This window comes from Pseudoalteromonas sp. MM17-2 (assembly GCF_022347945.1).
Taxonomy (GTDB): Bacteria; Pseudomonadota; Gammaproteobacteria; order Enterobacterales; family Alteromonadaceae; genus Pseudoalteromonas; species Pseudoalteromonas ruthenica.
In genome coordinates this window covers 1-57,671 of sequence record NZ_JAKRFV010000025.1, presented here as the reverse complement: position 1 = coordinate 57,671, position 57,671 = coordinate 1, and the positions used below count along the sequence as shown (strand labels likewise).

The 57,671-nt window shown below is 47.2% G+C and carries 55 protein-coding genes and 1 tRNA gene (1 of these 56 running past the window's edge); 16 read left to right on the top strand and 40 right to left on the bottom strand.

Translation table 11 applies throughout. The features are described from left to right. From rpoC to deoC, 11 genes are all read right to left on the bottom strand, one after another. Window positions 1-2,637, bottom strand: the 5' portion of a protein-coding gene (gene rpoC, locus MHM93_RS17155) for a DNA-directed RNA polymerase subunit beta' (protein ID WP_239449956.1). It extends 1,542 nt beyond the left edge of the window; the window shows 2,637 of its 4,179 coding nt (coding positions 1-2,637); it begins with the start codon at window positions 2,635-2,637; the stop codon falls past the left edge of the window. 88 nt (window positions 2,638-2,725) lie between these two features. Beyond that, a complete protein-coding gene (gene rpoB, locus MHM93_RS17150) occupies window positions 2,726-6,751 on the bottom strand; it encodes a DNA-directed RNA polymerase subunit beta (protein ID WP_053911724.1) in 4,026 nt (1,341 codons plus the stop codon). 274 nt (window positions 6,752-7,025) lie between these two features. Then, entirely contained in the window at window positions 7,026-7,388 is a 363-nt protein-coding gene (gene rplL, locus MHM93_RS17145; protein WP_022944288.1) for a 50S ribosomal protein L7/L12, read from the bottom strand. Between the two features lie 81 nt (window positions 7,389-7,469). Next, on the bottom strand, window positions 7,470-7,964 hold the full coding sequence (gene rplJ / locus MHM93_RS17140; protein ID WP_022944289.1) for a 50S ribosomal protein L10: 495 nt from the start codon (window positions 7,962-7,964) through the stop codon (window positions 7,470-7,472). A gap of 284 nt (window positions 7,965-8,248) precedes the next feature. Further along, window positions 8,249-8,953 carry a 50S ribosomal protein L1 gene (gene rplA / locus MHM93_RS17135; RefSeq protein WP_022944290.1) on the bottom strand — a complete coding sequence of 235 codons (705 nt, stop codon included), beginning with the start codon at window positions 8,951-8,953 and terminating at the stop codon, window positions 8,249-8,251. A 4-nt stretch (window positions 8,954-8,957) separates the two neighbouring features. Continuing rightward, window positions 8,958-9,386 carry a 50S ribosomal protein L11 gene (gene rplK / locus MHM93_RS17130; RefSeq protein ID WP_022944291.1) on the bottom strand — a complete coding sequence of 143 codons (429 nt, stop codon included), beginning with the start codon at window positions 9,384-9,386 and terminating at the stop codon, window positions 8,958-8,960. 179 nt (window positions 9,387-9,565) lie between these two features. Beyond that, the gene (gene nusG, locus MHM93_RS17125) at window positions 9,566-10,123 is read right to left on the bottom strand and encodes a transcription termination/antitermination protein NusG (protein WP_022944292.1); all 558 of its coding nucleotides are present in this window, start codon (window positions 10,121-10,123) and stop codon (window positions 9,566-9,568) included. Between the two features lie 4 nt (window positions 10,124-10,127). After that, window positions 10,128-10,505 carry a preprotein translocase subunit SecE gene (gene secE / locus MHM93_RS17120; RefSeq protein WP_022944293.1) on the bottom strand — a complete coding sequence of 126 codons (378 nt, stop codon included), beginning with the start codon at window positions 10,503-10,505 and terminating at the stop codon, window positions 10,128-10,130. A gap of 122 nt (window positions 10,506-10,627) precedes the next feature. Next, window positions 10,628-10,704, bottom strand: a tRNA-Trp gene (locus tag MHM93_RS17115). A gap of 92 nt (window positions 10,705-10,796) precedes the next feature. Beyond that, on the bottom strand, window positions 10,797-11,306 hold the full coding sequence (locus MHM93_RS17110; RefSeq protein WP_022944294.1) for a hypothetical protein: 510 nt from the start codon (window positions 11,304-11,306) through the stop codon (window positions 10,797-10,799). Then, on the bottom strand, window positions 11,303-12,034 hold the full coding sequence (gene deoC / locus MHM93_RS17105) for a deoxyribose-phosphate aldolase (RefSeq protein WP_239449955.1): 732 nt from the start codon (window positions 12,032-12,034) through the stop codon (window positions 11,303-11,305). Before deoC ends, MHM93_RS17110 begins: the two co-directional genes overlap by 4 nt. A 255-nt stretch (window positions 12,035-12,289) precedes the next feature. On the opposite strand from deoC, the gene cysG reads away from it, so the two are divergent. The 6 genes from cysG to cysQ are packed head-to-tail and all read left to right on the top strand — an operon-like array spanning window position 12,290 to window position 19,186. Then, window positions 12,290-13,711: a siroheme synthase CysG gene (gene cysG, locus MHM93_RS17100; RefSeq protein WP_239449954.1), complete on the top strand. Its 1,422-nt coding sequence runs from the start codon at window positions 12,290-12,292 to the stop codon at window positions 13,709-13,711. A gap of 46 nt (window positions 13,712-13,757) precedes the next feature. After that, window positions 13,758-14,657: a sulfate adenylyltransferase subunit CysD gene (gene cysD / locus MHM93_RS17095; RefSeq protein WP_045979801.1), complete on the top strand. Its 900-nt coding sequence runs from the start codon at window positions 13,758-13,760 to the stop codon at window positions 14,655-14,657. Beyond that, the gene (gene cysN, locus MHM93_RS17090) at window positions 14,657-16,078 is read left to right on the top strand and encodes a sulfate adenylyltransferase subunit CysN (protein ID WP_151173562.1); all 1,422 of its coding nucleotides are present in this window, start codon (window positions 14,657-14,659) and stop codon (window positions 16,076-16,078) included. Before cysD ends, cysN begins: the two co-directional genes overlap by 1 nt. Window positions 16,079-16,081: 3 nt before the next feature. Then, window positions 16,082-17,800, top strand: a complete 1,719-nt coding sequence (locus MHM93_RS17085) for an SLC13 family permease (protein WP_152441333.1) — start codon at window positions 16,082-16,084, stop codon at window positions 17,798-17,800. Window positions 17,801-17,815: 15 nt separating this feature from the next. Continuing rightward, window positions 17,816-18,412 carry an adenylyl-sulfate kinase gene (cysC, locus tag MHM93_RS17080; protein ID WP_022944300.1) on the top strand — a complete coding sequence of 199 codons (597 nt, stop codon included), beginning with the start codon at window positions 17,816-17,818 and terminating at the stop codon, window positions 18,410-18,412. Window positions 18,413-18,415: 3 nt separating this feature from the next. Then, window positions 18,416-19,186, top strand: coding sequence for a 3'(2'),5'-bisphosphate nucleotidase CysQ (gene cysQ / locus MHM93_RS17075; protein WP_239449953.1), 771 nt, complete (start codon window positions 18,416-18,418; stop codon window positions 19,184-19,186). Window positions 19,187-19,194: 8 nt separating this feature from the next. Here the strand turns inward: cysQ and MHM93_RS17070 are convergent, their stop codons facing one another. Together MHM93_RS17070 and MHM93_RS17065 are read right to left on the bottom strand one after the other, a co-directional pair. Next, window positions 19,195-19,842, bottom strand: coding sequence for a hypothetical protein (locus MHM93_RS17070; RefSeq protein WP_239449952.1), 648 nt, complete (start codon window positions 19,840-19,842; stop codon window positions 19,195-19,197). 96 nt (window positions 19,843-19,938) lie between these two features. Continuing rightward, a complete protein-coding gene (locus MHM93_RS17065; RefSeq protein WP_022944303.1) occupies window positions 19,939-20,241 on the bottom strand; it encodes a hypothetical protein in 303 nt (100 codons plus the stop codon). 243 nt (window positions 20,242-20,484) lie between these two features. Here MHM93_RS17065 and MHM93_RS17060 point away from each other — a divergent pair, with 243 nt between their 5' ends. Both MHM93_RS17060 and acnA read left to right on the top strand, forming a co-directional pair. After that, window positions 20,485-20,835 (top strand): RNA-binding S4 domain-containing protein, encoded by a 351-nt coding sequence (locus MHM93_RS17060; protein WP_045979796.1) that lies wholly within the window; start codon window positions 20,485-20,487, stop codon window positions 20,833-20,835. A gap of 142 nt (window positions 20,836-20,977) precedes the next feature. Then, window positions 20,978-23,716 (top strand): aconitate hydratase AcnA, encoded by a 2,739-nt coding sequence (gene acnA / locus MHM93_RS17055; protein WP_022944305.1) that lies wholly within the window; start codon window positions 20,978-20,980, stop codon window positions 23,714-23,716. A 17-nt stretch (window positions 23,717-23,733) separates the two neighbouring features. Here the strand turns inward: acnA and MHM93_RS17050 are convergent, their stop codons facing one another. From MHM93_RS17050 to rpsJ, 14 genes are all read right to left on the bottom strand, one after another. Further along, on the bottom strand, window positions 23,734-24,561 hold the full coding sequence (locus MHM93_RS17050; RefSeq protein ID WP_239449951.1) for an arylamine N-acetyltransferase: 828 nt from the start codon (window positions 24,559-24,561) through the stop codon (window positions 23,734-23,736). A 69-nt stretch (window positions 24,562-24,630) separates the two neighbouring features. Further along, the gene (locus tag MHM93_RS17045; RefSeq protein WP_239449950.1) at window positions 24,631-25,512 is read right to left on the bottom strand and encodes a hypothetical protein; all 882 of its coding nucleotides are present in this window, start codon (window positions 25,510-25,512) and stop codon (window positions 24,631-24,633) included. Window positions 25,513-25,613: 101 nt separating this feature from the next. After that, entirely contained in the window at window positions 25,614-26,207 is a 594-nt protein-coding gene (locus MHM93_RS17040; protein WP_239449949.1) for a hypothetical protein, read from the bottom strand. A gap of 137 nt (window positions 26,208-26,344) precedes the next feature. After that, on the bottom strand, window positions 26,345-26,602 hold the full coding sequence (gene rpsQ, locus MHM93_RS17035; RefSeq protein WP_022944309.1) for a 30S ribosomal protein S17: 258 nt from the start codon (window positions 26,600-26,602) through the stop codon (window positions 26,345-26,347). After that, the gene (gene rpmC / locus MHM93_RS17030) at window positions 26,602-26,793 is read right to left on the bottom strand and encodes a 50S ribosomal protein L29 (protein ID WP_022944310.1); all 192 of its coding nucleotides are present in this window, start codon (window positions 26,791-26,793) and stop codon (window positions 26,602-26,604) included. Before rpmC ends, rpsQ begins: the two co-directional genes overlap by 1 nt. After that, on the bottom strand, window positions 26,793-27,206 hold the full coding sequence (rplP, locus tag MHM93_RS17025) for a 50S ribosomal protein L16 (protein ID WP_022944311.1): 414 nt from the start codon (window positions 27,204-27,206) through the stop codon (window positions 26,793-26,795). Before rplP ends, rpmC begins: the two co-directional genes overlap by 1 nt. Window positions 27,207-27,218: 12 nt before the next feature. After that, complete coding sequence (gene rpsC / locus MHM93_RS17020; RefSeq protein WP_022944312.1) at window positions 27,219-27,920, bottom strand: 30S ribosomal protein S3; 702 nt, start codon at window positions 27,918-27,920, stop codon at window positions 27,219-27,221. Between the two features lie 12 nt (window positions 27,921-27,932). After that, on the bottom strand, window positions 27,933-28,265 hold the full coding sequence (rplV, locus tag MHM93_RS17015) for a 50S ribosomal protein L22 (RefSeq protein WP_022944313.1): 333 nt from the start codon (window positions 28,263-28,265) through the stop codon (window positions 27,933-27,935). A gap of 10 nt (window positions 28,266-28,275) precedes the next feature. Then, entirely contained in the window at window positions 28,276-28,554 is a 279-nt protein-coding gene (gene rpsS, locus MHM93_RS17010; RefSeq protein ID WP_010367084.1) for a 30S ribosomal protein S19, read from the bottom strand. A gap of 16 nt (window positions 28,555-28,570) precedes the next feature. Beyond that, window positions 28,571-29,395 (bottom strand): 50S ribosomal protein L2, encoded by an 825-nt coding sequence (gene rplB / locus MHM93_RS17005; RefSeq protein ID WP_022944314.1) that lies wholly within the window; start codon window positions 29,393-29,395, stop codon window positions 28,571-28,573. Between the two features lie 17 nt (window positions 29,396-29,412). Then, window positions 29,413-29,715: a 50S ribosomal protein L23 gene (gene rplW, locus MHM93_RS17000; protein ID WP_022944315.1), complete on the bottom strand. Its 303-nt coding sequence runs from the start codon at window positions 29,713-29,715 to the stop codon at window positions 29,413-29,415. Then, window positions 29,712-30,317 carry a 50S ribosomal protein L4 gene (rplD, locus tag MHM93_RS16995; protein ID WP_022944316.1) on the bottom strand — a complete coding sequence of 202 codons (606 nt, stop codon included), beginning with the start codon at window positions 30,315-30,317 and terminating at the stop codon, window positions 29,712-29,714. The genes rplW and rplD overlap by 4 nt, the downstream gene beginning before the upstream one ends. Before the next feature lie 17 nt (window positions 30,318-30,334). Continuing rightward, window positions 30,335-30,970: a 50S ribosomal protein L3 gene (gene rplC, locus MHM93_RS16990; RefSeq protein WP_022944317.1), complete on the bottom strand. Its 636-nt coding sequence runs from the start codon at window positions 30,968-30,970 to the stop codon at window positions 30,335-30,337. Between the two features lie 27 nt (window positions 30,971-30,997). Beyond that, window positions 30,998-31,309 carry a 30S ribosomal protein S10 gene (gene rpsJ / locus MHM93_RS16985; protein ID WP_010376390.1) on the bottom strand — a complete coding sequence of 104 codons (312 nt, stop codon included), beginning with the start codon at window positions 31,307-31,309 and terminating at the stop codon, window positions 30,998-31,000. Window positions 31,310-31,942: 633 nt separating this feature from the next. Here rpsJ and plsB point away from each other — a divergent pair. From plsB to MHM93_RS16970, 3 genes are all read left to right on the top strand, one after another. Beyond that, entirely contained in the window at window positions 31,943-34,381 is a 2,439-nt protein-coding gene (gene plsB / locus MHM93_RS16980; protein ID WP_239449948.1) for a glycerol-3-phosphate 1-O-acyltransferase PlsB, read from the top strand. A 1,064-nt stretch (window positions 34,382-35,445) separates the two neighbouring features. Beyond that, window positions 35,446-36,621, top strand: a complete 1,176-nt coding sequence (locus MHM93_RS16975) for a S41 family peptidase (RefSeq protein ID WP_239449947.1) — start codon at window positions 35,446-35,448, stop codon at window positions 36,619-36,621. Next, window positions 36,578-36,850 carry a S41 family peptidase gene (locus tag MHM93_RS16970; RefSeq protein WP_239449946.1) on the top strand — a complete coding sequence of 91 codons (273 nt, stop codon included), beginning with the start codon at window positions 36,578-36,580 and terminating at the stop codon, window positions 36,848-36,850. The genes MHM93_RS16975 and MHM93_RS16970 overlap by 44 nt, the downstream gene beginning before the upstream one ends. A 252-nt stretch (window positions 36,851-37,102) precedes the next feature. Here MHM93_RS16970 and tesB read toward each other — a convergent pair whose 3' ends face one another. Next, entirely contained in the window at window positions 37,103-37,960 is an 858-nt protein-coding gene (gene tesB / locus MHM93_RS16965; protein WP_022944321.1) for an acyl-CoA thioesterase II, read from the bottom strand. Window positions 37,961-38,044: 84 nt separating this feature from the next. On the opposite strand from tesB, the gene MHM93_RS16960 reads away from it, so the two are divergent. Beyond that, window positions 38,045-38,506, top strand: a complete 462-nt coding sequence (locus MHM93_RS16960) for an EVE domain-containing protein (protein WP_239449945.1) — start codon at window positions 38,045-38,047, stop codon at window positions 38,504-38,506. A 13-nt stretch (window positions 38,507-38,519) separates the two neighbouring features. Here the strand turns inward: MHM93_RS16960 and MHM93_RS16955 are convergent, their stop codons facing one another. The 6 genes from MHM93_RS16955 to MHM93_RS16930 form a co-directional block, all read right to left on the bottom strand. Beyond that, window positions 38,520-39,308 (bottom strand): TIGR00266 family protein, encoded by a 789-nt coding sequence (locus MHM93_RS16955; protein ID WP_045979791.1) that lies wholly within the window; start codon window positions 39,306-39,308, stop codon window positions 38,520-38,522. A gap of 79 nt (window positions 39,309-39,387) precedes the next feature. Further along, window positions 39,388-40,047, bottom strand: a complete 660-nt coding sequence (locus MHM93_RS16950; RefSeq protein ID WP_045979790.1) for a CoA transferase subunit B — start codon at window positions 40,045-40,047, stop codon at window positions 39,388-39,390. A gap of 4 nt (window positions 40,048-40,051) precedes the next feature. Next, entirely contained in the window at window positions 40,052-40,750 is a 699-nt protein-coding gene (locus MHM93_RS16945) for a CoA transferase subunit A (RefSeq protein ID WP_022944325.1), read from the bottom strand. A gap of 8 nt (window positions 40,751-40,758) precedes the next feature. Then, complete coding sequence (locus tag MHM93_RS16940) at window positions 40,759-41,517, bottom strand: 3-hydroxybutyrate dehydrogenase (protein WP_239449944.1); 759 nt, start codon at window positions 41,515-41,517, stop codon at window positions 40,759-40,761. 2 nt (window positions 41,518-41,519) lie between these two features. Continuing rightward, window positions 41,520-42,698: a homoserine O-acetyltransferase gene (locus tag MHM93_RS16935; protein WP_239449943.1), complete on the bottom strand. Its 1,179-nt coding sequence runs from the start codon at window positions 42,696-42,698 to the stop codon at window positions 41,520-41,522. A 12-nt stretch (window positions 42,699-42,710) separates the two neighbouring features. Next, window positions 42,711-44,015, bottom strand: a complete 1,305-nt coding sequence (locus tag MHM93_RS16930) for an SLC13 family permease (protein WP_045979788.1) — start codon at window positions 44,013-44,015, stop codon at window positions 42,711-42,713. A 285-nt stretch (window positions 44,016-44,300) separates the two neighbouring features. Here MHM93_RS16930 and MHM93_RS16925 point away from each other — a divergent pair, with 285 nt between their 5' ends. Then, the gene (locus MHM93_RS16925; RefSeq protein ID WP_151173576.1) at window positions 44,301-46,580 is read left to right on the top strand and encodes a TonB-dependent receptor; all 2,280 of its coding nucleotides are present in this window, start codon (window positions 44,301-44,303) and stop codon (window positions 46,578-46,580) included. Window positions 46,581-46,710: 130 nt separating this feature from the next. After that, window positions 46,711-47,367: a response regulator transcription factor gene (locus MHM93_RS16920; RefSeq protein WP_239449942.1), complete on the top strand. Its 657-nt coding sequence runs from the start codon at window positions 46,711-46,713 to the stop codon at window positions 47,365-47,367. A gap of 304 nt (window positions 47,368-47,671) precedes the next feature. Here the strand turns inward: MHM93_RS16920 and MHM93_RS16915 are convergent, their stop codons facing one another. Both MHM93_RS16915 and MHM93_RS16910 read right to left on the bottom strand, forming a co-directional pair. Then, window positions 47,672-47,890, bottom strand: coding sequence for a hypothetical protein (locus MHM93_RS16915; protein WP_239449941.1), 219 nt, complete (start codon window positions 47,888-47,890; stop codon window positions 47,672-47,674). 87 nt (window positions 47,891-47,977) lie between these two features. Continuing rightward, a complete protein-coding gene (locus tag MHM93_RS16910) occupies window positions 47,978-51,424 on the bottom strand; it encodes a PAS domain-containing hybrid sensor histidine kinase/response regulator (protein ID WP_239449940.1) in 3,447 nt (1,148 codons plus the stop codon). Window positions 51,425-51,551: 127 nt separating this feature from the next. Here MHM93_RS16910 and MHM93_RS16905 point away from each other — a divergent pair, with 127 nt between their 5' ends. Further along, window positions 51,552-53,093: a DUF3857 domain-containing transglutaminase family protein gene (locus tag MHM93_RS16905; RefSeq protein WP_239449939.1), complete on the top strand. Its 1,542-nt coding sequence runs from the start codon at window positions 51,552-51,554 to the stop codon at window positions 53,091-53,093. 251 nt (window positions 53,094-53,344) lie between these two features. Beyond that, the gene (locus MHM93_RS16900; protein WP_239449938.1) at window positions 53,345-54,505 is read left to right on the top strand and encodes a hypothetical protein; all 1,161 of its coding nucleotides are present in this window, start codon (window positions 53,345-53,347) and stop codon (window positions 54,503-54,505) included. Here MHM93_RS16900 and MHM93_RS16895 read toward each other — a convergent pair. From MHM93_RS16895 to MHM93_RS16880, 4 genes are all read right to left on the bottom strand, one after another. Beyond that, window positions 54,499-55,110, bottom strand: a complete 612-nt coding sequence (locus MHM93_RS16895) for a 1-acyl-sn-glycerol-3-phosphate acyltransferase (protein ID WP_239449937.1) — start codon at window positions 55,108-55,110, stop codon at window positions 54,499-54,501. The two genes, MHM93_RS16900 and MHM93_RS16895, sit on opposite strands and share 7 nt — an antisense overlap. Before the next feature lie 729 nt (window positions 55,111-55,839). Further along, on the bottom strand, window positions 55,840-56,415 hold the full coding sequence (locus MHM93_RS16890; RefSeq protein WP_239449936.1) for a hypothetical protein: 576 nt from the start codon (window positions 56,413-56,415) through the stop codon (window positions 55,840-55,842). Beyond that, window positions 56,405-56,719 carry a hypothetical protein gene (locus MHM93_RS16885; RefSeq protein ID WP_239449934.1) on the bottom strand — a complete coding sequence of 105 codons (315 nt, stop codon included), beginning with the start codon at window positions 56,717-56,719 and terminating at the stop codon, window positions 56,405-56,407. The genes MHM93_RS16890 and MHM93_RS16885 overlap by 11 nt, the downstream gene beginning before the upstream one ends. A gap of 837 nt (window positions 56,720-57,556) precedes the next feature. Continuing rightward, window positions 57,557-57,671 (bottom strand): hypothetical protein (locus MHM93_RS16880; RefSeq protein ID WP_239449957.1); only part of this gene is annotated, 115 nt, incomplete at its 5' end.

Sequence of the window (57,671 nt, the reverse complement as noted above, 5' to 3'; positions counted from 1 at the left end):
TTCATCCACTGAGTGCTCTTCAAGTAAGTCACACAGCTTCTCGTCAAGCATGATATTACGCTCAACCAACACTTCATCAGTGCCAGGCTTAAGTACGTCTTCGGCAACTACACGGCCTAGTACACGCTCGCGTAGCGGCTCTACTACGTCACCACCTTCAATGAGTGGCTTCATAGTTAGACCATCTTCCGTGCCACAGTCGCTCTCATTGATTACCAAGTCTTGCGCTACGTCTACAAGACGACGCGTTAGGTAACCCGAGTTCGCTGTCTTCAATGCGGTATCGGCAAGACCTTTACGCGCACCGTGCGTTGAGATGAAGTACTGAAGTACGTTTAGACCTTCACGGAAGTTCGCGGTAATTGGCGTTTCGATGATTGAACCATCTGGACGAGCCATTAGACCACGCATACCCGCTAGCTGACGAATCTGAGCGGCACTACCCCGTGCGCCCGAGTCGGCCATCATAAACACTGAGTTGAATGAGTCTTGCTCTTCTTCGTTACCCTCAGCATTGATAACAGTGTCTTTTGATAAGTTCGCCATCATTTCGCGTGATAAGTTTTCATTCACACGTGACCAAATATCGATAACTTTGTTGTACTTCTCACCCGCTGTTACAAGACCAGACTGGAACTGTTGGTTGATTTCAGCAACCTCAGCTTCCGCTGCATCGATGATCTCGGTTTTAACCGGCGGGATTTCCATGTCGTTGATGCCGATTGATACACCCGATTTCATCGCATAGTGGAAACCGGTGTACATCACTTGGTCAGCAAACACTACGGTGTCTTTCAAGCCTAGACGACGGTAACACTCATTAAGCATACCTGAGATTTGCTTCTTACCTAACGCACGGTTAACCAGTGAGAAAGGTAAGCCTTTAGGCATGATCAACGAGAAAATAGCACGACCAACAGTGGTATCGATAACGCCGGTCACTTCTTCAGTGCTGCCGTCTTCTTCGATTACCGTTTCTGTCATCCGTACTTTTACTCGAGCATGTAGCTCGGCAGTACCAGTACGATAGGCTTTTTCAGCTTCTTTCGCGTCTTTAAATACCAGGCCTTCACCTTTGGCATTAATGCGGTCACGGGTCATGTAGTAAAGACCCAAAACAACGTCCTGTGAAGGTACGATGATTGGCTCACCGTTCGCAGGCGAAAGAATGTTGTTGGTTGACATCATCAACGCGCGTGCTTCTAGCTGCGCTTCTAGCGTTAATGGTACGTGAACCGCCATTTGGTCACCGTCGAAGTCAGCGTTATACGCCGCACACACCAATGGGTGCAGGTGAATCGCTTTACCTTCGATAAGTACCGGCTCAAACGCCTGGATACCCAAACGGTGAAGGGTTGGTGCACGGTTAAGTAGCACTGGGTGTTCACGAATAACTTCGTCTAGTACGTCCCAAACCTCTGGTACTTCGCGCTCAACCATCTTCTTCGCAGCTTTGATGGTTGTCGCCATACCACGGCGCTCAAGTTTGCCGTAGATGAAAGGCTTGAATAGCTCAAGAGCCATTTTCTTAGGCAGACCACACTGGTGTAGTTTCAGTGTAGGACCTACGGTAATTACAGAACGGCCTGAGTAGTCAACACGCTTACCAAGAAGGTTTTGACGGAAACGACCTTGCTTACCTTTGATCATGTCTGCAAGCGACTTAAGTGGGCGCTTGTTAGAACCGGTAATAGCACGACCACGACGACCGTTATCAAGGAGCGCATCGACCGCTTCTTGCAACATACGCTTTTCGTTGCGTACGATGATGTCTGGCGCGGCTAAATCGAGAAGACGCTTCAAACGGTTGTTACGGTTGATCACACGACGATAAAGGTCGTTTAGATCTGACGTCGCAAAACGACCGCCGTCTAGTGGTACAAGTGGACGTAGATCAGGCGGTAGCACTGGAAGAACGCTCATTACCATCCACTCAGGGTTGTTACCTGATTGGTGGAATGATTCCATCAATTTCAAACGCTTGGTAATTTTCTTACGCTTGGTTTCAGAGTTGATAGTTGGTAGCTCTTCGCGCATTTCTGCAATCAGCTGACCTAGGTCGAGTTCTTTAAGAAGATCAAGTACCGCTTCTGCACCCATCTTCGCTTCAAATTCATCACCGTGCTCTTCAAGAGCATCAAGGTACTCTTCTTCACCTAAAAGCTGACCACGCTCAAGCGTCGTCATACCAGGTTCGGTTACCACGAATGATTCGAAGTACAGCACTCGCTCGATGTCACGAAGCGTCATATCGAGCATTAGGCCGATACGCGATGGCAGTGATTTTAGGAACCAAATGTGTGCCACTGGGCTTGCCAGCTCAATGTGACCCATACGGTCACGACGCACTTTGGTTAGCGTTACTTCAACGCCACATTTTTCACAAATAACACCACGGTGCTTCAAGCGCTTGTATTTACCACACAAACACTCGTAATCTTTCACTGGGCCGAAAATACGGGCACAGAATAAGCCGTCACGCTCAGGCTTGAAAGTACGGTAGTTAATGGTCTCAGGTTTCTTTACTTCACCATATGACCATGAACGCACCATGTCCGGCGAAGCAAGACCAATGCGAATTGCATCGAATTCTTCGGTCTTATTTTGTTGCTTCAGAAACTTAAGTAAGTCTTTCACCTTAGCTCTCCTGTCGGAGGTTAATCTCGAGGGCGGCAAGCCGCCCATTTATTTGTTCGCAGGTTTGGGCGCCTTGCGCCCGACCGGCTTATTCTTCTTCCAGCTCGATGTTGATACCGAGTGAACGGATTTCTTTCAACAATACGTTGAATGATTCTGGCATACCCGGTTCCATCTTGTGGTTACCGTCAACGATGTTCTTATACATCTTAGTACGACCATTCACGTCATCCGACTTCACAGTCAACATCTCTTGCAGGGTATAAGCCGCGCCGTACGCTTCTAGTGCCCAGACTTCCATCTCACCGAAGCGCTGACCACCGAACTGTGCTTTACCACCTAGCGGCTGCTGCGTAACTAGGCTGTATGAGCCAGTAGAACGCGCGTGCATCTTGTCATCAACAAGGTGGTTCAGTTTCAGCATGTACATGTAACCAACCGTTACTTGACGCTCAAACTGATCGCCAGTACGACCATCATAAAGCGTTACCTGACCGCTTGATGGGTAACCACCGAGCTCCAACATTTCCTTGATTTCGCTTTCGCGAGCACCGTCAAATGCAGGAGTAGCAATCGGTAGACCGCCTTTTAGATTCTCTGCTAGGCGACGAACTTCGTCATCAGAGAAGCTAGCGATATCTACTTGCTGGCGACATTCACCCAGTTCGTAAGCTTTCTTGATGAATTCACGCAGTTCGTGAAGCTCACGCTGCTCTTTCATCATTTCTTCAATACGCTCACCGATACCGCGTGCCGCAAGACCCATGTGAGTCTCTAGGATCTGACCGATGTTCATACGCGATGGTACGCCCAGCGGGTTCAATACGATATCAACGGTACGGCCTTTCTCATCGTAAGGCATGTCTTCTACAGGTACGATAGTCGAGATAACACCTTTGTTACCGTGACGACCCGCCATCTTATCACCTGGCTGGATGCGACGTTTAACCGCTAGGTAAACCTTCACAATCTTCAATACGCCTGGCGCTAAGTCATCACCTTGAGTGATCTTGCGACGTTTCGTTTCAAACTTCTTATCGTACTCAGCTTTAAGCTCATCGTACTGCGCTGCTAGTTGCTCAAGTTCTGCTTGCTTGCCTTCATCAGCAAGGCTTTGTGTTAATAGCTTATCAGCAGCGAGACCTTCTAGGCTGGCTGCATCCATGCCTGCGCCGGTCAATAGACCACGAGCACGGCTTAACACACCTTCTTCAAGGATCTTGAACTCTTCGTTGAAGTCTTTCTTCGCTTCACGAAGCTGCATTTCTTCGATTTCAAGTGCACGTTTGTCTTTTTCTACACCGTCACGGGTGAAGACTTGTACGTCGATTACGGTACCTGATACTGAGTTTGGTACACGTAGCGAGCTGTCTTTAACGTCAGACGCTTTCTCACCAAAGATGGCACGCAGTAGCTTCTCTTCAGGCGTAAGCTGAGTTTCACCTTTAGGTGTTACTTTACCTACTAGAATGTCGCCGCCTTTCACTTCTGCACCGATGTAAACAACGCCAGACTCATCTAGCTTGCCTAGTGCAGACTCACCCACGTTCGGGATGTCAGCAGTGATTTCTTCCGGCCCAAGCTTAGTATCACGAGCAATACACTGAAGCTCTTGGATGTGGATAGTCGTTAGACGATCTTCTTTTACAACATTCTCAGAAAGGAGGATTGAATCCTCGAAGTTGTAACCATTCCAAGGCATGAATGCCACGCGTAAGTTTTGACCTAACGCCAAGTCGCCAAGGTCTGTTGACGGACCATCAGCAAGTACGTCACCACGTACAATTGGCTCACCAACCATACAAGTTGGCTTTTGGTTAATACAGGTGTTCTGGTTAGAACGGGTGTACTTAGTTAGGTTGTAGATGTCGATACCCGCTTCGCCAGGTACACGCTCATCTTCATTTACGTTAATAACGATACGGCTCGCATCAGCGTAATCAACCACACCACCACGCTTAGCAACGATAGTTACACCTGAGTCTTTCGCAAGTGTAAGCTCGATACCTGTACCTACTAGTGGCTTATCAGCACGTAGTGTCGGTACAGCCTGACGTTGCATGTTCGATCCCATCAATGCACGGTTCGCATCATCGTGCTCTAGGAATGGGATAAGCGCAGCAGCGACTGAAATAACCTGTTGTGGCGAAACGTCCATATACTGGATATCATCGCGCGGCATCAAGGTCGACTCGCCTTTGTGACGGCAAGTAATCAGTTCTTCTACAAATCCGTTGTCATCGTTTAAGTCAGCATTTGCCTGAGCAATAACGAACTGACCTTCTTCGATAGCAGAAAGGTAATCAACCTCGTCGGTAACCGCACCATCAACCACTTTACGGTAAGGTGTTTCTAGGAAACCAAAGTCATTGGTACGCGCATACGTAGACAATGAGTTAATTAGACCGATGTTTGGACCTTCAGGCGTTTCGATTGGACATACGCGACCGTAGTGCGTTACGTGTACGTCACGTACTTCGAAGCCTGCACGCTCACGCGTAAGACCACCCGGACCTAATGCAGAAATACGACGCTTGTGCGTAACTTCTGATAGCGGGTTGTTTTGGTCCATAAATTGAGAAAGCTGTGATGAACCGAAGAACTCTTTCACCGCTGCCGAAATTGGCTTGGCGTTGATAAGGTCTTGCGGCATGATGGCATCAAGGTCACCAAGGCTTAGACGCTCACGTACAGCACGCTCAACACGAACTAGACCGACACGGAACTGGTTTTCTGCCATTTCGCCTACAGAGCGGATACGACGGTTACCAAGGTGGTCGATGTCATCAACATCGCCTTTACCGTTACGGATATCGATAAGCACTTTCATCACGGCAACGATGTCTTCTTTAGACAAAGTACCTGGGCCTTCGTCGGTGTCATAACCAACGCGGCTGTTGAACTTCATACGACCTACGGTTGATAGATCATAGCGCTCATCGGTAAAGAATAAGTTTTCAAATAGCGCTTCTGCAGCTTCTTTTGTCGGCGGCTCACCTGGGCGCATCATGCGGTAGATTTCTACCAAGGCCTCAAGGCGATTTGTAGTTGAGTCGATACGAACGGTATCTGACATGTAAGAGCCGCTGTCTACTTCATTGATATATAAAGTAGCAATTTCGGTGTGACCTGCTTTAACAAGCTCAGCCATTAGCTCAAGCGATAGTTCATCGTTGGCATTGGCGATTACTTCACCTGTTGACTCATCAACATAGTTTTTCGCTAATACTCGACCGATGACGTACTCATGCGGTACTTCTAGCTGCTTGATGCCTTTTTTCTCGATGCTCTTGATGTGACGCGCAGTAATACGACGGCCTTGTTCTACCAAGACTTCGCCATCTTCGCCTTTAATGTCAAAGGCTGCGGTTTCACCACGTAGACGCGCAGGCACAAGCTCCATAAGAACTTTACCGTCACTCACCTCAAAGGTAGTGGTTTCAAAGAAGATATTAAGAATTTCTTCTGTTGAGTAATCAAGCGCGCGCAAAATGATCGACGACGGCAACTTACGGCGACGGTCGATACGTACGTAGAGATTATCTTTAGCGTCGAATTCAAAGTCGAGCCATGAACCACGGTAAGGAATAACGCGAGCGTTATAAAGCACCTTACCAGAGGAGTGCGTTTTACCGCGGTCGTTATCAAAGAATACACCAGGTGAACGGTGTAGCTGAGAAACGATAACACGCTCAGTACCATTGATAACAAAGGTACCTGTGTCAGTCATGAGCGGAATTTCGCCCATGTAAACTTCTTGCTCTTTGATGTCTTTAACTGTGCCGGGTGCTTCTTTGTCCATAAGCACAAGACGAAGTTTTACGCGAAGTGGAGCAGAATAAGTCACACCGCGGATTTGACATTCTTTAACATCGAACACTGGCTCACCAATACGATAACTTACGTATTGAAGCTCAGAGTTGCCCGAATAGCTTTTAATCGGGAAAACGGAGCGGAAGGCAGCTTCCAAACCGAAATCGCCGTCAGCGTCCGGAGTTAAGAATTTTTTAAACGATTCTAACTGCATTTGCAGTAAGAAAGGTACGTCCAAAACCTGTGGACGTTTACCAAAATCCTTACGGATACGTTTCTTTTCAGAATAAGAGTAAGCCATGGGGTTCCTCAGCTTGCTGATCTTTGACCCTACCTGTTCTTGTAAGAACAGACATAACTGGCATCTATGCCAATATTTACAACATTTAGAATTGTTGTTCCTAAATGTCACTGCTATTGCCAATGAAGTTGCGTAACCAATTGAAAATAAAAGTGAAATTTAGGTTTAGAGCACCCTGGAGCAAATTTTCGCTCTATAGCGCAAAAGGGCCGGTGATTAAATAATCACCAGCCCTTGCCTGATTACTCAGGCAGCGAACCTAGCATACGCTAGATTACTTGATCTCAACTTCAGCACCAGCTTCTTCAAGATCTTTCTTAAGTGCTTCAGCTTCTTCCTTAGAAACACCTTCTTTGATAGGTGCAGGAGCTGATTCAACAAGTGCTTTAGCTTCTTTAAGGCCAAGACCTGTTGCGCCACGTACCGCTTTGATAGCAGCAACTTTGTTACCGCCAGCGCCAGCTAGGATTACGTCGAACTCAGTCTTCTCTTCAGCAGCTTCAGCAGGACCCGCAGCAACAACAGCAGCAGCTGCAGTTACGCCGAATTTTTCTTCCATTGCTTCTACTAGTTCAACAACTTCCATTACTGACATTTCAGCAATAGCGTCAAGGATTTGGTCTTTAGTTACAGACATTATAAATTTCCTAATATTCTCGAACCCGAGGGTTCATTAAATTCATTACACCGATAAAGAACAATAGCTTATAAATAAAAATTAAGCAGCTTGTTCTTGTTTCTGGTCGCGAACTGCAGCAAGAGTTTTTGCCAACTTGCCTGCAGAAGCTTCTTTCATAGCGCTCATTAGACGTGCAACTGCTTCGTCGTATGTAGGTAGCTTAGCTAGCATATCTACATCTACGATTTCACCGTCAAATACAGCCGTTTTAAGCTCAAATGCTTCGTTACTCTTTGCGAAATCTGTGAAGATACGCGCTGCAGCACCTGGGTGCTCAGAAGAGAAAGCGATTAGGCTAGGGCCTACTAGTGAATCGTTAAGACACTCGTAATCAGTCCCTTCGATAGCGCGTTTAGCTAGAGTGTTACGAACGACTTTCATCCATACACCTGCTTCACGAGCTTCTTTACGAAGTGAAGTGATAGCGTCAACAGTTACACCACGAGAATCTGCAACTACTGCAGATAGAGCACCTTTGGCAGCTTCGTTGACTTCAGCAACAATTGCTTTTTTGTCTTGAAGATTTAAAGCCATGGGTGTTACTCCTGGTTCAGTGAGATACCGAAATACCTCAGTTTTACTCTACTCCATCATCATGACGGAGCTGCTTGTTACGGCGAGAGCCAGAAGATTAGGAAAAATCTAGCTGGGATTCACACCGTCTACGTAGGAAATTAAGCAATACGTGACTGCACCTACGGTCTTGGACGGAAGCCAACAACGTTGGCTTCAACCCGAATTCGTTGATTGTTGAGTTCAATACTCAACAAAATGGCGCGAAATTATAGTATAAAAATCGCGCCACGTAAACTCCTAAATTACGCTACTTGCGTGCTTAGTGAGTTTTGGTCAACAGCAACACCTGCGCCCATAGTAGTCGAGATGCTTACTTTCTTGATGTAAGTACCTTTTGCTTGTGAAGGCTTAGCCTTCTTAAGCGCTACGATAAGAGACTCAAGGTTTTGTTGTAGCTGTTCAGCAGTGAAGTCAACTTTACCAATGGTAGAGTGAACGATACCGTTCTTGTCGTTGCGGTAACGAACCTGACCCGCTTTCGCGTTTTTAACTGCTTCGGCAACATTAGGTGTTACAGTACCAGTTTTAGGGTTAGGCATAAGACCACGTGGACCTAGGATTTGACCTAGTTGACCAACAACGCGCATTGCATCTGGAGAAGCAACAACAACGTCAAAGTCCATCTCGCCAGCTTTTACTTTGTCAGCAAGATCTTCCATACCTACGATATCCGCGCCAGCTTCTTTAGCTGCGTCTGCATTAGCACCTGAAGTGAATACAGCAACGCGAACGTCACGACCAGTACCATTTGGAAGTACAGTCGCACCACGTACGTTTTGGTCAGATTTACGTGCATCAATACCAAGGTTAACAGCAACGTCAACACTTTCAACGAACTTAGCAGTTGCTAGCTCTTTTAGAAGTGCAACAGCTTCGTTGATTTCGTAATCTTTAGTGACATCCACTTTTTCGCGGATAGTACGCATACGTTTAGTTAATTTTGCCATTATCTTAGTCCTCTACGTTCAAGCCCATTGCACGCGCAGAACCTGCGATAGTGCGTACCGCAGCGTCCATATCAGCCGCTGTAAGGTCAGGTTTCTTCATCTCAACGATCTCTTCAAGTTGAGCACGAGTAACTGTACCCACTTTTTCAGTGTTAGGACGGCCTGAACCAGACTTAATGCCTGCAGCTTTCTTAAGTAGGTAAGCAGCAGGTGGCGTTTTCATGTCAAACGTGAAAGAACGGTCATTGTAAACAGAGATGATTACAGGAACCGGAGCGCCTTTCTCTAAAGACTCTGTACGAGCGTTGAACGCTTTACAGAATTCCATGATGTTTACACCGTGTTGACCTAGAGCAGGACCTACTGGTGGACTAGGGTTAGCCATACCAGCAGCAACTTGTAGCTTGATTAAAGCTTCAACTTTTTTAGCCATGATTATACCTCGTTAGGTGGGTCTTAGCCTCGTGCGCGCGAGGACGCGTACTCAAACGGCTTCCCAATTAATAAAAAACCTATTTTGCAGCCAGCATTTTCAGCTGCTACAAAAAGGCCGCTGATTATAAGTTAGTCAGCGGCCTTTTTCAACATTAGTTTGCGTGTTTTACGAGCAACTTACTTGTCTTGTTCAACCTGACCAAATTCAAGTTCAACAGGGGTAGAACGACCAAAGATAAGTACTGATACTTTCAAGCGGCTTTTCTCGTAATCCACTTCTTCAACCACACCGTTGAAATCTGCAAATGGGCCATCAATAACACGAACCACTTCACCTGCTTCAAACAAGGTGGCTGGCTTCGGTGCTTCAGCATTTTCTTCGAGACGATTAAGAATGCGGTCGGCTTCGCGCTTGCTGATTGGTGCTGGACGATCAGAAGTTCCACCAATGAAACCCATCACGCGAGGGGTGCTGTTCACTAGGTGCCAGCTCTCATCATTCATGTCCATTTCTACCAGTACGTAGCCTGGGAAAAATTTACGTTCTGATTTGCGCTTTTGACCGGCGCGCATTTCCACTACTTCTTCAGTTGGCACCAGCACCTCACCAAAGCTATCTTCAAGGCCTTGGATCTTTATGTGCTCTTTGATGGTTTGCGCAACACGCTTCTCAAAACCTGAGAAAGCCTGGATTACATACCAACGTAATTTCTTTTCTTTGTTCTCATCCGTCATGGGATTAGATCTCCAATCCAGTTAAAAAGCCCACTAGGCGGAATAAAATTCCGTCCAATCCCCACAAGATAAGCGCCATAATCACTGTCGCGATCATCACGATAAATGTTGTGTGTGTGGTTTCTTGGCGTGTTGGCCAAACAACTTTGCGTACTTCGATGCGAGCTTCTTTCGCAAACGAGATGAAGGAGCGACCTTTGCCTGTCGTTGCCGCAATACCCAGGGCAACGGCGATTGCAGCAACCACGCCAATAGCTCGAATTAACGCAGACTCTTCACCATACATGGTGTTGCCTACTACTGCTGCTGCCAGCAACGCAATGGCGATAAGCCATTTTACCAAGTCCATCGGGCTTGACGAGTTTTCTACATTTGCACTCATAATCCTAATACCTTAAATACAGACACAACAACCCCGTCACACGACAGGGTAAATCTATCCAAATCTAACCTTAAAAACATGCTTTAAAACAGATTTTTAGACTTAGACTTGTCTGTGAAAAGTGGCAGGGGCGGAGAGATTCGAACTCCCAACCGTCGGTTTTGGAGACCGCTGTTCTACCAATTGGAACTACGCCCCTGCAAAGTGGATGCCCATTATACTGACCAATGACGCTAAAACAAGAGCAAAACAAAGGCCACCGAAAATTAATTTAGTGGTAGTGGCTGTGATTTATTTAGCGCTATAAAGCTGTAGTGGCTCATGCGTGCCTTGCCAGTCGGTTAATAGCCAAATTTGTTCGAATGGATGACCTGGGGCAAGGACCAACTGCGGCTTTACTTCAAGAAAGTCTTGATGATGCCAAAGCGTGCTAGCATTACGAATTAGCAGCCATACGCGCTTGCTGTCATAACGTTTGGCGGCCTTGGCACTGAGTAGTTTAGAGAGTGCATAGCGCAGCTGCTCTGTATCTGGGTTTAGTGCCAACTGCGCCAGTTGGCGTTGTATATCAAGGCTCAAAGGTCGACCAAGCACGGCCATCGCTTCATGCTCGTTGGCATACAAATGCGCAATCTCTATATCTAAGCGCTCACTTTCCATGTAGCAACTGACATCGGGCTTCGCTGGTTGATTGTGCCAAATATGGCGCATCGGAATATGATAATAGCGCTCATAGGCGCGCAGAAAGCGTCGCGCAGCATCATGCTCTAGCGCTATTTTTTCCGCTTCACTGTCACTCATAACACTTTGTACAACTCACCCAGTAATGATGATGCCCCGAAACGAAAGTTAAAAGGCGTCAACCATGCTCCACCCATAGTGTTTACCGCCATATCCAGATATAACTGCGCTTGGCTTAGGTTTTTTACGCCACCAGAGACCTTAACACCCACTGCTCGTTCACTGTGCGCAACTTCGTCAAAAATCACCGCGACGGTCTCTGGCGTCGCATTAATAGCCACTTTCCCGGTGCTGGTTTTAATAAAGTCGGCGCCGCCTGCTATGGCAATGCGACTGGCAATGCGTACTTGCGACAAGCTCAATTCGCCACTTTCAATAATCACTTTTAGCTTCGCTTTATTGGCACAGAGTTCACGGCTTTGACGTACATATTCCAAAGCTTTTTGTTCGTCGCCCTGCTGCAACGCTCGATAAGGTAGCACCAAGTCAATTTCATTGGCGCCCAATTGCAGCGCTTCGCGCGTCTGCGCCAAAACAGTGGCCAAATCCTCGTCACCAGTTGGAAAGTTGGTCACTGTGGCCAATGGAATTTGTTGTAAGTTGCGATTATCGAGCTCGCGACGTGTTAGCTGCAACCATTGTGGGTAGACGCACAGCGCTGCAGGCAGTGCATGAGCGGTATTAATTTGCGCCACGAATTGACACATTGCATCCTCACTGTCGTGCTCTTGCAATCGGGTGTAATCTAAACAAGCGAGCGCTAACTGCGCATCGTGAACATCACTCATGGTCATCTCCTGGTCCTGCGCTTAGTGATTATATCGCCGTTATCGCTTTCAATTTTATCACTTTAATCTACTTAAAATAGCGCCTTAATATTGATTTTCATTGCCTTAAGCCATTTCACAAGTCGGCATATAACTTTTAGATATATAAGCTTGGAACAAATTATTTTTTAACCGTTAATGCTGCCTATATCCTTGCATTCTCCAAGCTCAATAAAACATTGTCGCTTTCGGTGTTAACAAACTAGGTGGTGCGCGGTGCAATATTTACCCATTTTTACAAAACTTGATGACAAGCCGGTACTCGTGATCGGCGGCGGCGAGGTCGCACTGCGTAAGTCACAAGCTTTCCTCAAAGCACGCGCTAAAGTTACGGTTATTGCACCTGAGTTTTGCGCTGAACTTGAAGCCCTTGCGAAGCAGCAAAAATTAACGTTACAACGAGCTTATTTTCAGCCAGAGCAAGTGCTTGGCTATATGTTGATTATTGCTGCTACTGATAACGATACCGTAAATACCCAAGTATTCGAAGCCGCTGAACAGCATAATATTTTCGTCAATGTTGTCGACGATCAACCTAAATGCCGGTTTATTTTTCCCTCTATCGTGGATAGAGATCCAATCACCATTGCTATTTCCAGTGCAGGAACTGCGCCGGTATTGGCTCGCCGACTACGGGAAAAGTTGGAAACGTTAATTCCTCAGCATATAGGCGCATTGGCCAAATTAGTAGGTAGTTTCCGAAAACAAGTAAAGCAACGTTTTACAAGCTTTGATGATCGTCGTCAATTTTGGGAACGGGTGTTTGATTCCAATGTCGTAAGCACCGTGCAAAAAGGCAACATCGAACAAGCCAGTGACGAACTCACGACTATGCTTGATGACAACCTACCACCTCAAGGCGAAGTGTATGTGGTTGGCGCAGGCCCTGGCGACCCTGAGTTATTGACCCTCAAAGCTCTGCAATTGATGCAGCAAGCCGATGTGGTGGTATATGACTACTTGGTATCAGATGAAATTATGGAGCTTGTGCGGCGCGACGCTGAGCTCATATGCGTGGGCAAACGCGCAGGCGACCACAGTGTGCCACAAGAGCGCACTAATGAGCTGCTCGTTGAGTTGGCACAACAAGGTAAGAAAGTGTGCCGCATTAAGGGCGGTGACCCCTTTATTTATGGTCGTGGTGGTGAGGAAGTACAGGTGCTAGCCAGTCACGGTGTAAGCTACCAAATTGTACCAGGCATCACTGCAGCAGCAGGGTGCAGCGCCTATGCGGGTATCCCGCTGACACATCGCGACCATGCTCAGGCCATCCAATTTGTCACCGGGCACTGCAAAAAAGAGGGTCAAGAACTGGATTGGCCCTCTTTGGCTAAACCCAATCAAACTTTGGCTATCTATATGGGTGTGATTAAGTCACCGCATATCCAAAGCCAGCTGCTGGCTCATGGGCGCAGTGCTACTACTCCTGTGGCGATAGTAGAAAATGGCACGCGCAAAGATCAGCGTGTAATCACCGGGCAGCTGGCGCAGCTCAGCGAACTGATTGAAACACATGCGATTCAATCCCCGGCGTTATTAATTATTGGCGAGGTCGCTTCGCTACATCAGCAACTTGCTTGGTTCGGTAAAACAACGCAGACTAGCAGTTTTGCTCAGCCTCTCACTGATGTGGCCTAACCCTTGGTATTAACAGGTTTATCTAGAAATTAGTAGGACGGAAGCTATGGCTTTAACCCATCTTCAGCAACTTGAGGCTGAAAGTATCAAAATCATCCGCGAGGTTGCGGCTGAGTTTGACAACCCGGTGATGCTTTACTCCATTGGTAAAGACTCATCGGTGTTACTCCATTTAGCACGCAAGGCGTTTTACCCAGCCAAGATCCCCTTCCCTTTGCTGCATGTAGACACCAACTGGAAGTTTCGGGAAATGATTGCCTTTCGCGATCGCATGGCCAAAGAATATGGCTTTGACTTGCTAGTGCATAAAAACCCTGAGGGCTTGGCAATGAATATCAGCCCCTTTGAGCACGGTTCAGCCAAGCACACTGACATAATGAAGACTCAAGGTTTGAAACAAGCTTTGAATCAATATGGATTCGACGCCGCCTTCGGTGGCGCTCGCCGTGATGAAGAGAAATCGCGTGCCAAAGAGCGAGTTTATTCATTCCGTGACAAGCATCACAGATGGGACCCAAAAAACCAGCGCCCAGAACTATGGAGCACTTTCAATGGTGAAGTAAACCAAGGTGAAAGTATTCGTGTATTCCCACTTTCAAATTGGACTGAGCTGGATATTTGGCAATATATCTACCAAGAAAACATCGAGATTGTGCCGCTGTACCTAGCAAAAGAGCGTCCGGTGGTCGAACGTGACGGCACCCTAATCATGGTGGACGATGAACGTATGCCTCTTAATGAAGGCGAACAACCACAAATGAAGTCGGTGCGTTTTCGTACCTTAGGCTGCTACCCTCTGACTGGAGCAGTCGAGTCGACGGCTGACTCACTAACGGGGATCATCGAGGAGATGCTGCTATCAACCTCATCAGAGCGTGAGGGTCGGGTCATTGACCATGATTCAGCAGGGTCTATGGAGAAGAAGAAACGTGAGGGGTATTTCTAATGTCAGCAACTGCTAATGAAGTCAAAGAGCTAGGCATCGAAGCCTATCTAGCACGTCAACAAGACAAAAGTTTATTGCGTTTATTAACTTGTGGCAGTGTCGATGACGGTAAATCAACCTTAATTGGTCGTTTGCTACATGATAGTCACCAAATCTATGAAGATCAGTTAGCCGCACTGCATAAAGACAATGAGAAAGTTGGGAATGCGGGTGAAGAGCTCGATTTAGCGCTGTTAGTCGATGGCTTGCAAGCTGAGCGCGAGCAAGGTATTACCATTGACGTGGCCTATCGTTACTTCTCTACCGCCAAGCGTAAGTTCATCATTGCCGACACTCCAGGACATGAACAGTACACCCGCAACATGGTAACAGGTGCATCAACCAGCGATCTTGCTGTCATTCTGGTTGATGCTCGCTATGGCGTGCAAGTGCAAACCAAACGCCACAGCTTTATCTGTGACTCACTAGGCATTGAACAGTTCGTAGTCGCGATTAACAAAATGGATATTGTCGACTTTGATGAAACCGTTTATGAAAAAATTAAGGCGGACTACTTAAAATTTGCTGAGCAACTTAATGTTAAAGACATTAAGTTCGTACCGATGTCGGCGCTTAAAGGCGATAACGTAGTTACCCGCTCAGAGCATACTCCTTACTACACCGACAAACCGCTACTAGAGCTGTTAGAAGACTCGCCTGCAGCAGCGACCGATAACGGCTTTGAGCCACGGTTACCGGTGCAATATGTAGTACGTCCGAACCTTGACTTTAGGGGCTTCCAAGGAACCATTACGTCAGGACAATTTAAAGTCGGTGATGCCGTAAAAGTGCTGCCTTCAGGTAAAATATCCAGCGTCAAGGAGCTGGTCACTTTCAATGGTCACCTTGATCATGCTGAGGCAGGTCAAGCTATCACTATGACTTTGAACGATGAAATTGACGTAAGCCGTGGGGATGTCATTGTGCCTGCGCACTCGAGTGCGCAAGCAACCAACCAACTGCAAGCAAAATTGGTATGGATGCACGAGCAACCCTTAGAGCTGGGTAAAACCTATAATTTCAAGCTAGGTACTAAAAAAACCGCAGCGGTGGTGTCACGCATTGACCACACCATTGACGTCAACACTCTAGAAAAGGGTCAAGCTGAGAGCTTACAGCTCAACGAAATTGCCATCGTCACGTTGGAGTTGACCGAGCCGATGATGGCCGATATTTATCGTGATAACCGCGAAACCGGCGCCTTTATTCTTATTGATCGTCTCAGTAACCTGACCGTGGGAGCGGGAATGGTCGAGCAAGTGCTAGCGGCTCAAACGTCTCAGCATAACGCTCAGTACAGCGATTTTGAAATCGAGTTCAATGCCTTAGTACGTAAGCACTTCCCGCATTGGCAAGCCATCGATATTAGCAAGTTGAAATAAACGATGGATGTGGTCTTTTATGCAGCGATTATAGTCGCGTTGTTTGCCGGGTTGGTACTGACTCATGTACGCCCAGCAACACTCTTTTTCGCTGCATTATTAGGCTGCTATGTGTTGGGGTATATTGATACCCCAACATTACTTGGCAACTTTACTAATACTGGTTTAGTCACTCTGGTGTTGTTGATGTTGGTGTCTATCGCCTTGGAACGCACGTCGCTGTTACAGCACGTTGCTAAAGGTATCGTCAGCCCATCATTGCGAGCCAGTATTGTTAAAGTAAGCACCGTGACCGCTGCCGCCTCGGCTTTTTTGAATAACACCGCCGTAGTCGCTTCATTGGTGGGGCCCCTTACTCGCAATAAGTATCACGCACCTTCTAAGCTACTTATCCCGCTATCCTATGCTGCCATTTTAGGAGGGACGACCACGCTTATTGGTACCTCAACAAACCTCATTGTAAATAGTTTTACGCAGCAGTATGACGGCTTCAACCTCGCCATGTTTAGCTTTTTACCCATAGGTATCGCAGTCACCTTAAGTGGAATAGCCGTGCTGATTTTGTGTCGGCGACTACTGCCAAACTACCCAAGGGTAGAAGGTGAGCACAAAGAGTACCTCCTTGAAGCAAAGGTCAATGCAGACTCACCACTCATTGGTAAAACCATAGAAAAAAATGGCTTACGTGATCTTGATGGCCTGTTTCTGGTTGAGATTGTCCGCGAGCGACGGTTGATAAGCCCCGTACGGCCAGAGAATAAAGTGCGGGCTGGCGATAAGCTTATTTTTACCGGTCATGTGCACAGCGTCGCCGCCTTACAGCGCATCCCAGGCTTAACTTTATTTGCCGACAGCAATGGACTATTGAGCTCGAACCTACAAGAAGTAATTGTCACACACACCTCAACACTTGTGGGACGAACCTTAAAAGCAACGGGCTTTCGTGCGAAGTTCGACGCCGCTGTCGTGGCCATTCACCGCAATGGTGAGCGCCTCTCCGGTAAGCTTGGCGAAGTGACAATCCGCCCGGGCGATCGCTTTATGCTCGCAGTCGGTCATGATTTTCATAATCGCTCCAACCTAGATAAAAACTTTTACTTCGTCAGTGAACATGAGGTTGATAAAACCTATGGCCGTAAAAGTGAAGCCACTTTATTGGCAGGGTTTGCCGCTGTTATCGCCCTGGCGGCGACGGGGACGATTGCCTTGGTGCAAGGGCTATTGCTTTTTATTGCCTTGCTTTTAGCCACTAAGGTGCTTGATGGTCAAGAGCTCAAAAGGCGCTTTCCTTTTGAGTTAGTCATTATTATTGCCTCAGCATTGGGCTTAGCTCACGCTTTCAGTGGCTCCGGAGCAGAGCAAGCCTTACAACAATGGTTGGCTGGCTACAGCGCACTCACACCGTTTGTCGCGCTTATAGTGGTGTATGTGATCACCGTGGTGATGACTGAGCTCATCACCAATAATGCCGCTGCGGCGCTGATGTTTCCATTGGCTTATGGCTTAGCCAGCTCCTTGGAGGTGAATTTGATGCCCTTTGCCATGGCTGTTGCTTATGGCGCTAGTGCCGCATTTATAAGCCCCTATAGTTATCAAACCAATATGATTGTAATGAATGCGGGGCAGTATCGCTTTGCCGATTTTGCCCGCATAGGCGTGATCATGTCTATCGCCTATGCGGTGGTAGTGCTCAGCCTCATTACTTATGTCTTTCCGTTTTAATATCGAGACCGAGAAATGGACGAAAACATTGTGTGGCACCACCATGGTGTCGATAAAGCCAAGCGCCAACAGCTTAACAAGCATAAAAGTTGCATTATTTGGTTTACTGGCTTTTCAGGCTCAGGAAAAAGCACCATCGCCGGAGCCTTAGAGTCAGCGCTTTATCATTTAGGTCATCATACTTACTTACTGGATGGTGATAATGTTCGCCATGGTTTGTGTGGTGATTTAGGATTTAGCGATGCTGATCGTAAGGAAAATATTCGTCGTGTCGGCGAAAGTGCCAAACTCATGGTAGATGCGGGTTTGTTGGTACTGACCGCCTTTATTTCTCCCTTTCAAGCTGAGCGTGATATGGTTCGTAACCTAGTGCAAGAGCATGAGTTTATTGAGGTATACCTTGATACGCCATTGGCAACCTGCGAACAGCGCGATCCAAAAGGCTTATATAAAAAGGCCCGTGCTGGAGAAATTGCCCACTTTACGGGCATTGACTCCGATTATGAAATTCCGCAGCATCCAGAGCTCACACTAAATACCGCTGAGTTGGATGTACAAGCATGTGTCGCCCAGCTCATTGCCCATTTACGTACCCGAAATATCATAGGCTAGAGTATGAACCCTCCAGAGTTGCTAGAAAATATCCTCGACCTTGCTCGTGACGCAGGCCAAGCTGCGATGACAATCTATAACAAAGATTTCGCCGTGGAGTATAAGGATGATAAAAGCCCGGTCACTGATGCCGATTTAGCGGCTCACAAGGTGATCGTCGCAGGGCTTCAAGCACTGACTCCGGAGCTTCCCATTCTCAGTGAAGAAAACGCGGATATTTCATGGCAGCAGCGCCAGCAGTGGCAACGTTACTGGCTCGTTGATCCTATCGACGGGACCAAAGAATTTATAAAGAAAAATGGTGAGTTTACAGTCAATATTGCGCTGATTGACAAGGGTGAGCCGGTAATGGGTGTCGTTGATGCACCCGCTCTGGGAGTCAGCTATCTCGCCGCAAAAGAGATTGGCGCCTTTAAACAACAGGGCGAAGAGCGCATTGAGCTTAAAGTGACGGCAAAGCAAAACCAAGGGTTAATAAGAGTGGTCGGCAGTCGCTCGCACCCATCTGAGGAGTTAGCGCAATACCTTACTCAGTTCGATGAGGTGGATATGGTCGCTAAAGGCAGTTCGCTCAAGCTATGCCTAGTCGCCGAAGGAGAAGCTGATATATATCCACGTTTAGGGCCGACATCCCAGTGGGATACCGGCGCCGGGCACGCGGTTGCCGCAATTGCCGGAGCCCGGGTCACAACGATTGAAGGTGGGCCACTGCGCTACAACCAAAAAGACAGCTACCTCAATCCGTACTTCATCGTTAGCGCATTAAACGACTAATATCGTCTTTAATTCATATTAATAGCAACAAAGGTGCACTTGAATGCACCTTGTGTGCCTGGCAACGCTTTAAGTACATGCGCCGGGCGCTCACCCCGGTAGGTTATCCGCGTGGTACGCTCATAATGAAGGTGGGTATCAACGCCGCTATCGCTAGTTAAAACCACACGCTCACCTTGGCGACGCCAAGTACCAGCGAGAGGTTTTGAGACAAAATCATCAAGCTGCCATCGACCCTCTGGCGTTAGCATTAACGTGCGATAAGGGGTGCAATCCTCGCTCTCCACATATAAAGGCAACCTTTGCTCTTTAGGTAACAATAAATAGACACCGATGTGCCCTTCATAATAAAACTGTTGCTGCTGAGCGAAACGCAGTTCGTCCACCTTGTAATAACCTGCGCTGCGCAGCGCATCCTTTACTAAGCCCAATAACTTGAAGTCAGCAAATGTTGGGCTCATGGTGATGCTTGCCTCATTGAACTCGCTCGGGGCAAGCACTCCTTGAGCAAAGTTAACCTTCAAGTTTTGATCAGAAAAATGCTGTGCTAGCTGCTGCTTTTGCTGCTTATCAAAACTCGGCGCGACTATATGAATGCGAGCACTTTGGCAGCCTGCCAAAACGAAAATACCGATAAATAGTAATAATTCCTTCATTACTCACCAATTGATTACACTTGTAATCAATTAATTTACAGCAATTAAAAAAGCAGCACAAGGTGCTGCTCGTATATAAACTCATTGTTGTAGTGGCTAAAGGTTTACTGTGTTTACACCGTGATTCGCCAACCACTTATTGATGCTATCTTTATGATAAGTGACTTCTTTGAACAACTTATGGTGGCAATAAGTAAGCTCAGCTTCGCCACTGTGCCCTTGGTACAGAATGCGGTTATGATTGTCATTAAAACGAGATAACAAAGTGAAGAGCAACTCACGTTGTGGCGAATTAGCCTTAATAGCACGTGTTAACGATGTACGGACTTGCTCTGCACTGCAATGGTCTGCAAATTTACTACTTAAAAGCTCTTCGAATACAGCTTGTCTTGCGCCCATTTTCTTAGCTCCATTTGTTAAAGTTGGTGGGCCATTACACCTACCTGAAATATTTGGCTGGCACTTACCAGCAAATACTGCGCCAAAATCTCAAAGCGCTATTTTAATAGGCCTCAATGGCACTTTCATGAAGGTCACAGCAATTAGAGTGGTAAATTTTGCATGAGTTCAGTGCAAATTTTCTCATTGTGGTGCAGCCTATCGGGTATACTGTACGTAATAACGATCCGCTTTGGTTCAACTATGAATGACGACATGATTGAAGTGCAATTAGAGGAAGAGCCTATTGAGCTATGTAAGCTCTTAAAAGTGCTCGACTTAGCTGAAGGTGGTGGCCATGCTAAACTACTTATCGCCGACGGCTACGTAGGTGTTAACGGAGAGGTCTGCACACAAAAGCGCAAGAAAATGCGTGCAGGAGACACCTTGTATTTCAATGGCGAGCTATTTGCGTTAAGCGCGGCAGAGAATATGGTGCAACGACAACCTAAGCCCCATCCAGAGGCTAAAACTCACACTCCTGCAAAAAAACAAAAAGCCAAAAAGCCACAACGAGATGAGCGCACCGGACGCAAGCCTATTTCTTTTGGATAACCCAAAGACCCCTTGAAAACATCCTTTTCTACCCCACTTCTAATTTATGACTAAAATTTAGTCATAACCAAGGGCATTATTCATGTTGGATCGCATCTTGCGTTACCCATGAAGGAATAATGGAAAAATAAAAGGGGTCACAATGAACAACAGCTTCAAAACGCTTGAACAGCTTACTGTTAATGCTGAGCAATATCATATCCACTCTCTTCGTCCGCTCGGTAATGCTGCGAAACGTTTACCATTTTCGTTGAAAATTTTACTCGAAAACCTACTGCGCCATGAAGATGGCGAAAACATTACCAAAGACGACATTCAAGCTCTGCTTGATTGGGACCCTAGTGCCAAGCCAAGTAAAGAAGTCGCGTTCACACCCGCTCGGGTAGTGATGCAAGACTTCACTGGTGTACCGGCTATCGTCGACTTAGCGGCCATGCGCGATGCCATGGAGCAATTAGGTGGCGACCCCAGCAAGATTAACCCGTTATCGCCGGCTGAATTAGTCATTGACCACTCGGTCCAAGTTGACAGCTATGGTAAAGACGGTGCTTTTGACCTGAATGCCAAACTTGAATACGAGCGCAATAAAGAGCGCTATGAATTTTTACGTTGGGGGCAAACTGCTTTTGATAACTTGAAAGTTGTGCCACCGGCAACCGGTATTGTTCACCAAGTTAACCTCGAATATTTAGCACGCGTAGTGTTTACCAAAGAGGATAATGGCCAGCGCGTAGCGTACCCCGATAGCCTCGTGGGCACCGATTCTCACACCACCATGATTAATGGCCTAGGTGTATTAGGTTGGGGTGTAGGCGGCATCGAAGCCGAAGCAGCGATGTTAGGCCAACCAATAAGTCTACTGATCCCACAAGTGATTGGTTTCAAACTCAAAGGCGCTCTGCCCGAGGGCACCACCGCTACCGATTTAGTACTCACAGTGACGCAGATGCTCAGAGAGAAAGGCGTTGTAGGTAAATTTGTTGAGTTCTACGGTGACGGCCTGGCAGACTTGCCGCTCGCTGACCGCGCGACTATCGCTAATATGGCACCAGAATATGGCGCCACCTGCGGTATTTTCCCGATTGACCAAGAAACACTCGAGTACCTTAAGCTCACAAATCGCAGCGATGAGCAAATCGAACTCATTGAGTCTTACGCCAAACATCAAGGCATGTGGCGAGAGCCTGGCGACGAACCTATGTACACCGACACCTTGGAGCTCGACTTAGGTGACGTTGTACCCAGCTTAGCAGGGCCAAAACGCCCACAAGACCGCATTCCGCTCAATGAGGCGGGTGACACCATCACCAAACACCTGCGCGGCTTTCAAGATGAACGCGCAGAGAAGAAAGCATTGGAAGTTGAAGACGAAGCTCGCATCGTTTCCGAAGGCGGCCAACCGAAGCAGTCTAAAACTGAACCTGAGGTCACCGGTGTTGCCAAAGTAAACTACAAGGGTGAAGAATTCGAGTTAAACGATGGTGCCTGCGTCATCGCCGCGATCACTAGCTGTACCAATACTTCCAACCCCAGTGTCATTCTTGCTGCGGGCTTGGTCGCGAAAAAAGCCAAAGAGATGGGGCTAAACGTTAAGCCTTGGGTGAAGACGTCATTAGCGCCAGGCTCTCAGGTGGTCACTGATTACCTCAAAAAAGCTGAATTAATGGACGACTTGGAGGCCCTTGGCTTTAACCTCGTAGGCTACGGGTGTACAACCTGTATCGGTAACTCTGGCCCACTACCTGATGAGATTCAGGAAGCCGTTTCTCAGCATAAACTCGTGGTAAGCTCGATTCTTTCCGGTAACCGTAATTTCGAGGGTCGTATTCACCAAGATGTGAAGATGAACTTTTTGGCCTCGCCGCCCTTAGTCGTCGCTTATGCTATTGCCGGGCGCACGGATATAGATGTATACAACGAGCCCCTGACGCAAGATAGCAATGGCGAAGATGTCTATCTAAAAGATATTTGGCCATCGGTTAGCGAGGTGGCTGATTTGGTGAAATCGACTGTCACCAAAGAAATGTTTGCTAAGAGCTACGCCGACGTTTACAAGGGCGACGAACGCTGGCGCAATATTAAGGTGCCAGAGGCAAAGCGTTATGAGTGGAGCGACGACTCAACCTATATCCGTAAAGCGCCTTTCTTTGACAACATGAGTAAGGAAGCCCCGGGTATTCCAACGATCGAGGGCGCGCGCTGTCTTGCCAAGTTAGGCGATTCGGTAACCACCGACCATATCTCACCAGCAGGTGCCATCAAAGCCGATGCTCCCGCAGGTCAGTATTTACTTGAAAATGGCGTAGCTAAAGGCGACTTTAACTCTTACGGCTCACGTCGCGGTAACCACGAAGTAATGATGCGTGGAACCTTCGCTAACGTCCGTCTGCGCAATCAGCTTGCCCCCGGCACCGAGGGCGGTATTACTCGCACTCAGCCCGAGGATGACATTGCCAGTATTTATGATGCTGCGATGCAGTACCAAGAGCAAGGCACGCCATTGGTCGTGCTTGCTGGCGCAGAGTACGGCACAGGCTCGTCGCGTGACTGGGCTGCAAAGGGCTCTTTATTGCTAGGCATAAAAGCCGTGATTGCAAAAAGCTACGAGCGTATACACCGTTCGAACTTAATCGGCATGGGCGTGCTACCCCTGCAATTTAAAGAAGGCGAAGGGCACGAAGAGCTGGGGCTTACCGGCAAAGAAACCTTCGATATTAATGGCCTATTCGATAAAGCCGATGAACTTGAGATTATAGCCACCGACGAGGATGGCAATAAAACCGAGTTTAAAGCCGATGTAAGAATAGATACGCCCAAAGAGTGGGACTACTACAAGCACGGTGGAATCTTGCAGTACGTGCTGCGACAAATGGTCGCTTAAATGCATCAAGCCGCGCATTATGCGCGGCTTTTTATTGCCTCGACTTTATTCACAAAGCGCTGAAAAAGCAGCTGCGAATCTGCCAAGCTAATATTAACCTGCAGTTGATTGCTCAGCAAACAGTGCAAATGATCAACACTGCGTATAGCCTGCTGGTGTTGTTGCCATCGTCCTTGTTGTAGCTCAAAGTGAGTAAAGCTGTCATTGCGCAACAACCATCGTTGCTCAGCGGTAATTCGAGACACCACCAGGTTATTAACGAACGCCGCCTTATCATGCCGGTGGCTATAAAAGTGAGCGACTTCACAATCCTGTTCGTAAAATCTCGCCAAAGAAACCTGATATAAGCACACTTGCTCGGGAGCAACCTGCCATACTAAATATTCACCATCTCGCACCTCTACACGATACTGCCGCCCAAAGGCGGACTGTATAGCAGTGTTATCGAGCTCTATTGCTACAGCCGGCGTCAATACGCCAAAGCCGACATCAACTAGAAAGGTTTTTTGCTGCCACCGTAATACGGTTAAGCGATGGGAACGCGGGTTGTCATTGCGACCATTAACCATGACCCTGGCAATCACTGGACGCACCTCATAGCCCAAGAGCTGTAGCAATGTGTACATCAGCTTATTGTGCTCGAAGCAGTAGCCTCCTTGGCGCTTGATAACCACTCTTTCGGTTAAATCATCAGGCGCTAAACTCAGCGTTCGACCGAGTAGCGAATTGATACTGCTAAAAGAAAATTGCTGTAAATGAGAGCGGATCAACTGGTTAACTTGCGCGAATGAATTCTCGTAGTTGCGAACACTTAGTGCCTGTAGATATTGATTCATAGGGGTCATGCTTCAGTTCCTTTACTATCAATGTGATAGCGAAACTGTAAAACCTGAACCTAGCTTAAGGTCAAGCGCTTAATACACTAATTCAGATAATTCTTGTGGCGTGAGCCAATATTTCGGATCCAGCGTCGGTGTACTATCTGGAAGCAGTGGGTTATCCAAGCGAATAAACTCGCGATCAGAGAAGTTAAGCATTCGCAACGCATTAATATGGTGTGGGTTATTCAGAATCATAGCTTTTAGCTCGCCGCTTTGCAGCATGGCCGCCAGACCATACTCTAAGCGCTGCGCTAATGAAGCATCTTCATGACGCACAAAAAAATAGCTTGCGGCGGGGTAATGAAGCACCCATTTGGAATCTATACTCAGCTCATAGGCCGCTAACCCTTCTCCCTCAGCGCCAATTTCAAGTACGCCCCGAGGAAAATAATCAAACTTATCTTCGGCCAGTAATTTATACATACTTTGATGCCAACTTACGCCACGCACTTTAAAACCATTACTACTCATAATTTCCGTATCCGGCCAATCATGGCCTTGCAACGCAAGCAGTTGCTGTAGTTGTGCTTTGCTAGTCAATGTGGCAAAGCGATGGCGATCTCGCTGCTTAATAACAAAGATGCGATAGCCAATAAGTCCCATAGTAAGTGGTATGCGAATAGGTCGTGCTTCAAGCTCACGGGCACGGGACGTCATCGACCACAATACGTCAATATCGGCACGCGCCAATGCGCGAAATTGCCGTCCCTGCAACATAGGTGTGTCTATTGCTTGCGCAGAGATTGCACCAAATTTAGCCTCTGACAAACTCAGTGCACGTTTGAGAACTTGGATATGAAAACTGTTATCACTGGTCGCATCGCCAAAAAAGGGCTCGATATATCGCACCGTCTTGGCGCTGGCGCTACCACAGAGCAAAAACAGAATTAATAAAATAGGTACTGCACTTTTCATCTACACGACACAGCTGTGATTGATAAACTCAGTTTAGAAGGACCATGGCATAATGCCAAGTTAAGCGATATCTGAGGCTATGTCGTCTCGACGCTTTGTGTTCAGGCTAACCACTGTAACTTGCCAGTATCGACAAGTTCGGCAACATAACGCTGCTCTAAGTCCCAAGGATGCCGCTTCCACCCCTGAAAACCAAATCCGGTGATAGTAACGCGATGGCCTTGCTGCAAGAAGTGGTCAATCGCTAAGGTACCCGAGCTCGGACAAACCGGCTTATATTGCGGTTTACCATAAGTATGCAAACGCTTTAGTAACTGCTTGCGAGTCTCTTTGCTAACACGCCAACCAGATTGGCTTTGGGCGAACTTAGCCAGCAGTGCCGCACCATGATCATACTTTCCTTGACGACGGATCAGTCGAAATAGTGATTGCATAACAGGCTGTGCGGGCGGGTCAGTGATCACCACATTTTGTAATCGCTCAGGGTCCACAGCGGTAGGCTGCTGCAACAGTTTTGCAGCCTGACGTCCGCGTCCAGTTAACCATAAGTCAGTGCACTTGCTACCCAAATTTACGGGCATTCCGGCACAAAAGTTAAAACGTACTACGCGCTCAAAGGCATCGACCTGCGCAGCTAAATTGTCTTTGATTGGCGCATTGCCAAGGATTAATACGTCTTGTAGTGAGGTGCTCATTGAGGCCCCTTTTTCGAGCTGGGCTAGAGAAAACTAGGTAAGTGAACCCATTATGACACCAAGGTTTAAGGTCGCCAACAACAAAAAGCCCCAGCATATGCCGGGGCTTTTCAGTCGTCTAATCAAACTTAATAAAATTAAGCTTTCTTAGGACGCTCAACAACGTCTACCAAAGTCCAAGACTTAGTCTTAGAGATAGGCGCACATTCACGAATAGTAACTGTATCGCCTGTTTGAGCAGTGTTGTTCTCGTCATGCACGTGCAACTTGGTTGTACGCTTCATGAATTTACCGTATACCGGGTGCTTCACGTAACGTGCCACAGCAACAGTGAAAGACTTGTCCATCTTGTCGCTAATTACACGGCCTTGTAGAGTACGGATCTTCTCGCTCATTATGCACCTGCCTTCTGGTTGATAACCGTTTTAACACGCGCGATATCGCGACGTACTTTACGTAGCATATGAGATTGAGCTAGCTGACCAGTGCTTGCTTGCATGCGCAGGTTGAACTGCTCACGAAGAAGCTCGATAAGTTCAGCGTTAAGCTCTTCTACGCTTTTGTCTTTAAGTTCGCTAGCTTTCATTACATCACCGTCCGAGTTACAAAAGTGGTTTTGAAAGGTAATTTACGAGCAGCTAGGTTAAATGCTTCGCGAGCAAGCTCTTCTGAAACACCTTCCATCTCGTAAAGTACTTTACCAGGCTGAATTTCAGCAACCCAGTATTCAACAGAACCTTTACCTTTACCCATACGAACTTCAAGCGGCTTTTCAGTGATTGGCTTGTCTGGGAATACACGGATCCAGATTTTACCTTGACGCTTGATGTGACGTGTCATAGCTCGACGAGCTGCTTCGATTTGACGTGCAGTCATACGACCACGGCCAGTGGCTTTAAGACCGAAAGTACCGAAGCTTACTTTGTTACCGTTTTGTGCAAGACCACGGTTGCGGCCTTTGTGCACCTTACGGAATTTTGTACGTTTTGGCTGTAACATTACTCGCTACTCCTACTTAGCACTTTTCTTGGCTTTCTTCGGTCCGCGTTTAGCAGGCTTCTCTTGCTCAGCGTTTAGTGGAAGACCACCAATTACTTCGCCTTTGAAGATCCATACTTTAACACCGATGATGCCGTAAGTGGTTGAAGCTTCAGAAGTTGCGTAATCGATATCAGCACGTAGAGTGTGTAGAGGTACACGACCTTCACGGTACCACTCAGCACGTGCGATTTCTGCGCCGCCTAGACGACCGCTTACTTCAACTTTGATACCTTTTGCACCTAAGCGCATTGCATTTTGTACCGAACGCTTCATTGCGCGACGGAACATAACACGACGCTCTAGCTGTGAGGCAATGCCGTCAGCAACTAGTTGTGCATCAAGTTCTGGTTTACGTACTTCCGCAATATTGATTTGCGCAGGTACACCAGCGATTTTAGTTACAGCTTGACGTAGCTTTTCAACGTCTTCGCCTTTTTTACCGATAACAACACCAGGACGAGCTGTGTGAATTGTTACACGGATTGATTTAGCTGGACGCTCGATAACGATTTTAGCCACAGAAGCGTTCTTAAGTTCCTTAGTAAGGAAAGAACGTACTTTGTGATCGCCAAAAAGCTGTTCAGAGAAATCTTTTGTATTCGCGTACCAGGTAGAAACCCAAGGTTTAGAGATACCTAGGCGAATACCAGTAGGATGAACTTTTTGTCCCATTACTTATATCTCCTAGCTATCCGAAACCACAACAGTGATGTGGCTTGTACGCTTAAGGATGCGGTCTGCGCGTCCTTTAGCACGAGGCATAATGCGTTTCATTGTAGGACCTTCGTCTACAAATACTTTCGCTACTACAAGCTCATCAATGTCAGCACCTTCGTTGTGCTCCGCGTTCGCGATAGCAGACTCAAGTACTTTTTTAACTAACACAGCCGCTTTTTTAGGGCTGTACGCCAGGATTTCTAGCGCGCGATCGACCGGTAGTCCACGGATCTGATCAGCAACTAGACGTGCTTTTTGCGCCGAACCAGAGGCGAATTTGTGTTTAGCTAATGCTTCCATCTTCAACCCCTTAACGTTTCTTCGCTTTCTTATCAGCAGCATGGCCGCGATAAGTACGTGTAGGTGCAAACTCACCTAGTTTGTGACCGATCATTTCGTCTGTGACAAACACAGGAACGTGCTGACGACCATTATGGACAGCGATGGTCAATCCGATCATGTTAGGTATGATCATTGAACGACGGCTCCAAGTTTTAATTGGCTTCTTGTCACCGCTTTCCAACGCTTTCTCTACCTTCTTCAGCAAGTGCAGGTCAATAAAAGGACCTTTCTTGAGAGAACGTGGCATGGCTATTCCTCAACTATTATTTAGTACGACGACGTACGATGAACTTATCAGTACGCTTGTTCTTACGGGTCTTGTAACCTTTAGTAGGCGTGCCCCATGGAGATACAGGGTGACGACCACCAGAAGTACGACCTTCACCACCACCGTGTGGGTGATCTACCGGGTTCATGGCAACACCACGAACGGTCGGACGAACACCGCGCCAGCGGTTAGCACCAGCTTTACCTAGTGAACGTAGCATGTGCTCAGCATTACCTACTTCACCTAGTGTAGCGCGACAGTCTGACTCAACTTTACGAACTTCGCCTGAACGAAGACGTAGAGTCACGTATTGACCTTCACGTGCTAGGATTTGTACGTATGCACCTGCTGAACGTGCCATCTGGGCACCTTTACCAGGCTTAAGCTCTACGTTGTGTACAGTCGAACCAACCGGCATATTGCGCATAGGCAATGTATTACCAACCTTGATTGGTGCATCTACACCAGATTGGATTGAATCACCGGCCTTAAGACCTTTTGGAGCGATGATGTAACGACGCTCACCGTCTGCATAACAAACCAACGCGATGTTCGCGCTACGGTTTGGATCATACTCTAGACGCTCTACTTTAGCTGGGATGCCATCTTTAGTGCGTTTAAAGTCAATTACACGATAGTGATGCTTGTGACCACCACCGATATGACGAACCGTGATACGACCTTTGTTGTTACGACCACCAGATTTAGAGTTTTTCTCTAGAAGCGGAGCGTATGGCTTACCCTTATGTAGATCAGGGTTTACCACTTTAACGACGTGACGACGACCCGCAGAAGTTGGTTTACACTTTTGAAGTGCCATAATTCTAACTCCCCTTATTACTCGGCGCCGCCGACAAAGTCTAGCTCGCTACCTTCTTTAAGAGTAACGTAGGCTTTCTTCCAGTCGCTGCGGCGGCCGAAACGCATACCAGTACGCTTTGATTTACCCTTAACATTCAGTGTGCGAACACCAGTTACTTCTACTTCGAAAAGCTTCTCTACAGCTGCTTTAACTTCAGCTTTAGTTGCATCTTTTGCTACTTTGAAAACAATGGTGTTGTTTTCTTCAGCAGATACAGTGCTCTTCTCAGAGATGTGTGGAGCAAGGATTACTTTTAAAAGACGTTCTTCACGGATCATGCTAGCGCCTCCTCAAGTTGCTTAACAGCACCCTTAGTAATAAGAACCTTATCAAATGCGATTAGGCTTACAGGGTCAATGCCAGCTACATCACGGACGTCAACCTTATAAAGGTTACGTGCAGCAAGGAATAGATTTTCTTCTACTTCCTCAGTCACGATAAGCACGTCTTTAAGCTCAAGCTCTTTAAGCTTAGCTACAAGCTCTTTTGTCTTAGGAGCTTCAACAGCGAAGTTCTCAACGACAACTAAACGCTCTTGACGAACAAGCTCAGACAAGATGCTCTTAATCGCACCGCGATACATCTTACGGTTAACTTTTTGGCTGTGATCTTGCGGCTTAGCTGCAAAAGTCACACCACCGCTGCGCCAGATTGGGCTGCGGATTGTACCAGCACGAGCACGGCCAGTACCTTTTTGACGCCATGGCTTCTTACCGCCACCGCTTACTTCAGAACGTGTCTTCTGAGCTTTAGTACCTTGACGAGCACCTGCTGCATAAGCAACAACTACTTGGTGTACTAAGGCTTCGTTAAACTCACGTCCAAAAGTAGCTTCGGAAACTTCAAGAGCGCCTGACGCGTCTTTAATTGCTAATTCCATCACTAAATCTCCAGGACTTATGCTTTAACAGCAGGTTTAACGATAACGTCACCGCCGATAGCGCCAGGTACTGCACCTTTAACTAGAAGCAGATTACGCTCAGCGTCAACACGTACTAGCTCAAGGTTCTGAGTTGTGGATTGCACATTACCCATTTGACCAGCCATTTTCTTACCTTTAAACACCTTACCAGGTGATTGGTTTTGACCGATTGAACCAGGAGCACGGTGAGAAATTGAGTTACCGTGAGTCGCGTCTTGCATGGAGAAGTTCCAGCGCTTAACACCACCTTGGAAACCTTTACCTTTTGAAGTACCAGTAACGTCTACTTTTTTCACTTCGTTGAATACATCAACAGTGATTTCGCTACCTACTTCAAAGTCGCCTTCACCGCCATTAAGACGGAATTCCCACAGACCGCGACCCGCTTCAACACCAGCTTTAGCGAAGTGACCCGCTGCTGGTTTGTTTACACGGCTAGCTTTTTTCTCGCCTGCGGTTACTTGAAGCGCGTTATAACCGTCTGTTTCGTCAGATTTAATCTGCGTAACACGGTTAGGAGTCGCTTCGATAACTGTCACAGGGATAGATACGCCATCTTCAGTGAAGATGCGAGTCATACCCACTTTACGACCGACTAGACCTAATGCCATTTTCCTAAAACCTCTCTAATCTTCCGATTAACCCAGGCTGATTTGAACATCAACACCAGCAGCAAGGTCTAGGCGCATAAGTGCGTCTACAGTCTTGTCAGTTGGCTCTACGATGTCGATCAGACGTTTGTGGGTGCGGATCTCGTACTGATCACGCGCGTCTTTGTTAACGTGCGGAGAGATCAATACAGTGAAACGTTCTTTGCGTGTAGGAAGTGGGATTGGACCACGTACCTGAGCACCTGTGCGTTTCGCAGTTTCCACAATTTCCGCCGTTGATTGGTCAATCAAACGGTGGTCAAAAGCTTTTAGGCGAATGCGAATGCGTTGATTTGACATTCTAAAACCTCAATTAAAAGAGCATTTAAAAAGAGCATAAAAAAACCGCCGAAGCATCCCTAATATTTTAAGGAGTCGGTTGTTCTCTTATATCTACGTTGAGTTCCAAATCGGAACTCCTGTTTATTGCTTGAAATCCAAGCCTATATTTAACTTCCTTCTACCTAGGCGAGCCTATGGCAAAGAAAGTCTGCGTATTATAGAGAGATTGGTGATAAATGCAACAACTATTTGCATAATAAAAGAAGTACGTTAGACAAGAAGAAGTACGCCTACAGAGCAAGGGTGCTGCTGCTATGCAAACGCCCTCTTCATGTCCTTCGTAACGAGGTAATCAGTCCCAGGGATACGACTTATTACCTAGCCTGATGCTTGATGTAAGCGCCATTGTTCGTATTATCCGTTTTGGGAACTGACAACAAGCTTAAAGCCAGGTTATTTTATAATCAACGCATTAGTAACCCCTTATTAGAAAAGCTAACGTGAGGATTTCTAATATGAATAGCCTTCAGCTTCTTGCCCAAAAATGGTCAGTCCAGTGATAACTTGGTATCCTATCGCACTATTTTGTGTTTTCTTATCCATTGCCAATGGTGGCAAAGTGATAAAGTGCTTTAGTGAGTGACCCATTCCATGAAAGTGTTAAGCCGTGGTATAGATTTCTTAGCGCGCATCCTCAACGCCTTGAGCGTGAACTCTAAGGTGCTCCCCAAGGAGCCTGTGGCGGAGTACGAGCTTGATGTTAACGTACCGACCTTTTATATTGGTCGACTCAATTCGCGCACCGATATCGCCGCCTTAGCCAAGGTATGTCGACGCCTAAACCTCCCTGATCCAACCAAAGAACAATTGTTGGCTTCAAAGTCGTTACCACGCTTTATTGGTATCCAAAACCCGCCGCCATTGTTCGGCTCAACGAGCAAGCCCAGTGACGCCACCGAACAAGGCAAGCGTATTTTCGCCGCGTTAGAACAAGCTCCAGAGCAGAAAATCCAAATAATACCGGTGACCATTTTATGGGGCCGTAATCCAGGAAAAGAAAAGCCTGGTTTAGGAACGTTAATTTCCCACTCGCTCACACCGAGCTGGTTTCGCAAAATATTTGTGGTGCTTTTTTCCGGGCGAGACAACTTTATTCGCTTTAGCCAGCCCCTAGATTTAACCCAACTAGTGCATGAAAAAGGGGATAAAGACGAGCTACCTCACAAACTTATTCGCGTGGCGCGGGTGCACTTTCGCCGTCAAAAGTTGGCCGCTACGGGGCCTAAACTCCCCTCGAGAGAACAGCTTTTTAACTCACTGTTGGCCTCACCGACGATCAAAAAGGCCATTGCTGATGAAGCCAAAGCGAAGGGCTTGAGTCATGAAGAAGCACGACAAAACGCCTTACGTTTACTCGATGAAGTCGCTGCCAATTATTCTGATGCCATGGTTCGTGTTGCCGATAGAGTCTTAACTTGGCTTTGGAACAAGCTGTATAACGGTATTGATGTACGTTACGCCGAACAAGTGCGTGAGCTCACCGACAAAGGCCACGAAGTCATTTATGTCCCCTGTCATCGCAGCCACATGGATTATCTACTGCTCACGTATGTAATTTATCATCAAGGCTTAGTACCGCCGCATATTGCCGCCGGCATTAATCTGGATTTTTTCCCTGCAGGGCCGATATTCCGTCGCAGTGGTGCGTTCTTTATTCGTCGCTCGTTTAGCGGTAATAAACTCTACTCAGCGGTATTCAAAGAGTACCTCAGTCAACTCTTTATTAAAGGCTACTCGGTGAAGTTTTATACCGAGGGTGGACGCAGCCGTACTGGCCGTTTACTTCCCCCAAAAACCGGAATGCTGGCAATGACATTGCAAGCGATGCTAAGGGGGATTGACCGCCCAATTTCTATTGTACCGGTGTACATTGGTTACGAGCACGTCATGGAAATTAACACCTACCTAAAAGAATTGGCGGGTAATAATAAAAAGAACGAATCGGTCTTTGGGGTGTTTAAAGCCATCAAAAACCTGAAGAACTATGGCCGTGGTAATGTGAATTTTGGCGCCCCCATTAACGTTAATCAATTCCTTAATGAGCAACAGCCTGATTGGCGCGACGCCATTCACCCTACCGATGTACAAAAACCAGCATGGCTAGGCTCTCAGGTAAGCAAGCTAGCCGATGAAATTATGGTCAATATTAATAGTGCTGCCGCCATCAACTCGGTGAACCTGTTAGCCACAATTTTACTGACTAACGACCAGTTTGCGCTCAGTAAGGTGCAGCTAATTGAGCAAATGAACTTCTATCTGCGCATGCTCAGCGATGCACCATTAAGCGAACAAATAACCTTGCCCGAACAAAACGCCAAGCAATTACTGGAACATGCACTGACACTCAACAAGTTTGATGTGCTTAAAGATCAATTCGGCGACATCATTGCCATCACCGAAAAAGAGCGCACCTTATTTAATTACTACCGTAACAATGTGCTGCACTTATTTGCCGTGCCTAGCGTTATTGCACAACAACTGTTTAACAACCATCGAATTACCCGCAGTGAATGCAAAGCTCAGGTTAAACGTCTATACCCGCTGTTTGCCAAAGAATGGTTCTTACTGGAGCTAAAAGATGAGTATATCGACAATATTCTTAGTAGCTTTGTTGACCAAGGGCTGATCCGCGAACAGGGCGACCAGCTTGAAGTACTTAAAGACGGCGATAACCCAGCAACGCTTGAAATGCTGGGTAAAGTGGTACACCACACCTTGATGCGCTACGCCTTAGTCATTGGCTTACTCAGTGAAGATAAAAGCTTAAGTCCAGCAGAATTGGAAAAAGAAAGCACCGCCGTAGCGCAGCGTTTAGGCACTTTGCATGGCATTAAGAGCCCCGAGTTCTTTGACAAAAAAGTGCTTTCCAGCTTTATTGCCAACCTCAGCGAGCAACAATTAATCAGCAAACAAGATGACAATAAACTAATACACAGTGATGCTCTGCTTATTCTCAATGAGGATTTACATCAGCTGTTACCCGCACGGATTTGGCAATCGATTAGTGATACGGTGGCAGCAACACGCTAACGAAGAGTCAGGTGCAAGCCTGTGTTATTAACGGGAAGTGGACACCTGACTGCCTTGCTTGAATGAATACTTGTAGGTCGGTGCTCTGCGCCGACAAAGGTACTATTTTTAGCTCTGGCTTTGCCGCATTAGCCAAGCGTTGTAGGTCATGCTTTGCCGCCAACCAGGGTAACGCAGGAGCTGTTACCTATTAGCCTGCCCGTCATCTCTAAATTAGTTATCTGTAGGTCAGGCTTTAGCCTGACAACTCAGTGACACAGTTTAGATCTTGCCGGGCCGCCGACAACGGGTTAGAGGAAATGCGCGCCCATTTCCTCTAACAACTCCTAGGGCGCCCGTGATTCGCCAATGCTTACGAACTCAGGTTTTTGTTAAACGCTCCGCTTAGCTTTCAACACGGTTTAACTCGTCGTCCTGACTCGATAAACCTAACTTCGCATCCAAGCCCAGTTGTTTTAAGCACACTCCACAACAAAAGCTGAGATCGAAAGCGCGAATCATAACGGGATTAGGTGATACCTGTAGGTCAGGGTTTGCCACCTAGGACGGCGGTAATAGGGTAAGGCAGGAGCAGTTATCTAGTAGCCTGCCCTGAGTTAGTTATCTGTGGGTCAGGTTTGAACCTGACAACGCAATCGACTTTGTTAGAGCTTATCGCATTAGCCAACTGTTGTAGGTCAGGCTTTAGCCTGACGACTCAGTGAAATAGTTTAGATACTGTTGGCGACCTGACGATCTCCAGATTTACTTACACAGTTTTCAGACTAAAGTCTGACCTACAACTCGTCGCATCCTATATGGGACATGCCCTATAAAAAGTAACTGCAATCATAGGCATCGCAGTATCAAAAGGTGCCAGCGTAGGGCTTCACCTACAATAATCTAAACCGCCACTTAGACAAATAACGCCCTAAAGCTGCTGATTGTACATATAGCACTTAATCCGCCGCGAGAGAGCCCTGCTACCAACGCAAATAGATATAAAAGATAGCTCTAGGTTGAGTATTTATTAGGGTATAGTACTGACATACCCCCTACTTATATACGAAAGGACTTCGCCACCTATGAAAAAGTTAGCATTTTTACTGTTATTTTTCCCATTGACATCTACCGCCAGTGACTATAGCTGTGAACAGGAATTTAATTGGCTAAAGAAAACTTTTGAGAACAATGATGCGGGCTTTCAGTATGCGCTATCTCAAAAAGGCGAAAAAAACTACCTCGAACATAATAAAGCATCTCTCAAGGCTATCAAAAATGCTGACGACATAAGTGACTGCCACCAAAAGCTTCAACAATGGTTGTTATTCTTCCGTGAAGGCCATATAGGACTCAGCCTCAATGTAAAAAAAGAGAATAACGCTTCTGTTCACAACTTTAATAAAACAGAATTCCAACAGTATTTAAATAATAAAAGCAAAGAGGATATAGAAGGAATATGGCGCTTGCCGAGCTATACAGTTGGACTAAAAAAAGAAGGCAGTAATTATAATGGCTATGTGATTGAGTCGACAAATTCAAAGTGGCAACCAGGCCAACTGAAATTCATCCTCAATGAGAAGAATGATGGTACTTATAAAGCCACCTATTATATGGCTGACCACTCTATACGCCATGTAGATTCAGTAGGCTTTATAGATCAAAACCACCTTAGCTTGGGAAATAATTGGCTAACCTTATCAAGACAGAGCCCCAAAGAAGAGAGCAAAGCTGAAGTTCTTCAATATGTTCAACTTATGGTGTCTAAAACACCATTGGTTAAACAATTAAGCAAGAAAACAGCCTTACTTAGAATTCCATCATTTTCATATACCGAGAAAAAACATATTGATACCGTCATTCGAGACAACCTAGAAACCATTCTAAATACTGAAAATATTATCATAGATATACGCGGCAACGGCGGTGGTAGTGATATCAGTTATGAAGAAATATTGCCTATCATCTACACCAACCCTATACGCAATGTAGGAGTTGAGTTCTTATCAACACCGCTGAATAATTCAAGAATGCTAAAGTTTATCGACGATGAGAATTTCTGTGACGACGATAAAAAATGGGCCAAAGAGGGTTACAAAACGCTGCAACAACGCTTAGGTCAATTTGTTAATTTGGATGCACAATCAGTTAGCGTAAAGAAGTTAGAAAACGTTAACCCTTTACCAAAGAAGGTGGGTATTTTAATCGATGAGAGTAATGGCAGCAGAGCAGTTTTTACTTGCCGCAAAACAAAGCTATAAAGTGAAGCTATTAGGCGCTCCAACGCGTGGTGTTTTGGATATCTCTAATATGCACCAAGTCGATTCCCCAAGTAAGAATCTAACGCTGCACTACAGCCTTAGTAAAAGCCTGCGAATCCCAGAAATGACAATTGACGGTAAAGGCATTCAACCTGATTTCTATCTTGATTCAAGTATTCCCGCTTACCAATGGGTTTCTTACACGCGTGGCATGTTAGAAGAGATGTGATCTTTCCCGTTTTGATTCGCGCTCAGGTAACTGCTCCTGCGTTACCCGAGTATCGCCGTCCTTGGTGCAAAGGCCGACCTATGGGTAACCTGTTCGAATAGATTGTCAGGCTAAAGCCTGACCTACAACGAGTGCCTCCTACAAGAGGCCATCAATGTCGACGACCCGACAATCATTGTCAGGCTAAAGCCTGACCTACAGGCGCGCCGTGGGCTTTGAAGCGAATTTTAACGCCGTGCTGATGTTTGATGCCTAGCGCTCGCGCATCACCCCTTCTTGAATGGTCGAGGCTACGAGTTCGCCAGCACGGTTAAAGAACTGCCCACGCACAAGGCCGCGTCCGCCGCTAGCACTGGGGCTGTCAACGCTATACAGCATCCACTCGTCCATACGGAATGGGCGGTGGAACCACATGGCATGATCGATGGTCGCCACTTGCATGCTGGGGTGCATAAATGACTTACCATGGGGCTGGAGCGCCGTAGGTAGAAACTCGAAGTCAGAGGCGTAGGCTAGCAGGTAATTGTGAATACGCTGGTCATCTGGCATCTCGCCATTGGCTTTAAACCAAATGTGCTTCACTGGCTCAGAAACTTCTGGCTTAAAGGGGTTTTGGAAGTTCACCGGGCGCATTTCAATGGGCTTTTCACTGATAAATTTATTGCGGATTGGCTCAGGGATCTGATGAGCGTGCTCTTGATAAAACTCAAGTGCTGGGCGTAGCCCCTCAGGTGCAGGCACATCCGGCATGGCGCTTTGGTGTTCAAGCCCTTGAGATTCACCAGAGAATGACGCCGTCATGTAGAAAATGGGCTTACCATACTGAATAGCGCTGACGCGCCGCGTACTTAGGCTTCGACCATCGCGAATATTTTCGACATCGTAAACAATGGGGCGAGAGGCATCGCCAGGGCGCAGGAAGTACGAGTGCAATGAGTGAACAACGCGCCCTTCCGGCAAAGTTTCCTTCGCAGCCGACAGCGCTTGGCCCATTACTTGGCCACCAAATACCGCTTTAAAGCCAAGGTCTTGGCTGGCACCACGATAAAGACCGAGTTCGATTTCTTCTAACTTGAGTAAGGAAAGTAATTTATCTAATGCTTGGCTCATTGCGTCCTCATTACCACATTGCAGCTAATACAATGATAATACTATACAATGAACCTGATTACCTAGTTCAGCACAGGATAGAGCATGGCTTACTGGTTATTAAAAACAGAGCCCGACGCGTTTTCGTTGGCAGACTTACAAGCCGCCGAAAACGGCACTACGGTATGGGATGGGGTACGCAATTACCAAGCCCGTAATTTTATCCGCGATGGCATGCAAGTGGGTGACAAGGTCTTTATCTATCACTCTAGTTGCAAGGTGCCCGCGATTGTCGGCATCGGTGCAGTGACACGAGGCCCTTATGCAGACCCCACGCAGTTCGATGCCAGTAGTGATTATTATGACCCTAAGGCCACATCAGAGTCACCACGCTGGTTTAGTGTCGATGTGCAATACCGGCAAAGCTTTCAGCAGCCGATAACCTTAAAAGCAATTAAGGCAGACCCCGCCATCGCAGAGCTGGCTTTAAAAAAGTCAGGGCGTTTATCGGTCATGCCGGTGAGCGAACAAGAGTGGCAATACCTATGTGGCATTGCCAAACCGTAGTCCAGCTGAGCCCTTAGTCACCGTCAATAAGATCGCCAAGGCCACCTAAGATAGAACCTTCACCTTGGCGCGAACCACCCGCTCTCGGGGCATGCTCTAGCACGCGGTCGGCAAGTCGGGAGAATGGTAAGCTTTGCACCCACACCGTGCCATGGCCTCGCAACGTGGCTAAAAATAGCCCCTCGCCGCCGAAGAACATTGATCTAAGTCCTTTCACGCGCTCAATATCAAAGTCGATATCGCCGCTAAAGCCGACTACACAACCGGTGTCTAAGCGCAGGGTCTCGCCATTTAGACGCTTCTCAACTACCGTGCCCCCGGCATGGGCAAAGGCCATACCATCCCCTTTGAGGTGCTGTAAGATAAACCCTTCACCACCAAAAAAGCCCGCTCCTAGGCGGCGCTGAAAGGCGATATTCACCTCGGTGCCCATCGCCGCACACAGGAATGAATCCTTTTGCAGATACACTTGCTCGCCTAGTTCGGCCATATTTAAAGGAATGATGGAGCCGGGGAAAGGCGCCGCGAAAGCCACACGCTTTTTGCCCTCACCCTGGTTAGTAAAGTGGGTCATAAACAAGGATTCACCACTGATCATGCGCTTACCCGCACTGAACAGCTTACTCATAAAGCCCTGGTTTACCTGCGAGCCATCACCCATTTTCGCCTCGTAGCTGATCCCTTCTTCGAGGTAGTTCATGGCGCCCGCTTCGGCTATAACTGTTTCACTGGGATCCAGTTCGACCTCCACCATTTGCATCGATTCGCCGATAATTTCGTAATCAATTTCATGACATTGCATTGCACTTTCTCCTTTGCATTAACTGCTTTAGCATGCCGCAAAATACCGCCTTATGCAGCCATGAAAATGTAAGTAAGTTTTACGCCAAGGCCATCTCTGGCACTTCATCGGGACAGACTAACTGACCTTGAGTCTTGGCTTTGATTTCTTCCACGCTCACACCCGGTGCGCGCTCTAGCAGATGAAAGGCTCCATCTTTTATTTCTAGTAACGCTAAATCGGTGATCACCTTGTTTATACAACCTACACCGGTTAGGGGAAGCGCGCATTGCTTTAGCAATTTCGATTCACCATGCTTGCTGGCATGAGTCATGGTACAAATAATGTTTTTAGCACCGGCAACTAAGTCCATGGCACCGCCCATACCCTTAACCAACTTCTTGGGGATCATCCAGCTAGCAATATTGCCATTTTGATCCACTTCAAAGGCTCCGAGCACGGTTAAATCGACATGGCCACCTCGGATCATGGCAAAGCTTTCAGCGGAATTAAAAATAGCCGCGCCGGTGCGCGCAGTCACCGTTTCTTTACCCGCGTTTATCATATCGGCATCGACCGTCTCTTCTGTTGGGTACTCACCCATTCCCAGTAAGCCATTTTCCGATTGCAGCATCACATCAATGCCTTGTGGCACATAGTTGGCAACCAAGGTAGGAATACCTATGCCTAAGTTTACATAGTAGCCATCGCGTAATTCTTGGGCCACGCGCTGCGCCATTTGTTCTCGCGTTAATGCCATGCTGTTATCCTCTTACCGTGCGTTTTTCAATGCGCTTTTCAAATTGCCCTTTGATCACCCGCTGCACATAAATACCTGGAGTGTGGATCTCACTAGGCTGCAGCTCACCTGGCTCAACAATTTCTTCCGCTTCAACCACAGTGATTTTACCTGCTGTTGCCGCCATAGGGTTGAAGTTCATCGCCGTATGGCGGTACACACAATTACCATAGCGGTCTGCCTTCCACGCTTTAACAATGGCAAAATCACCGACAATACTCGGTTCCAGCACATAGTCACGGCCATTAAATTGCTTAATCTCTTTCCCTTCGGCCACTACAGTGCCCACCCCTGTAGCGGTGAAAAAGGCGGGAATGCCGGCGCCACCGGCGCGCATCTTCTCCGCTAGGGTGCCCTGCGGCGTTAATTCCACAGCCAATTCACCGCTGAGCAACTGCTGCTCGAACAGTGCATTCTCACCCACATAGGAGGCCACCATTTTTTTAATTTGTCGGTCTTCCAGCAAAATACCCAAGCCAAAACCATCGATGCCACAGTTATTGGAAACCACAGTGAGTCCAGTTGTGCCTCTTTCTTTAATTGCTTTTATCAGACCCTCGGGAATTCCACATAAACCAAAACCACCGGCAATCACGGTCATGTCATTTTCTAACCCTGCCATTGCTTCTTGGTAGCTGCTTACAACTTTATTAAAACCTGCCATGTGCTCTCCTATTGCGCGGTCCAACCGCCATCAAGGGCGATGGCTTGAGCGGTGATATTGCGCGCCGCGTCGGCCATTAAAAAATCAACGGTATGGGCTATTTCATCTAAACCAATAAAGGCCTTTTTCGGCATCGGCGCGAGCATAATGGTATCGATCACTTGCTGCTCGGAAATGCCATGCTGCTTAGCTTGGCTAGCGATTTGCGCCTCTACCAGCGGTGTTTTCACATAAGCAGGACAAATGGTGTTCACGGTAATATCCACATCTCCTGTTTCCAATGCCAGCACTTTGCCGAGGCCAATCAAACCATGCTTGGCAGCGACATACGCCGACTTATACTTGGACGCCACCTGAGCGTGAATAGAGCCAATATTAATGATGCGGCCAAAATTTTGTTCGCGCATTGCCGGCAACACCGCTTTGGTGAGCATCGCTGGGCCATTAAGCAACACATCTTGCAGAAGCTGCCATTTATCTAAAGGGTAATCCTCTAAGCGCTCCACATGCTGAATGCCCGCATTATTAATTAGCACATCAATTGTTGGCTGACTGGCGATAAAGTGCTCTAACGCTGGCAAGTCTGCAACATTCAAAGCAAGACCTTGGGCTCGAATGCCCTGCTCTTTGAGTCGATTAACCTCAGTCTTTGCGCGTTCACCGTCCAGGTCGGTAAGTAAGATTTCATGTCCTTGGTTGCCAAGGTGTTCGGCTACGTAGCGACCAATGCCACTGGCCGCGCCGGTAATTAAAATTCGCTTATTCATGGTTACTCCGCTAAAAACTCGGCAATGACAGGCGCTTTTGTTTGAATCGAGAAAATACCGTCAAGGTGCCCCCAAATACCGTCTATTTCTTCTATTTTTACGTTTTTCCCTTGTGCTTTTAGCAACTGCGCAAACGCCCGTACTGGGCCTGGGCGCAGCAGTAAGTCATTGCTCGCCGGCATCAATAAGATATTTGCTTTGATTTTCTTTGCAGCGGCGCTTAAGTCTTCTTGCATACCGGCACTGTAGAGCTGAGAGGCGCGAACCAAGTACAAAATATGGTTGGCATCTTGGGTCTGAGCGCGGGCAGCGGCACGTTGATATAAGGTTTGGCTAATGGCCGGTAAAGTACGAATATCTTGCTTGGCACCTTCATCCTGCACTGTAAAATTCGGGAAGCTCGCTTGGTAAATTTTTGGATGCATGGCATCTTGGGTGATATTCAACATGGTGGCCGTCACCCCAGCCAGTGGGCGTTCTCCGTCGTAGTAATTGCCGTTGTTCCAATTGGCGTCAAGGCGAATAGGCAATGCCCACTTCTCTAATGCAGGGACCGTCCAAGCATCCATTTTCGCAGCGCCAATGACATGCACCAAACGCTCGACCATATCGGGGTAGCGCACCGACCACTCTAAGGCTTGAAATGAGCCCATTGATGCACCTATAACGGCGTGTAATTTTTCGATCCCCAAGCTATCCAGCAGGCGCTTTTGTACTTCCACAAAATCGCCAATGGTTACCACCGGGAAGTCTAAACCATAGGGCTTTCCGGTTTTAGGGTTGATAGACGCCGGACCGGTGGTGATCACCTGTTCGTTATGCCAATTGGCGTTTACCAAGGTGTCAGAGCTAATCACATAATATTTGTTGGTATCAATGGCCTTGCCTGGGCCGATAATCGCATCCCAATACCCGGGCTGGGCATCATCAACACTGTATTTACCCGCAGCATGAGACGTCCCCGAGAAAAAGTGGGGGATCAGAATAACGTTGTCTTTAGCCTCGTTAAGGGTGCCGTAGCTTTCCCAACCGACCTGCACCTCGGGCAGGGTCTCGCCCGATTCAGTGGTGTAGTTTGTAAAGGCAAAACGCTGCTTTTCCACTAGCATAGGGTCACTTTGCGCACTCGCCCAATGGCTAGCAATAATTAAAACAACGCCAATGACTTTTAGCATGGACATGGTATTCACTCCTTAAAACAAGATAAATAAGGCCAGCGCTAGCGCCACGCCAATTAATGGGATCACCGCTGTCAGTGCCGCCATTGACCAGTACGCGCGTTGATGGGTTTCTTTACAAATTGCGCGGATGGTGGTGACCACATAGCCATTATGCGGCAGGGTATCGAGCGCCCCTGAACTGATTGCCACCACCCGGTGTAATTGTTCAGGATTGACGCCAGCATCAAGGTAATGAGGAGCGACTAAAGGTAAGGCGATGGCCTGCCCACCTGAGGCTGAACCGGTCAGCCCAGCAATAACACTCACTGCCACAGCTGCACCTAACAACTCATTACCTGGCATATTAGTCATGACTTCGACCGCCAATTGGAAGGCCTCGGTGTTTTTCGCCACCGCACCAAAACCAACCACGGCACTGGTATTACCGATAGCCACCAGCGCGCCGGTCGTGCCTAAGTTGATAGCACCGCTGAGATTGTGAAAGTGTTTAAAGTTGATAATCAGCAGTGCGAGTACACCGCCGAGTAATGCCACTATCAAAGCACTTTGCTGTAGCACATCGTGCAAGCTAAAAGACAGCGCGAGCACCACTAGCAAGGGAATAACACCGGTAATGGGGTGCGGATAGTCACGCTCTGGTATTTCCGGGTCATCATCACGACTTTCAAAGCGCTCGCCATTATTTACCGCTTTGGTGATCATCCGTTTCAGCCACCAGTAGCCAGTGATGGCCATAAACACGGCAATCACTAAACTGACTTCCCATGCGGCGTAGGGTGAGGTGCCGAGGTACTTAATGGGGATCCAGTTTTGGATCTCTGGTGAACCCGCCGAGGTCATGGTAAAGGTCACCGAGCCAAACGCGAGCGTAGCGGGAATAAAGCGTCGTGGTAAGTCGGCATCTTTAAACAAGCTAAGGGCCATTGGGTAAACCGAAAAGGCGACGATAAATACACTGACGCCGCCGTAGGTTAACACCGCACAGGCAATAACCACGGCCAAGACCGCGTGCTTCATACCCAGTTTATTCACTATGGCACGGGCAACGCTGTCGGCGGCACCGCTGTCTTCCATAAACTTACCGAATAACGAGCCCAGTAAGAACATGAAAAACCAGGCGCTTAAAAACCCTGCGAAGCCACCCATGTAGGTGCTGACAAAATCCAGCTCAACACCACTGCTTGGAAACAACGCCATATTGCCACTTAGAGCAACAAGCAGCGCACACAAAGGCGCGGCGATAAACAAGTTCATGCCACGCAAAGTCAGAATTATAAGTAAAACTAAGCCACCGATTAGGCCAACCATACTGAGCATAAATGCGCTCCTTCGTTATTATTTTTCTATTAACTGCATCCAGCATAGCACCTAGATGTGTTAACAAAGCTAGTCCCAGTCTGGCTAGAGTGTGCCATAAAATACATAGTACTAAGGTTATAGAAAGACGCCAGGCCTTGCTCTATAAGGGCTAGAAGCGCATTAGTACTAAGGTACTAACCCCAAGGAGATGTTTTTCCCCTACATTCACAGTTAATTGATATTTTGCCAACAACCCATAGGGTGAGCACAGCCACCCATAACGACAACAACAGGGGACACAGGATGAACACACTAACTTTAAGGCATTCAAGCATCGCCTTAGCCATTAGTACCGCACTCACAAGCACCGCAGCACTGGCTGGCGGTGGTGGCGAAAAAGCGGAGTTGGAACGCATTGAGGTGACTGCGCGTAAATCGGTGGAAAACTTACAAGAGGTGCCGGTGGCGGTTACCTCCATCGGTGAGACCGAGTTATTAGAAAACGGCATTTCGGTAATGACAGAAGTGCAACAATTCTCACCCAACACCACCTTACAAGCGAGTCGCGGCACTAACTCAACGATTACCGCATTTATTCGTGGCGTCGGCCAGCAAGACCCGCTGTGGGGTTATGAACCTGGGGTCGGTATTTATATCGATGATGTGTACGTGGCCCGCCCACAAGGCGCCGTTTTAGATCTCCTTGATGTACAACAAATTGAAGTATTACGCGGCCCCCAAGGCACACTTTACGGTAAAAACACCATTGGCGGAGCGATAAAGTACGTTACCAAAGAAATGACTGGCGATATGACCTTTGATGTTGAAGGTACGGTCGGCAGCTATAATCAGCGCGACTTGAAGATCACCGGGCAACTGCCTTTAGTGGATGACACGCTTTATCTCGGCTATGGCTTTGCCACCTTAAACCGCGATGGTTTCGGGGAGTTCTTAACCTCAGCGCAGCCCGACCAAGACCGTGAGAACTACAATAAAGACCTAACCGCAGCTCGGGTGACCTTAGAGTATCGCCCTAGCGACGATTTGTTCTTCCGCCTCGCTTGGGATAAAACCGACGATGAGTCGAACTCCAAAGGGGGCTACCGCTTACTGCCCAGCCTGCTCACCGATGCTCCCGTGCCAGATAGCGTTTATGATTCTTACACCAGCTTACCAACATGGAATAAGGTTGAGTTAGAAGGTTACAGCCTTACCGCGCGCTGGTATCTCAATAACAACACTTCATTAAAGTATATTGGTGCGCAGCGCGATAGCTACTCGCCGACCAATATCGACTTTGATAATACCTCGGTGCGCATTTTTGACGTACCAGCCATCTATGATGACGAGCAAACCACCCACGAATTGCAGCTCAATCACGAGGGCGACAATTACAAGCTTGTTTCCGGTCTCTATTACTTCGATGGTGAGTCTTGCGGGCAATTCCAGGCCATTTTGGAAGTACTCGGGCAAAGCTTAGGGGCACCGGGGCTCACTCGTGAGGTGAGTGGCTGCAACAATTCCACCAGCAAAGCGGCTTATATTCAAGGCAGTGTGGATTTAAGTGAACAGTGGTCAATGACCCTCGGAGCGCGCTACACCCGCGACAGTAAAGAAGCCATTGTTAACAACGGCCTGGTGTTTGACACTGTGTACCCTGAGTCTGGCTGGATCCCAGGCTATGTACGCCCAGAAGGTCAGCTGGTGCCGACAGTGCTCGATGATGACAAAGATTGGTCACGGTTTACTCCTCGGGTAGGCGTAGAGTATCAATACAATAACGATATTATGTTCTTTGCCAGCTATGCGCAGGGCTTTAAATCGGGCACCTTTAACCCGCGAGCCAGCACCGCCGAGCCAGCCGCCAACCCGGAGATTGTTGACTCCTTTGAGCTCGGTATGAAAAGCGAATGGAACAATAACCTGCGTGCCAATGTCACCTTATTCACCTTAGACCATGAAGATCGCCAATACATTTCGGTACTCCCAGGAGACACCTCTGCCGATTTAAATCAGCGCTTGGGTAATATTGGTAAATCGTCTGCGAACGGAGTGGAGCTCGAGCTTAACTATGTAGCCACCGATGCACTGAGCTTTGATGCCTCACTGGGCTATATTGATGCTGACTTTGAAGAAGTACTCGACACGGACCCAGAGACCGGTGAAGTGTTTGATAAGTCAGACCGCTTTAGTATTTCTAACACCCCAGATTTGACCTTTAATTTAGGCGCGACTTACCGCCTTTACAGCGAACATGGCGACTGGGTCATTAACGGTAACTACTACCACCGTGGTGATTACGTACTATTCGAAGAAGACAGCCTGCTAAGCCAAGACAGCTATGGCTTGCTCAACCTAAGCGTTAATTGGTATAGCCCAGACGGCCAGTGGCGAGTGGGTCTGCATGCTAAGAACTTAACTGACGAAGAGTACATGATTGGCGGCTATCAGTTTGTTACGCCTGACCCTACTGACCCCAGTGATGTGAGCAAATACACACCGGGCTTAGGCGGTGATAATACACTGATCGGTTACTATGGTGACCCTCGCACTGTATCGTTAACCGTTGGCTATCGCTTCTAATGTTCAGCTAGTACAGGTGGCCGGCCTTCCCCCGGTCATATGGCCACCTTTTTATTCTTAGTCACTCACCGTATGCTCTTGCTGCGGAAGGAAAAATCCCCTATAACGAGGAACACGGAGTTTATATAGGATGTCCAGTGTGCAAGCAATTATTGCCGATGACCACCCGTTATTTCGCAGCGCCTTAAAGCAAGCCGCAGCGCAAGCCATGGCTGATGAGCCCATTTTGGAAGCCAGCGACCTTGATGCACTGTTTCGCGCTTTAACAGAGCATCCGGAAATAGAACTGGTGTTTCTGGATTTAACCATCCCCGGAGCCCAAGGGCTGGAGGGCCTTGCCCGGCTACGTAATCAATACCCCGACATTTTGGTGATTATGGTTTCTGCCAACGAGCAAGCACAGATTATTGAACAAGCCATGGCAATTGGTGCCAGTGCTTATATTCCCAAGTCGTCGTCTTTGGATGTGATCAGTGAAGCCATTGCCCAAGTAATTGAAGGTGAAAACTGGTTACCACCCCAAGCCGACATTTGCACCGACAGCAATACCGAGCAAGCCCAGTTTGCTCGTAACTTAGAGAAGCTAACCCCGCAACAATATCGAGTATTGAGTATGATTGCCGATGGCATGCTGAATAAACAAATCGCCTATGCGATGTCGATTCAAGAAACCACCATCAAGCAACATGTCTCAGCAATCCTAAAAAAGCTTAACGTGTACAATCGCACTCAAGCGGGTATCTTATTTAAGCAAATGGCCACAGTGGCAGATAATATGGAGAACTAATCATAGTGTAATCGTCAGCTTCCATACTCTTTAAGCTGACGCACCGTTTCTTTAGTCATAACCTAAATGCGAGCTAATAAAGCATCAGCAAATGGCAAGAAAGGCAAACCTATACTAGAAATTCAGTAGAGTCCTTAGACTTCCAATTCTTTTTCCTCATCACTGTTATAACGATATTTTCCTGATGTTCTCCGTAGTGCGTCTGTTTTTTACTGACCGCACAAGGCATATTTATATGGGATATGGTGCAATGAATATTGAAAGTTGCGTTATGCTTTAGACACTGAATATCCTGTGTATGTAATCATTGCCAAGCACTTCCCATGTGTAATTCGTAGCATTTCTTCAACTTGGCGTTCAACTCTTCATCTGAAGTAGCTTTCACAGAGCCAACTGATGTAGATTCTTCCGCGCTGCCGATACGCACGGCGAAGTGCTCATTATCAAAACTGTCTACAAAAACATGCAGTCCTGTTTGCTCATCAAAAAATGACGCGAAGTTATCCCCCGATAGCCATATCAAAAATCATTAGACCTCCTTTTCCAATACAACCTTAACCCCATGTAAGGTATAGCAAGTCAGTTAAAGTACAATATTATTCAAGCAAAGCTATTTCGGCTTTAAGCGTTTCAGCATCCGTTTAAGCGCGGGCGTTTTCAGTGGTTTGTAAAGCAGTGGATAACCGCAGTCGCTCACTTGCTCACGAATATTCTCATCGTGATTAGCGGTGTTAATCACAATGGCCATAGTCGTTAAATTCAGCGCACTGATCACCTCTAAGCCGGTGACACCATCATCAAGTTGATAGTCAGCAATTAAAATATCGGCTTCGCTATAAGCTTGCACATCACGCAGCTGCGCTTGATTACGCGCCACTTGAACTTTGCAGCCCCAGTTCTCTAGCACTTGTGAGAGCGCACTGAGCACATTGTCATCATTATCCAATAGCCAGATACGCAGCCCTTCAAGCTGGTTATCGACATGCCGCGTCTCTAATGGGGAGGAGGTCTCTTCGCTTGTTGACACAAAGCAAGGCAAGGTAAGGGTAAATTGCGTGCCCTTACCAAGTTGCGAGCCGAGCGTGAGGTTAATGGCTAATACCGAGCAAATGCGCTTACTAATAGCAAGGCCCAAGCCTAACCCCTGCGCCTGCTCTTTGCCTTGCAGCTGTTTAAATTCCTCAAAAATAAGTTCTTGATCTTGCTGAGCAATACCGGAGCCAGTATCTTCCACCATAATCGACAGTTGGCCTTGATGACTTTCGCACAGTAACCGTATTTCACCCTGCTCAGTGTAACGAATGGCATTGCTAAGCAAATTACCCAATACCCGTTTAAGCAAGGCTTTATCAGTCTTTAGCATCACTTCAGCACCTTGCACTTTAAAGGCGAGCCCTTTGTCTCGGGCTAGGGCACCGTATTCATTGGCCAAAGGTTGCAGCAAGCTCGAAAGAGAGAAATCACTACTATTAACCTTAAAAGAGCCGGACTCTAGCTTGGTTAGCTGCAATATGCTTGATAACAGGTCTTCCGCACTTGCCAATGAGCTGCGTATATTATTGGCCAGCTCGCTCAGCTCTGTATTGCTGGCTTTTTCACTCATCAACGAGCAGAACAAACTTGCGGCATTGAACGGTTGCAGCAAGTCATGGCTGGCGGCAGCAAAGAAACGCGTTTTGCTCTCGGTGGCTTGCTCGGCCTCGCGTTTTGCCTCTGCTAGGGCATGATTAGTCGCCACCAGTTGCTGGGTGCGCGCTGCTATTTTTTCTTCTAGATTTAAGTTGGCTTGCTCAAGCTCACGCTGCTGGTTTATAAAGTCGGTAATATCGGTGTACGTGGTCACAAAGCCGCCACCGGGTAATGGGTTGCCCTGCATTTCAAATACCCGTCCATCACTGTGCTGACGTCGATACTTGTAGGCGCTGCCGCGACGCAAGTGGGCTATGCGCTTTTCAACCTCAGTATCAATATCTTGATAGGCGAATAGTCCACGCTCGGCATTAAAACGGATCAACTCGGCAACCGGGCGACCAACGACCAGTGAGTCGTCAGGATAAGAAAACATACTTTGATAACCTTGGTTCCATGCAACCAACTTAAGGTCACTATCAACCACACTGATCCCCTGCTCGATGTTTTCGATAGTCGCTTGCAGTAAGTCACGGTTAAATCGCAGTACTTGGGAAGCTTCGTCAACGAAATCGGCGACTTGCTCAAAAGGCTGACGTTTCTCATCCTTGGCCACATCGAGTATAAGCCGTGCTGATGCGCCTCCAACTAACGCCGACATCTCGCGTTCAACTCGTTGCTCAATATGTTCTGGGGCTTGTTCTTTCCAGCGACTGGAGCTTGCAGGAAAATAATGACTCACCAGTGCTTTAGCTCGTTCTGGCTCACTAAAGCGCTGCAACAGTAGCGCCAAGTCTTGATAACTTAGGGCAATATGTCCGCTACGCTGTGGGCTTGCTGTGATGATAAATTTATTACTTTGTAAGCGCTCGGCAAGCTGCGCTGAACTCAGTAAAGGCACACTAATGTATACCAGCGTATTCACCCCTAGAGATAATAATACCGCCTGACTAAGCTCATCGAGCCCCAATGCAAATAAATCTCGCGGCGCCAACCACTCTATGCCCCAGGGCCCAGTTGATAGCCACAACGCCTCGCCAAACAATGCAGCGTACAAGTTGGGTAACAGCAAGGTGTAAAACCAAATTGCAAAACCCGCGATAATGCCCCACTGCGCCCCACGACATGACGCTTTAGACCACCACAAGCCGATAATCATCGCTGGCGCAAACTGCGCAACGAGAGTGAATGACATCAGGCCCATATTGGCTAGAGTATTGCCCTCCGCCAATACTCGGTGACTGGCGTAGCTTAGTAACAACACCGCGACGATAACGGCTCGCCGTGCTTGCAGTAGCTTAAACTTCGAGAGACCGCGATGAGATGAACTTAGTTGTGAGCGCCGTAATAAGAATTGGTTGATGAAGTCGTTGGTGATCATAATCGACAAAACAATGGTAGAGACAATCACCATACTGGTCGCAGCGGAAAACCCACCTAGAAAGGCCAGCAATGAGAAACTTGGCGACTGCGCAGCAATAGGCAGTGCTAATACAAAGGTGTCATAGCCCACACTCTGGTCTTGAAAATAAACTAAGCCAGCGTAGGCGATGGGCAGAATAAACAGATTAATCAACAACAAATAAATCGGAAATAACCAGCGAGCGGTAACGAGTTGATGTTCGTTGTCGTGCTCAATAAAGGCGGTATGAAACTGACGAGGTAAGCACAGGGTTGCTAAAAAACCCAGACCTACATGTACCCAATATACGTAGGTAGGGCTTGCTGTCGCTGCAACCTGGGCTGAAATATCTTGCTGCTGAGCGGCCGAGTACAGGGCGTGTGGAGAATCGAAAATCTCAAAACAAATAAACAGCCCCACTCCTAAAAAAGCCAACAGTTTAACCACCGACTCAAAAGCAATAGAAGCCATCAACCCGGGGTTATGCTCACTGGGGCGTACCCGGCGAGCGCCGAATAAGATGGCAAAAAGCGCCAACAAAGCGGTAATAAAGAAAGTGCTATCTTGCCAAAAATAACCGCCTTGTATCGGCCTATCGGTGAGCATAGCGATACTGGCACTGGTGGCGTTAAGCTGCAGCGCAATATAAGGCACGATGGCTATTACCGAGATCAATGACACTAACCCGGAGAGCTGTGACGACTGACCATAACGGGTAGCAAGAAAATCGGCCAAGGAAGTAAGCTGTTGCTGCCGACAAACATGAGCAATACGGCGGTAGATGGCCCAACCAAAGGTGAACAACAAAATGGTGCCGGCGTAGGTCGGTGCTAACCACCAACCATTGTTAGCGGCCTGAGCAGTGGTGCCATAAAAAGCCCAAGAGGTACAATACACCCCCAACGAAAGGCCATAAATCCAACCACTCGAGTGATTCTTTGTGTGCTTATCGGCATACCAAGCAACGGCAAAAAGCACGCCTAGGTACGCCAAAGCAATCAGGCTAATAACACCAATAGAAAACATCAGAGATCATTTTTTATTATTTTCTGATAGCATAACGATATCTGCTTATAAAAACATCACTGACTTTAGTGCTACCCCTGCAGGCTACCCACCTAGCATCATGGATGTATGCAACTGAGAAATTATAATGATAAGAATACTGCTTTTATGCTGGCTACTAGTCTGCACTCTTACCTCTAATACGGCCTTAGCCAACTATCAGATAACGCCTGCAGCTGATTGGGTTGCCCCAGCTAAACTGCCCCCTTTGGTTGCAGAAACAATTCCCACTGAACAACTCTCTGATGGTACTTACTATCGCCTGTTGGAAGATCAGATTCAGGTCCCAAGCGATAACCCTGATGCCGTCAGCCACTACATCCGCTATGTTATGCACGCCACCAACCAAAGCGGTGTCGAGAACATCTCCCAGCTGAACTTGGATTATGATCCCAGCTACCAGCGCATTGAGCTAAACCACCTTCGAGTGATACGCGATGGGCAAGTAATAGATAAAATCCCTACAGCTCAATTAAAAGTGTTGCAGCGAGAAACTGAAGCGGAGCAACTAATTTATGATGGTACGCAAACACTGAATATTATTGTTGATGATGTGCGCCCAGGTGACTCTTTGGATTATGCTTTCACGCGCATTGGTCGTAATCCTATCTACCAAGGCCGCTTTAGCTATTCAGCGCAATTAGACTGGAGTGTGCCGGTCGCCGAGCAATATATCCGTATCGATTGGCAAAAACCACAACCATTACATATTCAACAAAACAATGGCGATGCCCAGATAAACGTAACAGATACGGCGAACGGCAAAGAGTATAGTCTGTATATCACTTCCCCAGACATGCAGCGCTATGACTCGCAAACACCGTTATGGCACGACCCTTATCATATGGTATTTTTTAGCGAGTTTAATCGTTGGCAAGAGGTCGTAGACTGGGCATTGCCAATGTATCAGCAGGCACTCTCCACTGGCGATGATATCGCTGCCATTGCTGAACAAATACGCCAACAGCACCCTACTTTGCCAGCGCAGATTGGTGCAGCATTAAAGTACACACAAGATGAAATTCGCTATTTAGGCTTGGAAATGGGCAGCAACTCTCACCTGCCAACGCCCGCCCAAGAAACTCTGCAAAACCGCTACGGCGATTGCAAAGACAAAACCGTACTATTAATAAGTATACTGCGCGCACTGGGAGTGGAGTCTCACCCTGCGCTTGTAAACACACAATTAGATAAAGGCTTAGCCGAGACATCCCCCTCATCGGCACGCTTCAACCACGTTTTGGTTACGCTGGAGCACGATGACAAGCGCTATTGGCTTGACCCGACCACTAGTTATCAAACTGGGCCACTGCTAGCATTGAGTGAGCCTGACTTTGGTTATGCGTTAATCGTCAAACCCTCGCAAAATACTCTCACCAGCATGCACAAACCGGTAGAGCGTATTCACCGTGACATCACCGAGCGCTACGAGCTTCCTAATGCCAACGAACCATTGGCACTATTCAGTGTAAAAAGCATATTCAGCGACGCTGATGCCATCAGTAAACGCCAAGAGCTGGCAACCACGGCATTGCAAACGCTCCAAGAAAACTATACCAAGACTACTTTGCTGGCACCCAGCACACTCGGCTACCGCAAGTTCGCGAGCACCCACAAAAGGGAGCAATAGAAGTCACTGAGTTTTATCAAATTGACGACTTTTGGAGTGATGAGGAGAATGGCCAGACAGCTTACTTTTACGCTGATGATATTCAAAACGCAATCTATCAACCCGATACTAAAACCCGTATCAGCCCGCTTTATCTGCAGCACCCTTATAACGTTAATTACACCATAGAGGTAAAGTTAAACGAGCGTGAATGGTACTTTAATAATAGTAAGAGCTCTATTGATAACCCTTATTTTTCATTGGCATCGCAAGTGCGCTTTAGCTCAAATACACTGACTCTTACATATCAGTTCCGCAGCAAAACAGACCATGTGCCAGTTGCAGAAATGCCGGCCTACCTTGACGCACGAGAGCAACTTCTCGATGCCACCCAATATGGTATCCGCCAAGCTTACAGCCATGTAAATGAAGCCGAGCAGGATAATTTCCTATTACTCGGCTACGCCGTTATAGGCTATTGCATTCTTGCTTTAGTTGTTATCACCGCCTTTGTTACCCTGTGGCGCGTTGAAGCAGGTAAGCGACCGACATTCTCCGAACAACGTTACTACCCTGTTTCGACTGTGAAATTTTGCCTGTACTCGCTGCTCACTTTTAATATTTTCCCTTTTTACTGGTGTTACAAGAACTGGCAATACATTAAGCAGCAGCATAATGAAGCGATGATGCCAATAGCCCGAGGGTTCTTCGCTTCGCTTTGGTACTACCCTTTGTATTTACGTTTTTATCAAGAGGGTAAAGAACTGGGGACGCAGAAATACCTCCCACCTAAGTGGCTGGCGGCACTCTTTGCAATATTAGTGGTGGTACTGCATATCGCGACATCGTTAGATTTTTACGGCACGGTGTTCTATTTAGTGTGGCCGCTGCTGTGGTTACCCTTGGTAAATTACACGGCGCACATAAATCAGCGTAACGAGTCATTGCCTTACTATAGTCGCTGGCGAGTGCGGCAAGTTTTACTTGCTGTGGTACTACTGCCCATACTCACCTTAGGTCTGGCCCAAGATATTGGTCTCACCGCCAATGTGGCCGTGGTTTCAGGTGATAAAGTATGGCAGCACGATAAGCGCTTTATGCTGCGTCATGGAGTTCTCAATCAAAATGAGCAACTGCTTTATTTTTATTCAGATGCCGCTTGGAATATCCGTGATGATGGCAACGGCATTACCGAGCAAGGCGTATTCAGCTATTACCGTGATCAAGGGCAGCTGCAAGTAGAACGTGCGGACTTTGGTGATATTGTTAATGTGCATACCGAGTTTGCTAACCAAGATGACGGCTATACCACAATTGATATAGAGCGCGCTGATGGCAGTAGCTTTCGGTTAATACTCTCTAGCGAAGAGAAAGGAGACAATAAGTTTGTTCAGGCGCTACAAACTCGTTGGCGACAACCTTTAGCTCAATAACGCGTCTTTCTGACTGCACCAGACACTTGTTGTGGGTACTTGCCCATAGCCGTTGAAAACCGCTGCTGTACTTGCACAAGTGTTTGTTCAATATCATCACTCACATAGATAGCCGGCATTATAACAAACTGCTTCTTGCTGTAGTCCAAAGCCATTGGCACCACAGGGACTTGCGCAGCATTGGCGATATGGAGAAAACCGGTTTTCCAATTCGGCATGTGCTTACGTGTGCCCTCAGGAGCGAGTCCTAGAATCAATGCATCGGTCTCATCAAACAACGCCTTCACTTGCCCCACAACACCATTGGCTGCTCGCCTATCAACCGCTATCCCACCCCACTTACGTAGCAGTATACTTAGCGGCCAAATAAAGATGCTGTGCTTACCCAAGAAGCGAATACGCACTTGCAAGTGCATTTTCACTGCAATCGCTATAATAAAATCCCAATTCGATGTATGCGGTGCAACCGCCGCCACAAACTTACTGTGCTCTGGAAACGCGCCTACAACCTGCCAACCGAACCAATTCAACACCTTGGTGCCGAGCCATTGACCAAAGCGACTGTGGGTACGAGGAATGCATGCGGGGATATTTATTTCATTCATAGCAAGGGATAGCAGCCTAGTTATAATCTTAGACTGATGCTCAACGACTGTTTAGTCAACTTTTCTGTTAATGCTCCCTTGTAGGTTAGGCTTTAGCCTAACCACGTATGAAAAACATATAACGAACACGGCTGTGCACTTGGCACTGGTCCCTGTAGGTTGGGCTTTAGCCTAACCATGTATGAGAGACAGGTAAGGAACACGGTTGTGATTAGGTACTGGCCTCTGGAATGTGACCGCCTTTGCCGGTTGCAAGGCTAAAGCCTTGCCTACAACAACACCCCCTTTAGGTTGGGCTTCAGCCTAACCATCTATGAGAAACATATAAAAACACGGTTGTGTACTAGGCCCCGGCCTCTGGGATGTGACCGTCTTTGGCGGTTGCAAGGCTGAAGCCTTGCCTACATCATCTGTTTCAGTGGATTGGGTTTTGGCCTACCACATCAGTCCCTGTAGGTTGGGCTTCAGCCTAATCTTGTATGAGAAATATTTAAGCAGTACGGTTGCCTGCTAAGCCCCGTTCTCTCGGATATGACCGCCTTTGCCGGTTGCAAGGCTAAAGCCTTGCCTACAACAACATCCCCTGTGGGTCGGGCTTTAGTAGTTGTTTCGTTGAAGAGGTAGCTAGTATCTATAACCCTATTACCCCACTCTTCGAATCAAGCCAGTTCAAAAATAAGACTCAACTTAAAGCAACAACAATAGCTTCACATTTGGAACAATGGGAGATTAAAAGGCATACACCCTTAAGGTATCATCTTTATAATCGTATGTAGCAATCTCGCGCTTTGCTGGATTGAGAGTGAATTGGACCTCTGAATTAGGCAATGTAGTTATTTCAACGGGTTGATCTTTAAGGTCATACAGCTTGAGACTCAGTTCATCGCCCCGACGTTCTTCCAAAAGGGCATACCGCCCACTTTTTGAAAAGTTATGGTGGCTCAGCCTGTTAACTAGTTCATCAGTTGTAGTTTGATACTTCGACTCAACACGCACATGGTTATCTTGCCACTGAATTTCATAGAGTTCTTTATTCGTTGCTAACCAAATTCTCTCAGACCACTTTCCGAAGGAGAGTTCTTCCTCAAATCGAAGGGGCTGATCAAGAAATTCATTCTTTTTGTAGTTCCAAAATTGAATCTCATTATCAACGTTGAATATGAGCACCCCATGCTCTTCATTGAGTACTTTATGACTTTTAACTATGCCACTTACTTCAACCTTATTAATGAGTTCAGCATCACTAAGTGACCATACCTGCAGCTCTGACTTATCAAAAAGCCAAGTGGACGTGTCACGCTGCATGGATACCACTTGATAACCCATTGCAAAAATCATCTCGCGGGTGAAAACCATATACACCGAGTGGTTCCGGCTCTTGCGCTAGCGCATTGATTTTTAGCAGTTGGTAGCCACTTGAAAGCATATAGTGACCAGAGGGACTGATATCTAGACCATAACTGCTCGGCAGCTCCGCTTCAGGGATAATAGTGAGCTCTCCTTGATTGGAGATTTTGTGTAGACTTCGATCCGCAAAGAAGTATAAAGCTTTATCGGCTACATTCACTCTACTTTCGTCTATTGCTTCTTCTATATTTAAGGTTTTCATATCACCACCATTGGACAGCAGATAAACCTTATTGGCCAAGTTAGATGAAACAACGAGGAATTCTCCATTGGGCGTGTAGCTTAGATAGGAAATGCTAGCCCCCCTGAGAAATCAAACTGTTGCTCATATTTTATTTTTAGCTTTGTTTCACTAGCATTTATAAAAAACGAAAAAAATAGCAGTGCTATAAGTAAATTTCTTATCATTTTTTCGACACCACAAATCCATAATAATAAGTCATGAAGTCCGATAGAGTCAGGTGGCGTTTACGATTATAAGAGTGAAGGGGAACCTTACCACTTTCTGAGCCCCAAATAGCAACATGCAAGTTGCAAGTTGCAACTCAATATAAAGAAAGCATTTGGCCCGCAGAGACCCACTGCTAACTGTTTAACCTTATGTGGCTCTTTCACTCTATCTTCAACAGCTCTTTTTAAAAAACCAGCATATCCACCACCTTTAAACTTACAAGGAGGTTTGCTGCGCCAAAAAATAGGAAAACTGAATTGAGTAATGTAGAGGAGAGTTAGATTGGGTTAGAGTTGAAGTCAAACCTGTCATTTTAATTCCTTTTAAAAATGAGCCTAAATTTTAGGCAAGATTATCGAATACACAAATTAGTAATGCAATAGAAATATTAAGAGCTTAGTAATTACAAATTTAGCTAAAAAGAGTTGGTGTATAGCGACGTCTCGCAGCCGCAAGGCTGAAGCCTTGCCTACAACATCTGTTTCTGTGGGTTGGGCTTTAGCCTAACCTACAACAACACCCGAATTTCAGGCATAAAAAAAGGTCGCCTAAGCGACCTCTTTTTTAGCGTTTTAGCTATATCATTGATTACTCAACGATTGAAGCTACAACACCAGCACCAACTGTACGGCCACCTTCACGGATTGCGAAGCGTAGACCTTCATCCATCGCGATTGGGCAGATTAGCTCTACTACCATCTTG

Bases quoted from the DNA above. Each gene is read 5' to 3' on its own strand.
- rplW (WP_022944315.1), bottom strand. From the start codon at position 29,715: ATGATCCGTGAAGAACGTCTTTTAAAAGTAATCCTTGCTCCACACATC.
- cysD (WP_045979801.1), top strand. From the start codon at position 13,758: ATGGCTTTAACCCATCTTCAGCAACTTGAGGCTGAAAGTATCAAAATC.
- MHM93_RS16925 (WP_151173576.1), top strand. From the start codon at position 44,301: ATGAACACACTAACTTTAAGGCATTCAAGCATCGCCTTAGCCATTAGT.
- MHM93_RS16950 (WP_045979790.1), bottom strand. From the start codon at position 40,047: ATGGCATTAACGCGAGAACAAATGGCGCAGCGCGTGGCCCAAGAATTA.
- cysQ (WP_239449953.1), top strand. From the start codon at position 18,416: ATGAACCCTCCAGAGTTGCTAGAAAATATCCTCGACCTTGCTCGTGAC.
- MHM93_RS16930 (WP_045979788.1), bottom strand. From the start codon at position 44,015: ATGCTCAGTATGGTTGGCCTAATCGGTGGCTTAGTTTTACTTATAATT.
- rpsS (WP_010367084.1), bottom strand. From the start codon at position 28,554: ATGCCACGTTCTCTCAAGAAAGGTCCTTTTATTGACCTGCACTTGCTG.
- rplA (WP_022944290.1), bottom strand. From the start codon at position 8,953: ATGGCAAAATTAACTAAACGTATGCGTACTATCCGCGAAAAAGTGGAT.
- rplD (WP_022944316.1), bottom strand. From the start codon at position 30,317: ATGGAATTAGCAATTAAAGACGCGTCAGGCGCTCTTGAAGTTTCCGAA.
- rpsQ (WP_022944309.1), bottom strand. From the start codon at position 26,602: ATGAGCGAGAAGATCCGTACTCTACAAGGCCGTGTAATTAGCGACAAG.
- rpsJ (WP_010376390.1), bottom strand. From the start codon at position 31,309: ATGTCAAATCAACGCATTCGCATTCGCCTAAAAGCTTTTGACCACCGT.
- rpmC (WP_022944310.1), bottom strand. From the start codon at position 26,793: ATGAAAGCTAGCGAACTTAAAGACAAAAGCGTAGAAGAGCTTAACGCT.
- rplV (WP_022944313.1), bottom strand. From the start codon at position 28,265: ATGGAAGCATTAGCTAAACACAAATTCGCCTCTGGTTCGGCGCAAAAA.
- rpoB (WP_053911724.1), bottom strand. From the start codon at position 6,751: ATGGCTTACTCTTATTCTGAAAAGAAACGTATCCGTAAGGATTTTGGT.
- MHM93_RS16885 (WP_239449934.1), bottom strand. From the start codon at position 56,719: ATGAAAACCTTAAATATAGAAGAAGCAATAGACGAAAGTAGAGTGAAT.
- deoC (WP_239449955.1), bottom strand. From the start codon at position 12,034: ATGAGTGATGTTCACGATGCGCAGTTAGCGCTCGCTTGTTTAGATTAC.
- rplB (WP_022944314.1), bottom strand. From the start codon at position 29,395: ATGGCACTTCAAAAGTGTAAACCAACTTCTGCGGGTCGTCGTCACGTC.
- MHM93_RS17045 (WP_239449950.1), bottom strand. From the start codon at position 25,512: ATGAAAAGTGCAGTACCTATTTTATTAATTCTGTTTTTGCTCTGTGGT.
- rplL (WP_022944288.1), bottom strand. From the start codon at position 7,388: ATGTCTGTAACTAAAGACCAAATCCTTGACGCTATTGCTGAAATGTCA.
- cysN (WP_151173562.1), top strand. From the start codon at position 14,657: ATGTCAGCAACTGCTAATGAAGTCAAAGAGCTAGGCATCGAAGCCTAT.
- MHM93_RS16920 (WP_239449942.1), top strand. From the start codon at position 46,711: ATGTCCAGTGTGCAAGCAATTATTGCCGATGACCACCCGTTATTTCGC.
- MHM93_RS17070 (WP_239449952.1), bottom strand. From the start codon at position 19,842: ATGAAGGAATTATTACTATTTATCGGTATTTTCGTTTTGGCAGGCTGC.
- plsB (WP_239449948.1), top strand. From the start codon at position 31,943: ATGAAAGTGTTAAGCCGTGGTATAGATTTCTTAGCGCGCATCCTCAAC.
- MHM93_RS17060 (WP_045979796.1), top strand. From the start codon at position 20,485: ATGAATGACGACATGATTGAAGTGCAATTAGAGGAAGAGCCTATTGAG.
- MHM93_RS16910 (WP_239449940.1), bottom strand. From the start codon at position 51,424: ATGTTTTCTATTGGTGTTATTAGCCTGATTGCTTTGGCGTACCTAGGC.
- acnA (WP_022944305.1), top strand. From the start codon at position 20,978: ATGAACAACAGCTTCAAAACGCTTGAACAGCTTACTGTTAATGCTGAG.
- cysC (WP_022944300.1), top strand. From the start codon at position 17,816: ATGGACGAAAACATTGTGTGGCACCACCATGGTGTCGATAAAGCCAAG.
- MHM93_RS16940 (WP_239449944.1), bottom strand. From the start codon at position 41,517: ATGAATAAGCGAATTTTAATTACCGGCGCGGCCAGTGGCATTGGTCGC.
- MHM93_RS17050 (WP_239449951.1), bottom strand. From the start codon at position 24,561: ATGACCCCTATGAATCAATATCTACAGGCACTAAGTGTTCGCAACTAC.
- MHM93_RS16975 (WP_239449947.1), top strand. From the start codon at position 35,446: ATGAAAAAGTTAGCATTTTTACTGTTATTTTTCCCATTGACATCTACC.
- rplC (WP_022944317.1), bottom strand. From the start codon at position 30,970: ATGGCATTAGGTCTAGTCGGTCGTAAAGTGGGTATGACTCGCATCTTC.
- MHM93_RS16970 (WP_239449946.1), top strand. From the start codon at position 36,578: ATGGCAGCAGAGCAGTTTTTACTTGCCGCAAAACAAAGCTATAAAGTG.
- MHM93_RS17040 (WP_239449949.1), bottom strand. From the start codon at position 26,207: ATGAGCACCTCACTACAAGACGTATTAATCCTTGGCAATGCGCCAATC.
- MHM93_RS16935 (WP_239449943.1), bottom strand. From the start codon at position 42,698: ATGTCCATGCTAAAAGTCATTGGCGTTGTTTTAATTATTGCTAGCCAT.
- rplP (WP_022944311.1), bottom strand. From the start codon at position 27,206: ATGTTACAGCCAAAACGTACAAAATTCCGTAAGGTGCACAAAGGCCGC.
- MHM93_RS16960 (WP_239449945.1), top strand. From the start codon at position 38,045: ATGGCTTACTGGTTATTAAAAACAGAGCCCGACGCGTTTTCGTTGGCA.
- rplJ (WP_022944289.1), bottom strand. From the start codon at position 7,964: ATGGCTTTAAATCTTCAAGACAAAAAAGCAATTGTTGCTGAAGTCAAC.
- rplK (WP_022944291.1), bottom strand. From the start codon at position 9,386: ATGGCTAAAAAAGTTGAAGCTTTAATCAAGCTACAAGTTGCTGCTGGT.
- rpsC (WP_022944312.1), bottom strand. From the start codon at position 27,920: ATGGGACAAAAAGTTCATCCTACTGGTATTCGCCTAGGTATCTCTAAA.
- MHM93_RS16890 (WP_239449936.1), bottom strand. From the start codon at position 56,415: ATGCAGCGTGACACGTCCACTTGGCTTTTTGATAAGTCAGAGCTGCAG.
- tesB (WP_022944321.1), bottom strand. From the start codon at position 37,960: ATGAGCCAAGCATTAGATAAATTACTTTCCTTACTCAAGTTAGAAGAA.
- MHM93_RS17065 (WP_022944303.1), bottom strand. From the start codon at position 20,241: ATGGGCGCAAGACAAGCTGTATTCGAAGAGCTTTTAAGTAGTAAATTT.
- MHM93_RS16905 (WP_239449939.1), top strand. From the start codon at position 51,552: ATGATAAGAATACTGCTTTTATGCTGGCTACTAGTCTGCACTCTTACC.
- nusG (WP_022944292.1), bottom strand. From the start codon at position 10,123: ATGACGGATGAGAACAAAGAAAAGAAATTACGTTGGTATGTAATCCAG.
- MHM93_RS17110 (WP_022944294.1), bottom strand. From the start codon at position 11,306: ATGAGTGACAGTGAAGCGGAAAAAATAGCGCTAGAGCATGATGCTGCG.
- MHM93_RS16945 (WP_022944325.1), bottom strand. From the start codon at position 40,750: ATGGCAGGTTTTAATAAAGTTGTAAGCAGCTACCAAGAAGCAATGGCA.
- MHM93_RS16895 (WP_239449937.1), bottom strand. From the start codon at position 55,110: ATGAATGAAATAAATATCCCCGCATGCATTCCTCGTACCCACAGTCGC.
- MHM93_RS16955 (WP_045979791.1), bottom strand. From the start codon at position 39,308: ATGCAATGTCATGAAATTGATTACGAAATTATCGGCGAATCGATGCAA.
- secE (WP_022944293.1), bottom strand. From the start codon at position 10,505: ATGAGTGCAAATGTAGAAAACTCGTCAAGCCCGATGGACTTGGTAAAA.
- MHM93_RS17085 (WP_152441333.1), top strand. From the start codon at position 16,082: ATGGATGTGGTCTTTTATGCAGCGATTATAGTCGCGTTGTTTGCCGGG.